Below are 56313 nucleotides of genomic sequence, written 5' to 3' on the forward strand. Positions count from 1 at the left end.
AACCTCGCCCTCGCCTCCGGCACCCCGCCCGAGAAGCCGGAGGCCCTGCAGTACTTCTTCTACGACGCCAGCGCGGGCAGCGGCGTGTTCGCCGACATCCCCGCCTGGGTCGCGGACGTGCCCGGGAAGGTCGTCATCGCCGGCGGCCTCGACGAGCACAACGTGGCCGCTGTCGTCGAGGACTTCGGCCCCTACGGCGTGGATGTCTCCAGCAGCGTGGAGACCGCGCCGGGGGTCAAGAGCCGCGAGAAGATGGCCGCTTTCCTCGCGGCGGCCCGAACCCCCGGGCGGAGTGGGCGAGTAGTTGCCTGAGCAGGCCGGGTGATGTCCGCTGGGGTTCGGCAGCGCCCTGAAGGGGCGCGGGGAACTGCGCGACCGGCCACGACGGCGCCGCAGATGATTGACGGCGCATCGCGGCACTCCCAGCGGAGCGCTTAGCGACCGGCCTTCTCGCGCAACTCCCGTACGATCCGCGCCGTCACCGGTACGGGGACGCCGTGGCGGTCTGCCGCGCGGAGCAACGCGCCGCCGATCGCGTCGAGTTCGAGCGGGCGGCCCGCCTCCGCGTCGCGTTGCATCGAGGTCTTGGCGGCGGGCGCGAAGGTGTCGTACCGGGACAGGGCCTGGGCCGGGTCCACGGGGGCGCCGCAGGCGCGGCTGACCGCGGCCGCCTCCGCGACGAGCGAGGCCAGTTCCTCCCGGTGCCGGGTGCGGGCCTCCCCGAGCGGGAGGGTATAGCGGGTGGTGAGCAGGGCGATGGGCGCGAGGAACGACATCTTCGCCCAGAGGGCCGACGTCTCGTCGTCCAGGACGCGGGTGGCCGGGCCGGCCGCGGTGAGGGCCTCGGCCAGGGCCTCCAGGCGGGGGCGCGGGACCTTGGCGCCGGTCAGGTCGATCTCCGCGAACGGGCTGCCGTGTTCGATCAGGCCGGGGGCGAGGCGGGTCGACTCGACGCGGATCACGGAGGGGGCCACGCGGTCGGGGGCGTAGCGGGCGCGCAGCAGCGCGGGGTGCTCCACGCCGTTCAGGAACGGCACGAGGAGGGCGTCGCCGAGGGCCGCGGGCGGGATGCGGGTGAGGGCCGCGTCCAGGGCGGTGGCCTTGACGGTGATCAGGCAGGCGTCGACCGGTTCACGGAGGACCGTGTCGGCCTCGACGGGGGCCGTGAACTCGCCGAACAGGGCGCTGCGGACCTGGATTCCGGTGGTACGGAGGGTGCCTGCCGTCTCCTCGCCGGCCAGGCAGAGGACGCGGTGGCCGGAGCGGGAGAGCAGGGCGGCGAGGAGGCCGCCGACACCGCCGGGGCCCAGGACGGCCACGGTGAGCGGGTGGCGGGTGGTGTTCGGCGTGTTCGACGCGTTCGACGCGTTTGTCATGGGGGTGTCCTCTCGTCGGTCGGCCCCGGGAGCGGTGGCCGCCTCGGGAAGATCCTCGCAGGAGGGAGGGGGGTTGCGGGAGACTGGCGACATGTGCCGGAGTATCAAGACCCTGCGTCCGCCCCAGCTGGCCGAGGAAGCCACGGAGGAGGAGATCCGTGCTGCCGCGTTGCAGTACGTACGGAAGGTGTCCGGGTTCCGGGCGCCGGCCGTGCACAACCGGGAGGCGTTCGAGCGGGCGGTGGACGCGATCGCGGAGGCGACCGCCGAGTTGCTGGGGAGCCTGGAGGTGCGGGGACAGGCGGTGCGGGAAGCCGCCGGCTGATGTCGGGTGGGGGTCAGGCCGGGCGGCGTCTTCGCATCAGGTACCCGGCCCCCGCCCCCGCCCCGAACAGCGCCGCCACCGAGATCGCCGTCGTCACCCAGGTCGCGCCCAGCCACTGGGCGCCCAGGTAGCCGAGGGCGACGCTGTAGACCGCCCAGGTCAGGCCCGCCAGGGCGGACCAGGGGAGGAATTCGCGGACGCGGCGGTGGGTCGCGCCGGCGCCGAGCGAGACGATCGAGCGGCCGGCCGGGGCGAACCGGGCCAGCACCACCAGCGCGCCGCCGCCCCGGGACAGCGCGTCGCCGAGACGTTCCTGCGCGCTGCTCAGCCGCCGGGAGCGGGCGATCGCGCGGTCCAGGCGGGCCCCGCCGCGCCGGGCCAGCCGGTAGGCGACCAGGTCGCCGAGGACCGACGCGGTGGCCGCGCAGAAGATCAGCGCCAGGATGTCGGGTACGGCGTGCGGGACCTTTCCGGCCGACGCGCCGGAGCCCGCCGCCGCGGCCGTGGCCGCGGTGATGACCAGCACACCGCTCGGCAGGACCGGCAGGAACACATCAAGCAGCACGGACAGGGCGACCATGGCGTATATCCAGGGCCCGGCCTCCAGCGACCCCACGCTTTCCCACACGACGGTTCCCCCGCGATTGTCCTGTTGCGCCCCCCGACGACAGCCATACAGCGTACGCGGGGCGTGTGACAGGAGTTTCACGGGGGGCTCGTGCGGTGGCAAAGCGTTATACGGCGTTATACGGCCACCGGCGTGCTCGCCACCTCCACGGCCCGCACCGCCCCGGCCACCCCCATCGGCGCCCCCGCCGTCTCCGTCGCCTCCCCCGAAGCCGTCGCGGCCGTCGCGGCCGTCCGCAGCACCGCCCGTGCGACCGCGTCGGCGTCCGACAGCGTCACCGAGTCCACGCCCGGACGAGCGCCTGCCGCGGTCACCCAGTGCACGCCCTCCGTGGGCACCCCGAAGGCGAACCGTCGTACGTGCAACCGCCCTTGACGGTCGATCAGCCGGTACGGGCGCGGTGTCACGTCCAGCCCGCCGGTCTCGTGCCCGTCCACCGTGTGGGGGCGGCACGCGCCCTCGCGCAGCAGCCCGGCCAGCAGCTCGTCGGCGGTGCGGCGCAGGTCCGGCTCCGGGAGGCGGGCCTCCACGAGCGTGGTCACCCGGACCACCGAGCCGGGCACCTCCGGGGAGCGCGCCACCCAGGCACCCTCCTCCCGGTCCACCTCCAGCCCCGGGCCCAGCACCTCCACCACGCCCGCCGCCAGCAGCGCGGTCAGCTCCTCGATACGGCGGCGGGGCGGACCGATGGACAGGAACGCGTTGAGCGGGGTGTACCAGCCGTCCAGGTGGCTGCCCCGGGAGGCGCCGGTCAGCCCGCCGTGGTCGACGATCAGCCGTATCTCGTTGCGCAGGTCGCGCAGCACGTCCAGGGCCGCCTTGAGCGGGCCGCGCACATTGCCGAGGGCGGCCTGCGCCGCGTCCTCGCGCAGGTACCCCAGGAGCCAGCTCCGCCACTGCGCGGGATCGGTGAACGTCCGGTCACCGTAGGGACGTTGGAGGCGCTCCCAGCACCACCGGTCCGCCGCCGGGACGCCGGACGCGTCGAGTACGGCCGCCTCCTCGCGCCGGCCGCCGGCCGCGAGGAAGCGCTCGGTGAAGTCCGGGTCGCCGGTCAGGGCGGTGTAGTACACCGTCTCCACCTCCTTGGCGACCAGCGGCCAGACCTCCGCGAGGAAGTCGGGCGCCTCGCCGGAGTCCGCGCGTTCACGGAAGCCCGCGATGACCTCGGGGGTGAGCAGGAGGGGGGTGTGACGGCCGTACGGGCCCTTGGCGTTGTCGCCGCGCGCCTGGTACGGGACGCCCCGCCGGGAGCCCGCGTACAGGCGGGGTTCGCGGCCGGAGGGCGTGTAGCGCAGCGCGCCGTCGGCCGTGCGGGTGAAGCGGCCGCCCCGGCCGGTGGTCAGCAGGGCCAGGTGGTCGAAGAAGTTGAGGCCCAGGCCGCGCAGCAGCACCGGTTCGCCGGGCGCGAGCGGGCCGAGGTCGACGTCGGCCGGGTTGGCGGGCGGTATGTGCCGCAGGCGGTGGCGGCCGGCGTGCGTGCGGTGGTGGCGGTCCTCGGGGGCCGCCGTCGCCGGGAGGTGGCCCTGGGCCAGCACCACCGCCGCGAGGCCGGGCAGGGTACGGCCGTCGTCCAGGGTGAGCGTCTGCCGGCCGTCGGGGTCGTCGGCGAGTTGTACGGCACGGGCGCGATGCGTCTCGACACGGACCGCCTCCGGCGCCCGCGCGACCGTCCTCGCGAACACCCACTCCAGGTAGCGGCCGTAGTGGGCGCGGGTCGGGTAGTCGTCGGGGTCCAGCTCGCCGGCCGCCCACTCGTACAGGCTGGGGCCGGGCCGGACCGGGCCCGCGCAGTCCACGCTGGCGTCGGTGAACAGCGTGACCTGGCTCGCCACGGTGTTCATCAGCAGCTCGGCCGACTGCGTCGTACGCCAGACCCGGCCCGGGCCCGGCGGCGCCGGGTCGATCACATGGACCGTGAGGCGCAGGCCCGGGGACAGCAGCTCGGGTGCGGAGGCGCAGAGGCGTTCCAGGACGCTGGTGCCGCGCGGTCCGGCGCCGACCAGGGCGACGGAGACCGGGGCGGATTCCTGGGGCGAGGAGGACAACGACGTGACTCCCGGGCGTGTGGGGGCGCATGGCAGGAAGGCCGCCGCTGGAGATCGGGAAGCAGGCGATCGGGAAGCGGACGGTCCGCCTCATCATGCCGTTGCGGTTAACAGAAGCCAACGCGCGCCCCACGCGCCCCAGTTGTCCCTCATGGGGTGGTGAGGGCGGACTCCTCCACGGTCTCGAGGGTGCCGTTGCGCCGGGCCCGCTCCAGCCGCAGCCGGGCCGAACGGCCGTGCAGCGTCAGCGTCATGAGCTGGTTGCCGAACCACGGCCCGCCCGTCTTCCGCCATGTCACCGGCGGTCGCGCACAGCGCCCGTGCCGGGTCAGCCGCCGCCCGAGGAACCGGGCCAGGGCGCTCCAGCCGAACCGGAAGCCGACCCTGATCGACCACGGCACGGAGTTGTGGACGGGCGAGCAAGTGAGTTGCAGCACACGGGAGTCGAGCGGGACTCCGGCGGGCCACGAGGGTTCGGCGACGTACGCGTGGTGGACGTCCCCGGAGAGCACGCAGACCGTCGCGGGCGCCCCGGGACCGGAACCGGTGCGGGCGAACAGGTCGGCCAGTGCGGCGAACGACGCCGGGAAGGCCGCCCAGTGCTCCAGGTCGGCCGCCCGGCGCAGCCGCTCCCCGAACTGGGCCCAGCGGGCGCCGCGTTCGCCCCGGCACAGCGCCGCGTCCCAGGTCTCGACGTCGTGTATCAGGTGCGGCAGCAGCCAGGGCAGCGAGGTGCCGACCAGGAGATGGTCGTACGACTCCCGGTCGGCCAGCGCCTGTTCGCGCAGCCACTCGGCCTCGCCCGGGTCGAGCATGGAGCGGTTCCGCTCGTCGAGCACCCGCGCCGCCCGGGTGTCCACCATCAGCAGCCGCACCCGCCCGAAGTCGCGCCGGTAACTCCAGCGCACGGAGGACGGGTCGGCGTCGGCTCCGGCGGCGAAGGCGCGCAACTCGTCCGTGCCGTCGGGGGAGTCGCACACGGCCGCGTAGAGCGGGTCGGCGGCGAGCTCGGCCGGCGAGAGGTTGCCCAGGTGCTGGTGCACCCAGTACGACATCAGCCCGCTCAGCAGCCGCTCCTGCCACCAGGGGGTGGCCCGCAGGTCGGCCAGCCAGGCGGCGGAGGTGTTCCAGTCGTCGATGACGTCGTGATCGTCGAAGATCATGCAACTGGGCACGGTGGAGAGCAGCCAGCGGACCTCGGGGTCGAGCCAGGACTCGTAGTAGAGGCGGGTGTACTCCTCGTAGTCCGCGACCTCGGCGCCGGGCGGGTCCGCGAGACCGCGGCGGGCGGCGAGCCACTGCCGGGTGGCCTCCGAGGTCTCGTCGGCGTACACCTGGTCGCCCAACAGCAGCAGCACGTCCGGCCGTTCACCCCCGGTGGCGAGCCGCGCGGCCAGGCTGTCGAGGGCGTCCGGGCCGACCGGGTCATTCCCGTCGGCCGGGGGCGCGGCCCAGCGGCAGGAGCCGAAGACCACGCGCAGGGGGTCGCCGTCGGCCCGGGTGCGGATCACCGAGGGCGGGAAACGGGAGTCGGGCAGCGGCCACACCCGGGTGCCGTCCAGGACCACCTCGTACGACGGCGAGGTCCCCGGCGTCAGCCCGGTGACCGGGACCAGGGCGTAGTGGTGGCCCGCCACCTGGAAGGTGCGCGCGCTGCCGCGGGCGCCGTCGGAGCAGCGCACCTCGGCGGTGCACGGACGGCTCGTCTCGACCCAGACGGTCGCCGACGAGCCGTCGGCATACCTCAGCAGCGGCCCCAGCCGCAGTCCGGCCACAAGTTCCTCCTCCGTCGCCCCGTACGGTACGGAACGACGGAGGTCAGCGGGGAGGTTCCGGTACTCAGCAGTTGGCGAGGTAGCTGGTGAGCGCGCTCTTCTCGGCGGAGTCCACCGAGAGGTCGTAGTAGTACTTCACCTGGACCCAGGCGCGGACGTAGGTGCAGACGTAGGCGCTGCGGGTGGGCACCCAGTCGGCCGGGTCGCTGTCGCTCTTGGAGCGGTTGGAGCTGGCCGAGACGGCGATCAGCTGGGGGCGGGTGACGTCGTTGGCGAAGGCCTGGCGCTGGGCGGTGGTCCACGCGCTGGCGCCGGAGTCCCAGGCCTCGGCGAGCGGCACCACATGGTCGATGTCGAAGGTGCTGGCGTCGGTGGTGGTGACGCCGTCGTACTGCGAGTACCAGCTGCCGCTGGTGGCGGTGCAGGCGGAGTTGGTGACGACGTTCGTGCCGTCGCGCTTGATGACGTACTCACGGGTGTTGCAGGTGCCGCTGATGGTGATCCAGGTCGGGAACAGGTCCCGGGAGTAGCCGGTACGGCTCTCGGTGGCCACGGTGAGCGAGGCGAGGTAGGTGCGGGCGGTGGACGCGCTGACCGGGGTGGGGAGGGCGGCGGAGGCGCTCGGGGAGTTGAGGAGGGCGGCAGAGGCTATGAGTCCGGTAAGAGCCGCGAGTATGCTGAGTCGTCGACGCGCGTAGAACTTCGGCATGGTAACTCCCTGGTGGGGGTGGGGTGTTGGAGCGCGAGCGAGGGAATGCTCGCGCCGCCGTGTTGCCGATGGGTGAGCGTTCGGTAAGAAACTAATGACGCGCTCATGACAGAACAAGATGTGCGACGTGACTCACAGGGGGGACTTCCGGCCTTGGGATCGGTTGAAGGGTCACGTACTGTGGAGGGCGTTGAAGGGGAGTAGCTCTTCGCCGGACCGTCGACATACTGCTCAGCCCGTCTGAGCCGGCGCCCGGAGGCGGACCTCGACCGAGAGGCCGCCAGCGAGACCTTCGGCAAGCAGTGCACGCCTGTGCCGTACGGCGCGGGTGACCGTTGTGCGCTGCCGTGCCGAGGCGTCCGCGTTGTGAGGAACAGCACTCTCGGTGGGGCGGCCCCGACCGATTGAGGACCCTTGATCAGCATCACCGTGACGGCGCTCGTCTTCGGCGTCATCTTCCTCGCCGAACTCCCCGACAAGACCGCGCTCGCCGGCCTCGTCCTGGGTACGCGCTACCGGGCGTCGTACGTCTTCGCCGGTGTCGCCGCGGCCTTCCTCCTGCATGTCGTGCTCGCCGTCGCGGCCGGCAGCGTGCTGACCCTCCTCCCGCAGCAGATCGTGCACGCGCTCACCGGTGTGCTGTTCCTCGGCGGCGCGGCCGTGCTCCTGCTGAAGAAGGGCGAGGAGGACGAGGAGATCCGCAAGCCGGCCGACCAGTCCTTCTGGAAGGTCGCCGGTACGGGCTTCATGCTCATCCTGGTCGCGGAGTTCGGGGACCTCACGCAGATCATGACGGCGAACCTCGCGGCCCGCTACGACGACCCGCTGTCCGTCGGCCTGGGCGCGGTGCTGGGCCTGTGGGCGGTGGCCGGACTGGGCATCGTCGGCGGGAAGGCGCTGATGAAGAAGGTGCCGCTGCGGCTGATCACGCAGATCGCGGCCGTGCTGATGCTGGCGCTGGGCGTGTGGAGCCTGTGGGAGGCGATCGCGGGCTGAGGCGGGGTTTGAGCGGGGCCGCTCCCGCTCGCCCGCCGCTCGCCCGCCGCTCGTCCCCGCTCGCCCCGGCGAGCTGAAGACTCGGTGAACGGTCGGCGAAGCGGGTGGCGGGAGGGCCCTCCGCTTTGTATCGTAGAGAAACAAAGTGGCTCCCGCTCGTTTTCCCTGACCGGCGGGCGGGGCCGCCTTGTTCTCAGCCCGGCCCGTTCAGGAGCTGCCGATGATGGCCACCCTCGTTCTCCCCGCCCGCGCCCTCCTGCTCGACATGGACGGCACCCTCGTCAACTCCGACGCCGTCGTGGAACGCATCTGGCGGCGCTGGTCCGAGCGGCACGGGCTGGACGGCGACGAGGTCATGCAGGTCGTCCACGGGCGCCAGGGGCACGCGTCCATGGCGGTGCTGCTGCCGGACCGGCCGATGAAGCAGAACCTCGCGGACAACGAGCGGATGCTCGCCGAGGAGACCGCCGACATGGACGGGGTCGTGGAGGTCCCGGGCGCCGCGGCCTTCCTCGCCTCGCTGGCCGGGCTGCCGCACGCCCTGGTCACCTCGGCGGACGTGGCGCTGTCCACGGCGCGGATGGCCGCCGCCGGGCTGCCGCTGCCGGCGGTGCGGATCACGGCGGAGTCGGTCGGCGCGAGCAAGCCGGACCCGGAGGGCTTCCTGAAGGGCGCGGCGGAGCTGGGGGTCGCCCCGGCGGACTGCGTGGTCTTCGAGGACTCCGGCGCGGGGATCGCGGCGGGGCGCGCGGCGGGGATGCGCGTGGTCGGCGTCGGACCCCGGGCGGGGGCGCACGGGCCGGACGTGGCGGTGCGGGATCTGACCGAGGTGCGGGTGGAGGGTGTGGGGGGCGGCTTGATCCGGGTGCACGTCGGCTGAGACCGGGGCAGGGGGTGCCGCTGACGTGACTGCAGCGCCCCTTCAGGGGCGCGGGGCCCTATCGATTTGCGGCTCCGCCGCGTGGGCGCGACCAGCCCCCACCCACCCGCAGTCGACCGAAATGGCCAAGCCCCCCGAAAAGGGGCACCCACCTGCACCGTTCGAACCAAGCGACCACCCCGTCCGTACCGTCGGTGGACAGACGGTAGCTGTCCGGAACGGCATTGCGTACGACGCCCTCCGCTATACCGTCTGTAGTCCTGATCGACGGTAGGGCGGAGGCATCGGTTCATGATCGGCCAGCGGCGACCCCACCGACGCGCGCGTTTACTCACGGTCCTCCTCGCCCTGCTCGGCATCCAGCTGAGCGCGCTCGCCGCCCCCGCCCACGCCGGCGGCGCCCTCGTCCCCGACGCCCGGCAGCAGCTCGCCGTGGGCAGGGAGGAATCGGTCCTGCGCTGGGACGGCACCCGCGAACAGATCGTGATGCGCCTGACCGTCACCGGCGACGCCACCCGCGCCGCCTGGATCATGCCCGTCCCGCACCGCGCCACCGTCGCCCTCGCCGACCCGGCCCTCTTCGACCAGCTGCACACCCTCACCGCCCCGGCGCACCGCACCCGCTACCACTTCTGGCCCGAGGACGGCGACTGGCCGCTCACCACCGGCAGCAGCGGCACGTCCCCCGGCCCGCCCCGGGGCGCGGGGCAAGCCCCCGGCGCCGGCGTCGGCGTGGTCGACCGCCAGCGGCTCGGCCCGTTCGACGTGGCCCAGCTGACCGCCACCGACTCCGGCGCCCTGGACGGCTGGCTGCGCAGCAACGGCTTCCCGTTCCCGTCCGGCCTGAACAGCGCCCTCCAGCCGTATGTCGAGCACCGCTGGGAGTACGTCGCGGTCAGGCTCGCCCCCGAGACCGCGGGCACCGCGCTGAACGGCGCCCTCGACCCGCTCCACCTCGCCTTCGCCAGCGACCGGCCGGTCTATCCGATGCGGCTCTCCGACCTCGCGGCCACCCCGCAGTCGCTGGGCCTGTACGTCCTCGCCGCCCACCGTATGGAGCCGCGCGCGGCGATCGGCGGCGAACGCCCCAGGGTCGTCTACGCCGGCCGGCTCAGCCGCCCGACCGGCGATCTCCGCGACCTCGCCGCGGGCACCCCGTATCTGACCGTGGTCGCCCAGGAGTTCCCGAACCCGTCCCGGATCTCCGACGACCACGTGCTGCGCCGGGCGTCCTCGGACACGGCGTTCCAGCAGGTGGTCTACGAGGACCGGCTGCGCAAGGCGGCCGGCATCCCGGCCTGGCTGGCGACGGTCGGCGCCGGACTGCTGCTGGTCGTCACCGCGTCGGCCCTGGTCACCGTACGACGGTCCCGCCGCCCGGTCCTACCGCCACCGCCGGTGCAGCCCCCGCCGCCCGTGCAGCCGCCGCCTCCGGCGCAGCCCCCTGCGCCGATCGGCTGAGTTCCGCCCGGCACCGGGGCGGGAGATCACCCGGGCGCCCGCCGCATCAGTAGTGCTAAGCAGGTAGCTGTCAGTGGACAGCTCCTGGATAGGCGAAAGGCAGCGGACGCATGAGCGGCTCTCAGCTCTGGGACGACGTCGACTTCTACTTCACCAGCCACCTCTCACCGGACGACGAGGCGCTCCAGGCGGCCCTGCGGGAGAGCGAGGCCAATGAGCTCCCGCACGCCAACGTCACCGCCAACCAGGGCAAGCTGCTCCAGCTCCTCGCGCAGATCCAGGACGCCCGGAACATCCTGGAGATCGGCACCCTGGGCGGCTACAGCACCATCTGGCTGGCCCGCGCCCTGCCCGCCGACGGCAGGCTGATCTCGCTGGAGTACAGCGCCCGGCACGCCGAGATCGCGGTCCGCAACATCGCCCGCGCCGGTCTGGAGAAGGTCGTCGAGGTGCGGGTCGGGGCCGCCCTGGAGTCGCTGCCGATGCTCGCCGACGAGAACCCGGCCCCCTTCGACCTGGTCTTCATCGACGCCGACAAGGCCAACAACCCGCACTACGTGGAGTGGGCGCTGAAGCTCACCCGCACCGGCAGCCTGATCGTCGTCGACAACGTGGTGCGCGGCGGCCGGGTCGTCGACGCCGAGAGCACCGAGCCGGACGTGGTCGGCACCCGCGCCGCGATCGAGCTGATCGCCGCCCACCCGAGGCTGAGCGGCACGGCGATCCAGACGGTCGGCAGCAAGGGCTACGACGGCTTCGCCCTGGCGCGGGTGCTCGACTGAGAGACGCGCCGACGGGACTTCCGAGGGGGGTGTTCAGCCCTCGTGGTAGAAGCCCACGTTGACGCTGCGCGGGGCGGTGCGGTCCCGGACGACGATCTCGCCGGAGCCGCCCCGGGGCAGCGCCACCGTGCCGCCGTAGGTGATGGCCTGGGCGTACTCCCCGACCTTCAGCAGCACCTCGGAGGACGGTTCGGCCTGGGAGCCGCGCAGCCAGCTGACCTGCCAGCCGCCCTCGGGGCCGCACAGGAACTCCAGGTGCACCCGGGAGACGAACAGCCAGTCGTCGGGCGTGGTGAGTCGGCACACGGAAGCGTCGCGGCCCACTCGCAGCACGGCGCCCGGCTCGCTGGGCGCGTCGGCCATGAGCATTCCGGCCGTCTCGCCCGTCTCCCCGGATACGGAGGCCATGGTGAGTTCGAGCACGTGCGTTCCCCCTGCGCGGTTCCTGGGTCTTCCCTGAGATCCTTCGTGGATCTCGGCCGCATGATAAAACGCCCGGCGCGATCCCGTCCGGCACAATGGAGTCATGACCGAGCGAAAGCCTCCCGGGGTGCCGTTCGAGTCCTGGGTCGACAAGCAGATCCAGGACGCGCAGCGGCGCGGTGAGTTCGATCAACTCGAAGGCGCGGGCGAGCCGTTGCCCGCCGGCCTGGACGTGTCCTACGACGAACTGTGGTGGATCAAGCGGAAGATGGCCCGTGAGGGCCTCGCGGTCCTGCCCCCGACCCTCGCCCTGCGCAAGGAGGCCGAGGACGCCCTGGAGGCCGCCTGGGCGGCTCCCTCGGAGCGGATCGTCCGCAGGATCATCACCGAGGTCAACGTCAAGATCCGCGACATGATGTTCAAGCCGCCGCCCGGTCCCCCGCTGGGCAGGAAGCCGTACGACGTCGAGGAGGTCGTACGGGAGTGGCGGGAGCGCCGGGAGAACGCGGGGCAGGCCGGGCCGGCCGGGCCGGAGTCACCGGTGTAGCAGGATTGCGGTCCATGACCTCCTGGACGATCACCACGGAACAACCCGGCTCGCCCGTCGCCCTCGCGCTGTGGCGGGCCTACTACACGGAGGTCAGCGACCGCTGGTACCTGCTCCACGAGGGCCGCCGCACCGACCCGGCCGAGCTGGAGCGCGCGGTGGCCGCCCGGACAGGGTCCGAACTCACCCCGCCCACCGGTCAGTTGATCGTCGCCCGGTACGACGGTGAGCCGGGCGGCTGTGCGGGCGTACGGCTCCTGGACCCGGCCACCGCCGAACTCACCCGCGTCTTCGTGTCCGAGGGGCTGCGCGGCAAGGGCGGTGCCGCACTTCTCGTCGCGGCGGCCGAGGACGCCGCCCGCGCCCTGGGGGCCCGGCGGATCGTCCTGGACACGCGCGGCGACCTGGTGGAGGCCCGCGCCCTGTACGCGCGGCTCGGCTACACGGAGACCGAGCCGTACAACGACGACGTCTACGCGGAACACTGGTTCCGCAAGGAGCTGCTCAACTGACCGGCCGTGCCGACGGGTTCCGCGGCTGTTCGCGTTCCGTGCCGCACAATTCGTCGGTCAGTTCCCGTACCAGGCGGTCCAGGTCGGTGGGGCGGTCCGGGCCCCACCAGTCGCCGAGCAGCTCGGCCAGGGACTCCTCGCGGGCCTCGGCGAGGCGGTCGGCGACCGCACGGCCCTGTTCGGTCAACGTCAGGTCGAGGCCCAGGCGTTCGGCCAGGTGCCGCTCCTCCAGCTGGCGGGCGCCCTCCAGGACGACCCGCAGCGGGACGGGGCCGCGTTCCGCGAGCACGCCCGGCTCCACCGAGCCGTACCTGCGGATCCGCAGCAGCAGCCAGCCGGCCGCCGGCAGCAGGTCGTACCCGGCCCGCTCGTTGATCTTCCGGTAGATCTCCCGGCGCCCCTCCCGGGTGCCGAGCAGCGACAGCGCCCGGCAGCACTCGTCGTAGGAGGACCGCTGGACCGGGTTGGGCGGGATGGTCTCCGAGGCGTCCGGTGCGGTGACCGAGCCGCGCAGCCGGTCCTCCTTGAGGAACCAGGCCAGGACGAAGCCGAGGAGGGCGACCGGAGCCGCGTACAGGAAGACGTCGGTGATCGAGGAGGCGTACGCGTGCAGCGCCGCAGGGCGCAGCGCGGGCGGCAGTGCGGCGATGCCGCGCGGGTCGGCCATGAGGGCGCCCGGGGTGACGCCGGCCGGGAGACCGACGCCTCGGAAGGCGTCGGCCAGCTTGTCGGCGAGGCGGCTCGCGAAGACGGACCCGAAGACGGCGACGCCGAAGGAGGCCCCGATGGAGCGGAAGAAGGTCGCGCCGGAGGTGGCGACGCCGAGGTCCTCGTACGAGACGGCGTTCTGCACGATCAGCACCAGCACCTGCATGACCAGGCCGAGGCCCAGGCCGAAGACGAAGAAGCAGACGCTCATCCGGGCGGTCGAGCTGTGCTCGTCGAGCCGGTGCAGGAGCAGCAGGCCGACGGTCGTCACGGCGGTACCGGCGACGGGGAACACCTTCCAGCGGCCGGTGCGGCTGACGATCTGGCCGGAGAGGGTGGAGGACAGCAGCAGGCCGATCACCATCGGCAGCATGTGCACCCCGGACATGGTCGGCGAGATGCCCTGCACGACCTGGAGGAAGGTCGGCAGATAGGTCATCGCGCCGAACATCGCGAAGCCGACGATGAAGCTGATCACGGCCGCGAGGGTGAAGGTGCGGAGGGAGAAGAGCCGCAGCGGGAGGACGGGTTCGGCGGCCCACCGCTCGACGGCGACGAAGGCGACGGCGAGCACGACCCCGACGACCGCGACCCCGATGATCCGCGCCGACCCCCACGCCCAGGTCGTCCCGCCCAGCGAGGCCACCAGGACCAGACAGGTGGCGACGGCGGCGATCAGGAAGGTGCCCAGGTAGTCGATGACGTGGCGGGCGGTCCTGCGCGGGATGCGCAGCGCGGTGGCGATCACGGCGAGCGCGACGACGCCGACGGGCAGGTTGACGTAGAACACCCAGCGCCAGCTCAGCTGCTCGGTCAGCAACCCGCCGAGCAGCGGCCCGAGCACACTGCTCGCGCCGAAGACGGCACCGAACAGCCCCTGGTAGCGCCCCCGTTCCCGGGGCGGGACGAGATCGCCGACGATCGCCATCGACAGCACCAGCAGCCCGCCGCCGCCCAGCCCCTGCAGCGCGCGGAAGCCGATCAGCTCGCCCATGTTCCGGGCCGTCCCGCACAGCGCCGACCCGACGAGGAAGATCACGATCGCGGTCTGGAAGAGCCGCTTGCGCCCGTACTGGTCACCGAGCTTGCCCCACAGGGGGGTGGCGGCGGTGGAGGCCAGCAGATAGGCGGTGACCACCCAGGACAGGTGCTCCAGGCCGCCGAGATCGCTGACGATCGTCGGCAGCGCCGTCGACACGATCGTCTGGTCCAGCGCGGCCAGCAGCAGCCCGAGCAGCAGCGCGCCGATCGGAACGAGCACATTGCCCGGTACGCGCTCCGCGTCCTTCGCCGGGGTGCGCGTCGTGTCCAGGGCCATCGAGACCTCCCGGGGTGCGTGCGACCACCTTCCATCGTGGACGGCGTCACCCGTTATGGCCCGTCGAGTCCTCTTCGCGGCCCCTGAAACAAGGAGTTCCCGCGAACGTACGTGAGGGTGCTCCGCGTAATCTGTGGAGTTCGTGAGGTGAGGGGCGGAAGCGTTGACGGATACGACCGACGGTCACCGGTGCCCGGAGTGCGGGGCGCCCAGGGGACCGGACAACACGCCCTCCTGCGACTGCAACCAGCGGGCGTCCGACGCGCTGCGCGACGCCCGTACGGCCGAACAGGCGGCCGCGGAGGACTTCGACCCGCTGCGGATACGGCCGTACATCGACCTCGACGGCGCGGGCGCGGATGCCCGGGCGGAGGCCGCCGACGGCGGGGAGACCGCGCCGATGCCGGTGGTCGAGCCGGCGACCATGCCGTTGCGGGCGGCGGCGCGGGTGCCCGCGGCGTCCGACGGGGAGCCCGGTGACGGACCCGGCGCCGACGACGAGGAACCCCGCCGCGGCTCCCGACGGCTCCTGGTCCTGACCATCGCCGGGGCGGTCGTCGCGATCCTCGCCGTGGCGGGTTTCGCCGGCGGCCTCTTCTCCCAGCTGACGTCGGAGCGCGACGGGGCGGCGCCGGAGGACGTACGGGAGAGCGTGCCGGACGTGACACCGGGGTCGCCCTCGGCCGCGTCGCCGACGGCGTCGTCGTCCCCGGCGTCGGCCGTGCCGTCCCCGTCCGCCAGCGCGAGCCTCTCCGCCACGCCGTCCCCCTCGTCACCGAGCCCGACCCCGTCCCGGAGCGCGTCCCCCTCGGCCACGCCGAGCCCGTCGACGTCGGCGGGGGGCACGTCCGCGTCCCAGGAACCCAGCACGCCCCCGGTCCTCCGCCCCGGCGACAGCGGAGCGGAGGTCACGGAACTCCAGCTCCGGCTGGCGCAGGTGAGCCTCTACTCGGGGGAGGCCAGCGGCACGTACGACCAGAAGACCGAGAGCGCGGTGCGGACGTACCAGCTGACGCGGGGGATCCTGACCGACGAGTCGGGGGTCTACGGGGCGGCCACGCGGAAGGCGTTGGAGGCGGAGACGAAGGAGCCGTAGCTTGGGGCCCCGGGTTCGGCTGCGGGCCGGTGGGGGCTGGGCGCGCTACCTGGACGCTTCTACAGAAGGCGCCGAGCCCGGCAGTGGCTTGCCCGCCGTCTCCGTCATGCGCCAGACCGCGAAGCCGCCGATCACCGCCGCCGCCATCATGTAGTACGCGGGCATCATCATGTTGCCCGTCGCCCCGATGAGGGCCGTGACCACCAGCGGGGTCGTGCCGCCGAACAGGGACACGGAGATGTTGAAGCCGATCGACAGGGAGCCGTAGCGGACCCGGGTCGGGAACAGGGCCGGGAGGGCCGCCGGCATCGCCGCCGTGAAGCAGACCAGGAGGAGGCCCAGGGCGCCCATGCCGAGGGCCACCGCGAGGAGGCTGCCCTGGCGGATCAGGAGCAGCGCCGGGACGGAGAGGAGGAGGAAGCCCGCGCAGCCCGCGGCGATCACCGGGCGGCGGCCGACGCGGTCGGTGAGCGCTCCCGCGAACGGCTGGACGATCATCATCAGCGTCATCACGCCCAGGACGACCAGCAGCCCGTGCGTCTCGTCGTACTTCAGCTCGCTCGTCAGGTAGCTCGGCATGTACGACAGCAGCATGTAGTCCGTGACGTTGAAGACCAGGACCAGGGCCATGCAGAGGACGAGCGTCCGCCACTGGCTCGTGACCATCTCGCGCAGGGGGACCCTGGGGCGGGACTGCTCGGCCTTCGCCACCTCCGCCGCGAACGCCGGGGTCTCCTCCAGGCGCATCCGCAGGTAGAGGCCGATGATGCCCATCGGGCCCGCGATCAGGAACGGGATCCGCCAGCCCCAGGAGACCAGGTCGTCGGAGGAGAGTAGGGCGGTCATCAGGGTGACCAGCCCCGCGCCGCCGATGTAGCCGGCGAGCGTGCCGAACTCCAGCCAGCTGCCGAAGAAGCCGCGCTTCTTGTCCGGGGCGTACTCGGCGATGAACGTGGACGCGCCCGCGTACTCGCCGCCGGTGGAGAAGCCCTGCACCAGGCGGGCGGCCAGCAGGAGGAGCGGTGCGCCGACGCCGATCGTCGCGTAGGAGGGGATCAGGCCGATCGCGAAGGTGCCCGCCGCCATCATGATCATGGTCACGGCGAGGACCTTCTGGCGGCCCACCCGGTCGCCGAGCGGGCCGAAGAGCATGCCGCCGAGCGGGCGGACCAGGAAGGCCGCGGCGAAGGCGCCGAACGTGGAGAGCAGCTGGGCGGTCGGGTTGCCGGACGGGAAGAAGACCTTGCCCAGCGTCACCGCGATGTAGCTGTAGACGCCGAAGTCGAACCACTCCATGGCGTTGCCGAGCGCGGCCGCCTTCACGGCGCGCCTGACCAGCGCGGGGTCGGTGACCGTGGGCGCGGGGGAGGCCGTGCGGGGGCCGGGGATCTGGACGGGCGGGGTGACGGCTGTGACGGTCGCCAAAACGGGGCTCGCCTGCCTTTCGACGGGGACAGGGACAACGGCCCGCACGGCGGCGGACGGGCCGAAAAGCGACCATAGGTGCGGTTCGGCATGTTACGTGACGTGTGCGTATCGATGCAGTGTGCAGCTAAATGGCGCGTACGCAGGGACGTATGCCCTCGTCCACCGGTGTATGCCGGCCGCTCGTTGTGATCCTTCTCGCGTCCCGCGGACGCAACCAGGCCTCACCCGCACCGTCGTCTTCCGGACGAAATGCGGGCGGATGTCAGGTGAAGAGGGGGTTGCCCGCGTCTCCTTCCGGAGGGAATGGGAGCCTCTTAGGGTTCTCTGAACGAACCAGCGGTTACGCGGGACGGGGCGGGAGGCCGACGAGGCGTGGCGAACGTGGAGCACAGCGGGCGACCGGGAGAGGCATTCGGGGGAGAGGCCGGAGCGCGGTTCAGAATGGCCCGGCTCGGCCTGTGGGCGGTGGCCGCGATCCTCGCCGTACGGCAGGTGACCGACGTCCTGCGCACCCCCAGCGGCGAGCGGCTGACCGATCTGGAGACCTGGGTCGGCCCGGACGGCGTGCTGCACGTCAAGGGCTCCCTGTACGACTCGACGCAGTTCACCGGCACCCCCTTCGGCGGACTGGTGCTCAAGCCGCTCACCAAGGCCGCCGAGCAGGCCCTGGGCTGGGGCTGGACCTTCGGCACGCTGCTGCTGGTGGTCGCCCTCGGCCTGGTCGCCGCCCGGGCGCTGCCCCAGCCGGTGAGCCGCCGTACCGCACTGCTGGCCGCCCCGGTCGCCATCAGCCTGCTGATGCTCTCGCTGCCGGTCCGCAACGCCCTCTGGCTCGGCCAGACCAGCATCATCCCCGTGCTGTTCGTGCTGCTCGGCTGCTTCGCCGCGCGCGGGCAGCGCGACAGCGGACTGTGCATCGGCCTGGCCGCCGCCCTCCAGCCGGCCCTGCTGCTGTTCGCCCCGCTGCTGTGGTTCACCGGCCGCCGCCGGGCCGCCCTCTCCACCGGTGTGACCTTCGCCGTGTGCACGGTGCTCGCCTGGGCGGCGATGCCGAACGACTCGGGCACCTACTGGGTCCACCACTTCGCCGGCGTCGGCCTCGGCGGCGAGGCGGACGCGCTCGCCAACCAGTCGCTGCACGGCGCCCTGCTGCGGTTCGGGCTGAGCGGTCCGATGGAGATAGCCCTGTTCCTGGCGCTGGCCGCGACCGTTTCCGTCGTCGCGCTGCGCCGCGCGGTGCGCTACGCCCGGGACGGGCAGCTGCTGCTCGCGGTGGCGATCACCGGCTGCGCGGTGGTGGCGGTGTCGCCGACCGCCTGGCAGCACCAGCTGCTGTGGGTGCTGCTCGCGGTGGTCGGCCGGGCCGGGCGGCGCGCCGCCGACCGGACCGTGTGGCCGGTCGTGGTCGTCCTCGTGATGACCCTGCCCGCCAAGGCGCTGCTGCCGAACCAGTCGCTCTTCGTCCCCGTCCGCGACAACGCCGTCCTGCTCGCCGCCCTGGCCGCGGCCGTCGTCGTACCGTTCCTGTCCCGCACCGCCCCGGAGTTCGTCCGCCCGGTCCCGACGGACTACGCGCAGCCGGTACCGGCCCGCTTCCGCCCGATCCCGCTGGTCCCCTCCCTGCGCCGGGTGCTGACCCGGCCCAACCTCTTCCTCGAACTGGTCGCGATACGGCTCGTCTACTTCGCCTACCAGCAGGTCCGGCTGGCCGCCGCCGGGGGAGGGGACGGCACCGCCGGCCGGCTCCGGGCCGAGCGCCACGGGCGCCAGATCCACGGCATCGAGCGGTTCCTGCACCTCGACATCGAGCACTGGGCCAACCACACCGTGTACGGCGTCGGCTGGCTGCGGGAGTTCTTCGGCTTCTACTACGAGTCCTTCCACTTCGTCGTCCCGCTGACCGTCCTCGCCGTCCTCTGCGTCCGCCGCCCGGTCGACTACCGCTGGGCCCGCACCGCCCTCGGCTTCGCCACCGCCTTCGCCCTGATCGGCTTCTGGCTCTACCCGCTGGCCCCGCCGCGGCTGATGCCGGGCCTCGGCATCATCGACACGGTCCACGGCCCGCAGGACTTCGCCAAGCCGGACTACGGCACCCTCACCGAGCTGACCAACCAGTACGCGGCGATGCCCTCGCTGCACTTCGGCTGGTCGCTGTGGTGCGGGATCGTCATCGCCGTCACCGCCCCGAAGTGGTGGATGAAGGCCCTCGGCCTGCTCCACCCGCTCTTCACGGTCTCGGCGATCATCGCCACCGGCAACCACTGGGTCCTGGACGCGGTGGGCGGCGCGGCGGTGGTCGCCGCGGGCTTCGGCGTGGGCTATCTGCTTCAGGGCCCGCGGGCGGCAGCGCCCCGAAGGGGCACGGGGCTGTATCGATATGTGCGGCTCCGCCGCATGGGCGCGACCAGCCACGACGGCGCCGCGGACGGACGGACGGCGGCGCAGCGCAGCCTCTCCGGCTGAGCGCTCGGAGCCGCCGTCCGGAGCCGCCGCTACAGCCGCTGGATGATCGTCCCGGTCGCCAGGCCGCCGCCCGCGCACATCGTGATGAGCGCGAACTCCTTGTCCGTGCGCTCCAGTTCGTGCAGGGCCGTGGTGATCAGCCGGGCGCCGGTGGCCCCCACCGGGTGGCCGAGGGCGATCGCGCCGCCGTTGACGTTGACCTTGTCCAGGCTCTGCTCGAAGACCTGGGCCCAGCTCAGCACCACCGAGGCGAACGCCTCGTTGATCTCGACCAGGTCGATGTCCTTGAGGGACATGCCGGCCTTGCCGAGCACGGCCCGGGTCGCGTCGATCGGCCCGTCGAGATGGAAGTGCGGGTCGGCGCCGACCAGGGCCTGGGCGACGATCCGGGCCCGGGGGCGCAGCTTCAGCGCGCGGGCCATCCGCTTCGACGCCCACATGATGGCGGCGGCGCCGTCGGAGATCTGGGAGGAGTTGCCAGCCGTGTGGACCGCCGTCGGCATCACCGGCTTCAGGCCGGCCAGCGCCTCCGCCGTCGTGTCCCGCAGCCCCTCGTCCTTGTCGACCAGGCGCCACATGCCCTGCCCCTGCTGCTGCTCCTCCTCCGTCGTGGGCACCTGCACGGCGAAGGTCTCGCGCTTGAAGCGTTCCTCGGCCCAGGCGTGCGCCGCCCGCTCCTGCGAGAGCACTCCGAGCGCGTCGACGTTCTCCCTGGTCAGGCCCCGGTTGCGGGCGATGCGCTCGGCTGCCTCGAACTGGTTGGGCAGGTCGACGTTCCACTCGTCGGGGAAGGGCTTGCCCGGCCCGTGCTTGGAGCCGGAGCCCAGCGGCACCCGCGACATCGCCTCGACCCCGCAGCTGATCCCGACGTCGATGACGCCGGCGGCGATCATGTTGGCGGTCATGTGCGAGGCCTGCTGGGAGGAGCCGCACTGGCAGTCGACGGTCGTCGCCGCCGTCTCGTACGGCAGCCCCATGGTCAGCCAGGCCGTGCGCGCGGGGTTCATGGACTGCTCGCCGGCGTGGGTCACCGTGCCGCCGACGATCTGCTCGACGCAGTCGGCGGGGATGCCGGTGCGGCCGAGGAGTTCTCGGTAGGTCTCGCCCAGGAGATAGGCGGGATGGAGGTTGGCGAGCGCGCCACCGCGCTTGCCGATGGGGGTGCGTACGGCTTCGACGATCACGGGTTCCGCGGCCATGGGGGCTCGGTCCTCTCCTCGGTCACCCGCGCGGCGCAGGGGCGTCCCGGCCCGGCCCGCCACGCAGAACTAGAACGCGTACTAGTTCTGCATGCAGTCTGCTGACAGGCTGTCCACAACCGCAAGGGGGTTGCATGCAATTGAGGTGACCGTGCCCCTTGCGACTTGTAGAACCCGTTACTACCTTCACGGCAACCGTCCATTTCTGATGGACCGTCAGAACACATGTCCAGGCTCGTACACGGTGGGAGTGAGTCGCTCATGCCCTGTCCCGCGCTGCCCGACGGGTTCGACCTCACCGACCCCGATCTGCTCCACCATCGGGTGCCGCTCCCGGAGTTCGCCGAACTGCGGCAGGCCGAACCGGTCCGCTGGATCGAACAGCCGCACGGCCTCGCGGGGTTCGCGGACGACGGCTACTGGGCCGTCACCCGGCACGCCGACGTCAAGTACGTCTCCACGCACCCCGAGATCTTCTCGTCCTGGCTCAACACGGCGATCATCCGTTTCGGCGAGCACATGCAGCGGGACGCGATCGACGCCCAGCGGCTGATCCTGCTGAACATGGACCCGCCCGAGCACACCCGGGTCCGCCAGATCATCCAGCGCGGCTTCACCCCGCGCTCGATCCGCGCCCTGGAGGAGCGCCTGCGCTCCAGGGCCGGGGCGATCGTCGACGCGGCCCGCGCCCACTCCGGCCCCTTCGACTTCGTCACCGAGGTCGCCTGCGAGCTCCCCCTCCAGGCGATCGCCGAGCTGATCGGCATCCCGCAGGACGACCGGGCGAAGATCTTCGACTGGTCCAACAAGATGATCTCGTACGACGACCCGGAGTACGCGATCACCGAGGAGGTGGGCGCCGAGTCGGCCACCGAGCTGATCGCCTACGCGATGAACATGGCCGCCGACCGCAAGCAGTGCCCGGCCAAGGACATCGTCTCCACGCTGGTGGCGGCGGAGGACGAGGGCAACCTCAACTCCGACGAGTTCGGTTTCTTCGTGCTGATGCTCGCGGTGGCCGGCAACGAGACCACCCGCAACGCCATCACCCACGGCATGCACGCGTTCCTGACCCACCCCGATGCCTGGGACCTCTACAAGCGCGAGCGCCCGTCGACCGCCGCCGAGGAGATCGTCCGCTGGGCCACCCCGGTCAACTCCTTCCAGCGCACGGCCACCCAGGACACCGAGCTGGGCGGCAAGCTGATCCGCAAGGGCGACCGGGTCGGCGTCTTCTACGCCTCCGCCAACCACGACCCCGAGGTCTTCACCGACCCCGACGACTTCGACATCACCCGCGACCCCAACCCCCACCTCGGCTTCGGGGGCGGCGGCCCGCACTACTGCCTCGGCAAGTCCCTGGCCGTCCTCGAGATCGACCTGATCTTCAACGCGATAGCCGACGCGATGCCGGGCCTCCGGCTGGTCAGCGACCCGGACCGGCTCCGCTCGGCATGGATCAACGGCGTGAAACACCTCCAGGTGACCACGTCGTAGAACTCCGCGAACCCGGGCCGACGGCTCCCGGCGCCGCCGGCCCGACCCGAGGGAGGCAGGAGCACCCCCTATCCCTCGCCCCGTTCCTGCCTCCCCCGAAACCCGCCCTACTCCCTCCCCGACGCGATCACCGCCAGCAGCCCGGAGGCCGCCGCGGCGACGAGCAGGGGAATGCCCAGGTGGTGGTGGAGGACCAGCCAGGCGCCCAGGTTCGCGCCCGCGAGCATCGCGACGACCGCGGCCACGCGGCGCGTGGAGTGGCGGGCGGTGCCGTCGCCGAAGCGGGACTCGGCGACCAGGCCGGTCAGGGTCGTGGTCAGGACCGTGGTCGCCGTCAGGTCGGGCACACCCAGCTTGCGGACGTTCGCGTTGCGCAGACCCATCGCGAAAGCGGTCAGCGCGATCAGGACGTACGTCGTCGCCGCCCCGTCCGGCCGGGTGAGGGCCACTCCCGCCGCCGAGGCCACCAGGGCCGCCTCCACCGCCAGGGTGGCCCGGGTCCAGGTGCGCCGGGAGCGGCCCCAGAAGCGGGCGGACACCCGGCCGCCCACCAGCGCGCCCAGCAGGAAACAGGCCAGCGAGGCCGCCGTATGGGGGACCGAGAAGCCGGGTGCTCCGGCGGCGGCGAAGCCCAGGATCACCACGTTGCCGGTCATGTTCGCGGTGAAGACATGGCCCAGGCCGAGAAAGCTCACCGCGTCGATCAGGCCGCTCACCATGGTCAGCGTCACGAGTACGGCCACCAGCCGCACACCGCGGGCCTCGGGATCGCGGGTCGGTGTCGCCGTGGGCATCGCTCCTCCGGTGGGTGCGCCGGGACCGGGCGGGTCGCGATCAGTGCACCACGTCCGGACATACGACGGCACCCCCGCCCAGGAGAGGGGGCGAGGGTGCCGAGGTGCAGGGGGAGCCGGCCGGGCGGCTCAGTACCAGCCGTGGGCCTGCCAGAAGCTCCAGGCGGCCGTCGGGCTGCCGTAGCGGGAGTTCATGTAGTCCAGCCCCCACTTGATCTGGGTGGCCGGGTTGGTCTTCCAGTCCGCACCGGCGGACGCCATCTTCGAGCCCGGCAGGGCCTGGACCAGGCCGTAGGCGCCGGAGGACGAGTTGGTGGCGGAGGGGTTCCAGCCGCTCTCATGGGAGACGATCTTGCTGAACGCGTTGAACTGCGCGGCGTCCGGAATCATCTTGTGCGCGATCGTCTGGGCGGAGGAGGCCGAGGCGGTGGCGGCCTGGGCGGGCGCCGCGCTCAGTGCCATACCGGCGGTGGCGGCGGCCACGGCGGCGGCGGTGAGGACCTTCTTCGGGGAAGCGATACGGCGGATGACGGACACGGACACGGAGAACCTCGTTCGTCGGGGACAGGACCTCGCCGGTATGCGACGGCCCCCGAGAGGGCCGGCCGTACACGTCGGCGCCGCGGCCCGGGTGGGCTCGTGGCGCCTGGCGACGTCGTCCAGACAAGCAGGCCGGAAACCCGTCCGCAATCACCCCTTTTACTAGTTGTGGTCGCATCCGGGCGAAAGGTCAGCAGTGTGGCGTGGCTCTCAATGTGCAGGTCGGGAGGTATCCCATACCGGACATTTGGGAAAAGTCTGTCTACTGTCCGGGATCGTAGGTGACCTGGGTCATGTGGGGTGCTTCACCGCTCCGCTCACCGGGTGCGTACGACGGCTCACGTCCCGGGACCGTCGAATGTGGCCGCGGTCTCGAAAGCGGCCCTCCGGGTCGCCCGGCGCAGCGCCCGCAGCAGGGCCGGACCGAGAACGAGGGTCAGTACGACCGTGCACAGGGCCCGGCCCAGGTTCCAGCCCATGGCGGTGGCCAGGCTGTAGGCGAGGAAACGGGCCAGGTTGGCGGCGGGCCCGGCGTCCGGGTCGAAGGCGATGTTCGACGCGGTGCCGCTCAGCAGCGGCCAGCCGGCCAGGTCCACGACCGTGCCGTAGGCGAACGCGGCCAGAAAGCCGTAGACCGAGAGCAGCGCGAGCTCCGCCCGCCCCCGCAGCCGCTCGGGCCACGGCAGCAGACCGGCCCCCATGGTGAACCAGCCCATCGCCAGCATCTGGAACGGCAGCCACGGCCCGACCCCGCCCGTGAGCAGCGCCGACGCGAACATCGTCAGCGAGCCCAGGGTGAACCCGAAGCCCGGCCCGAGCACCCGCCCGCTGAGCACCATCAGGAAGAACATCGGCTCGATCCCGGCGGTGCCCGCGCCGACCGGCCGCAGCGCCGCCCCGGTCGCGGCCAGCACGCCGAGCATGGCCACCGCCTTCGGGCCGAGCCCCGACTCCGAGATCGCCGCCGCGAGCACGGCGACCAGCAGCACCAGCAGGCCCGCGAAGAGCCAGGGCGCGTCCTGGGCGTGCGAGGCGATCCGCGAGGAGGGCGGGGCGAACAGGGGCCAGCCGATCGCGACCGCGCCGACGGCGCTGACGAGGAGAAGCGCGGCGAGGGACCGAGGACCGAGCCGGACCGGGCGGCTCCCTCCGGACGTACTCATGCCAGGGCCTCACGTACCTGGCTCACGGTGAGCCACCGCTGCGGGGCGAGGATCTTCGTCACCTGCGGGGCGAAGGAGGGCGAGGACACGACGATGTCGTCCGTCGGCCCGTCCGCGATCACCTCCCCCTCCGCGAGCAGCACCACCCGGTGCGCGAGCTCGGCGGCCAGCTCCACGTCGTGCGTGGCCAGCACGATCGCGTGCCCGTCGGCGGCGAGCGCGCGCAGCACGCCCACCAGCCGGGCCTTCGCCGCGTAGTCCAGCCCCCGGGTCGGCTCGTCGAGGAGGAGCAGCGGCGGCCGGGCGGTGAGGACGACGGCGAGCGCGAGGGCGAGCCGCTGCCCCTCGGAGAGGTCGCGCGGGTGGGCGTCGTCCGCGACCCCGGGAAGCAGACCGGACACAAGGCCACGGCAGGTCCCGGGCTCCGCCCCCGCGTCCCGGTCGGCGGCCGCGCACTCGGCGCCGACCGTGTCGGCGTACAGCAGGTCACGGGGTTCCTGCGGGACGAGACCCACCTGGCGTACGAGATCGGCGGGCGCGGCCCGGTGCGGCACCAGCCCGCCGACCCGCACCGAGCCCGCGGCCGGTGCCACCAGCCCGACGAGCGCGCCCAGCAGCGTGGACTTCCCCGCGCCGTTGCGCCCCATGACCGCGACCGTCTCACCGGGCCGTACGTCGAGGTCGATGCTCCTGAGGGAGTCCACACGGCCGCGCCGCACGGCGAGCGAGCGGACCTCGGCGACCTGCTCCGGGGCGCTCCCGGGGGTGCGCCGGCCGAGGAACCGCCGCCGGACGGCGGGCCGGAGCGGCGCCGCCGCCGGGACCACCGCCACGTCGCGTCCACTGTCCTCCCCGCCCCGTCCCGCAAGGCGTTCCCGCAGCTCCCCGGCCCGGCGCCGCGCGTCCCGCACGGTCAGCGGCAGCGGCGACCAGCCCGCCAGCCGGCCCAGCTCCACCACCGGCGGACACACCGGGGAGAGCGCCATCACCTCGGTCGGCGTGCCAAGGACCGGGGGTGCGCCCGGGGCCGGGAGGAGGGCGACCCGGTCGGCGTACGGGAGCACCCGTTCCAGGCGGTGCTCGGCCATCAGGACGGTCGTACCGAGGTCGTGGACGAGCCGCTGGAGCACGGCGAGGACCTCCTCCGCGGCCGCGGGGTCCAGCGCCGACGTCGGCTCGTCCAGGACCAGGACCTCGGGATGCGGGGTGAGCACCGAGCCGATCGCGACCCGCTGCCGCTGCCCGCCGGAGAGGGTGGCGATGGCCCGGTCCCGCAGCTCGGAGAGCCCGAGCAGATCGAGGGTCTCCTCGACCCGCCGCCGCATCACGGCCGGGGCGATCCCCGACGACTCCATCCCGTAGGCGAGTTCGTCCTCCACCGTGTCGGTCACGAAGTGCGCGAGCGGATCCTGCCCCACCGTGCCGACCACATCGGCGAGTTCGCGCGGCTTGTGGGTGCGGGTGTCCCGCCCGGCCACCGTCACCCGGCCGCGCAGGGTGCCCCCGGTGAAGTGCGGCACGAGTCCGCTCACGGAGTTGAGGATCGTCGACTTGCCGGTGCCGGACGGGCCCACGAGCAGGACGAGTTCACCCTCCGGCACCTCGAAGTCGACGCCCTGGACGGCGGGTCGGGCCGCGCCCTCGTACGTCACGGAGACATCCTCGAAGCGGATCACGGCGACTCCTTCGGCACGATGAAGGCGGGCAGCAGACCGAGCAGCACGGCCGCCGCGGGCCACAGCGGAAGAGCGGGGGCGACCAGCGGCACGACCCCGGGATGCAGGGTGTCCGGATCGCGGACGGAGGCCAGCGCCAGCAGCCCGGCGACCGCCGCGCCCGATCCGGACACCAGCCAGGCCCGCGCGTCCCACGGGTCCGGCCGGTAACGGGTCCGCAGCGAACGGCGGCCCCCGAGCCGCAGCCCCGCCAGCGCGGCGACGACCCCGGCGAGCAGTACGGGCAGCCCGTAGCCGCCGCCTTCGGTGGTGAGCAGCCCGTACGTCCCCGCGCAGACCCCGAGCAGACCGCCCAGGGTGAGCGCGGCCGTCGTACGGCGGACGGGGGCGGGGACGTTGGCGCTGCGGCCGTAACCGCGCGCGTCCATCGCGGCGGCGAGGGCGACCGAGCGCTCCAACGCGCCTTCCAGGACCGGGAGTCCGACCTGGAGCAGACCGCGGACACCGGAGTCGGGGCGGCCCCGCAGCCGGCGGGCGGCGCGCAGCCGCTGGACGTCGGCGATGAGGTTCGGCGCGAAGGTGAGGGCGACGACCACGGCCACGCCCAGCTCGTACAGGGCGCCGGGGAGCGACTTGAGGAGCCGGGCCGGGTTGGCGAGCGCGTTCGCGGCGCCGACGCAGATCAACAGGGCGGCGATCCTGAGGCCGTCGTAGAAGGTGAAGACCAGCGCCTCGGCGGTGACCCTGCCGCCGAGCCGGATGCCCTGGGCCCAGTGCGGGAGGGGCACTTCGGGGAGGGTGAGGAGGGTGTGCGCACCGGGGACGGGCGAGCCGAGGACGACGGTGAAGGCGAGCCGGACGAGGAGCACGGCGAGGGCGAGCCTGGCGAAGGCGGAGTACGCGCGGGGCTGCTGCGCTCGGCCGCGGCAGGTGGCCACGACGTACCCGGTGACCGTGATGAGGAGGGCGAGAAGGAGGGGGTTGGTGGTACGGGACGCGGCAGCACCGAGGGACAGGGACCAGAGCCACCAGGCGCCGGGGTGGACAGCGGAGCGGCGCCGGTGCCGGGGGAGTTCCGCTCGCCCGCGCTTGCAGGGCGCCGCTGTGCAACCGGCGTGAGTGCAGCGCCCCGTAAGGGGCGCGGGGCTGAGACATATGCGGCTCCGCCGCGTGGGCGCGACCAGCCCCCACGTACCCGCACTGTGACGATCACGCATTCTTCCGCCGCCGTGCCTGCCAGAACGCCCCCGCAGCCAGCACCACGACCACCCCCGCCCCGGCCAGCAGCCCCACCGACGGCCCGCTGCCCGGCGTACCGTCCGTCTTCGCCGCCACCTTCTCCCCGCACCCCGTCTCGGGATACCCGGCGATCGCGCACAGCAACGCGTTCGTGTCGTACCGCAACGGCTTCGCCACCGCGGCCAGCGCCTCCGCCGACGTCGCGTCCCCGGTCACCACCGCGCACGCCGTCCGGCCCGCCGGCGGCTTCTCGCCGGACGGCGCGTCCGCCGTCGTACCGAAGTCGATGACCAGGGCGACCCGCTTCTTCCCCCGCACCGCGGGCGTGTCCGCGCAGATCGTGGCGAAGTCCGCCGTCCCGCGAGGCCGCGACGCGTCCGCCGAGTCCTCGCTCACCGCGAAGCGGAACCCCTCCACCGCACCGTCGGCGGGCTGCGCCGTCGAGGGGCCCTGCGTGGCGTACGTCCAGCGCGAGCCGTCCCGCTCCCAGAAGGACCAGTAGCGATAGCCGGCGGCCTGGGCCGGTCCCGCGGACTCCCAGACCAGGAGCGCGGTCACGAGCAGCAGCGCGGCCCGGCGGACGGCGGTCACAGCTGCCGCTGCTTCCGGCGGCCGCTGAACAGGAAGCCGATGCCGACGCCGGCGACGAGCCCCGTGCCGACGATCCACCAGACGCTGGTGCCGGACTTCTGCCCCGACTTCTGTCCCGACTTCTTCCCCTGCTGCTCCTCGGTGTGCTGCGCGGCTGCCGCCGGGGCCGGTCCCGTCGCGTTGAGCGCCGTCACCAGGTTGGTACCGCCGAAGTCGCGCGGGTCCGCGCCCATCGCGTGCGCCGCGAAGACCAGCTCGGCGTAGGCCGCGGGCCCGCTCTGCTTCGCCCACGGCGTGGCGTGGGCCTCCAGCCAGGCGTACGGCTTCTTCGCCTGCGCGGTCCAGCCCTGGGCCGCCAGTGCCACCACCGCGTCGGCGGTGTTGCCGTAGTCCGGCTGGGGCTTGGCACCGGCGAGCGCGGAGACGAGGTGCCCCTGGCCGGACATGGCGTCCGCGAGGTACGCCGCTCCGTTGCGTGCCACCTCCGCCGGGGTGAGCGCCTTGTCGGAGTTGGCGCAGACGTAGCCCTCCACCGGGGCCTTGCCGGCCGTCGTCACGAATCCCTTGCCGAGGGCGCCGAGCACCCCGGCGGCCGTCGCGTCCGCGTTGGCGGACAGTTTGCCGTCCTTGCCCGGCTGGTAGGCGAGGCCGCCGCCACTGTCCTGGTCACAGGGGATGGACCACGTGGCGAGCAGGCCGTACGGCGTCCGGTCCGCGCTCTCGTCGGCCGCCGTGAGCGCGCCGACGACCACGCCGGTGGAGTTGGTGTCGCTGGGCATGCCCGCGGCGTAGCCCCAGCCGCCGTCCTTGTTCTGCCGCGCCTTCAGCCAGGTCACGGCCTTGCGTACGGCGTCGTCGTGCCCGCCGACCGCCTTCAGTGCCTGTACGGCGGCGGCCGTGCTGTTCGTGTCGACGGTCACCTTGGCGTCACAGGCGGCCGTCGGCTCGGCGCGGAACGCGGCGAACGAGCCGTTCGCGCACTGCTGCCCGGCCAGCCAGTCCACCGCCTTCCCCGCCGGGGTCACCCCGACCGTGCGCTGGGCGAGCAGCGCGAGCGACTGGCGCCAGACGCCGTCGTACCGGGGGTCCGTGCTGCCGTACAGCCCCGACGGGAGCACCGCCGAGGCGGACGGGGACGGGGCGTCGGCGGCCAGCGCGGTCATCGCGGGTGCGGCGGCGCCGATGACGGCGGTGGCGGCCAGCACCGCGGCGCTGCGGCGGAGCACGTTCATGGTCGGCGGGTGCCTCTCCCTGTGGGGGAGCCGGGCAGCACGGGACACCCCGGCGGCTCGGCTCCGTAAACCTCGACGGTGCCGTGCGACGGCGGGTGCCGGCGCACATGAGCCGATCAACGTCCCGGACGGGGCGGTCCGGCTCACCGTCGGTACGACGGCTCACGGTTGCGGGTCAGCGCCGGTTTTGCACCGGCTTCCCCCCGTACGGGTGATGACGACCCGGCTACTTTACCGGCCGTCAACAGGAAGCTGGGAGGCGGCTGTGCGAAGACCGCTTCGTTATGGTCACGCCATGACGGGGAGACTGCTCGGCTCGGGCCGCTCGGCCGACGTGTACGAGATCGACGAGGCGTGGGTGCTGCGCCGTGACCGCGACGGCTGGGGGGACGCGGCCGCCGAGGGTGCGCTGATGACGTACGTACGGGAGCACGGATACCCGGCGCCCCGGGTGCGGCTCTCCGGGTCCCGTACCGACCTGGTCATGGAGCGGCTGACGGGGCCGACCATGCTGGCGGCGCTCCTCGCGGGCGAGCTGGGCGCACAGGAGGGCGGTGCGCTGCTCGCCTCGCTGCTCCGGCGGCTGCACGCCGTACCCGGGCGGGACCCGGCCGACGCCGGCTCACGCGTCCTGCATCTCGACCTGCATCCGGACAACGTGATGCTGACCCCCGACGGACCGAGGGTCATCGACTGGTCCAACGCCGAGAACGGACCGCCCGGCCTCGACTGGGCCATGTCCGCGGTGATCCTCGCCCAGGTCGCGGTGGACGAACTGCCGTTGGCCCGTGCGCTGCTGGTGGCCCTGCGGCGGCGTGCGGCCAATCCGACGATGAGCCGTCGCGAGATCGAACTGCTCGGTGAGGCCGAGAAGTTGGTACGTCGGCTGGCGGGGTTCCAGTCCGGTGGGGTTCGGCAGCGCCCCTAAGGGGCGCTGGGGGTACCCCCAGCCGAAGGCTGGGGGAGGAACTGCGCGACCGGCCACGACGGTGCCGCAGGGGATCGACGGCAGCGGCGCGCGGTATCCGAAGCGGCGCGCTCAGGCCGCGGTCGCGAAGGGAACGACCGTGGCGGACAGGTGGCGGGCCATGCGGCGCAGGGTGTCGTCGCAGGCGGCCGGGGTGTCGCCGACCGCCGCCCAGAGGGCGAGGCGGTCGGCGGTGGTGGCGTGGGGGCCGGCGGTGACCTGGTTGCCGGTGTGCTGGGTGAGGATCATGCGGTCGGCGCCGGGTTCGCGGGCCGCGTCGGGGGAGAGGTCCAGGTGTTCGAGGCGGCCGGTGGCGGCCGGGTAGGCGAACTGGATCGCGGCCGCCCGCTGCCGGGTGGGCGTGGTGTCGGGCAGTTCGCCGGTGGCCAGCGCGGCCGCGGCCTGTGCGAGGTCGACGCCGGTGGCCCGTCTGACCAGGAGCGGGATCAGGTCGCCGGGCAGCCGCGGGGTGACGTCGGTGACCCGGGGGCCGCGGTCGGTGAGCCGCAGGCCGATGTGCAGGACGCCCCGGGTGACACCGAGGGCGTGCACGGTGCGGTCGACGGCCAGGCGCAGGAAACGGTTGTGCAGCAGCCCGTCGTGGGCGTGCACGGTGTGCCGCAGCGGCTGCCGGGCGGGCGCCGGGCCCAGGGTCGTCCGGGTGAGCGCGGCGATGCGGATCTCGCCGTCCAGGACGACCGTCTCGGCGCAGACGCGGGGCGGACCGGGGTCGTCGACGGGGACGGTGCCGCCGGTCAGCAGCGCGCGCAGCGCGGCCGGGTCGGCGCAGACGGCGGCCGTGGCGAGGGAGGTGCCGGGCAGCCCCAACTGCCCGGCGATCCTGGCGGCGGCGACCGTGTACTCGCCCGAACAGGTCAGCACACCGCGGACCCGGTGCCGGGCGGCGAACCGCACCACCGCCGATGCCGTCGCCCCGTCCTTGCCGGGGTCCGCCGCGAGGTGACCGTCCAGGTGCGGACGTGCCCAGTCGGGCGGCGCGGCGTCCACCAGCACCACCGGGCGGGCCGCCGCGATGCGCGTCAGCACGAACTCGTCGTACTCGCACCGGCGACCGGCCCCGAGGAGCAGGACAGGCTGCGACATCGGTTCGCCTCACCTTCTGGGGAGGAGGCGGGGCGGCTGGTCGCCCCCGATGCCGCTCCCCCATGGGCGGCGCCCGGGGCGGGTCGGTTCGACCGTGGCCTGGCGACGTGATCCTTTCCTGTCGGACCGTCACATGTCAACGATTGCTGCCCAATTCCGCAGTGGTCCTTGTCATGTCTGGTGGGTGACACGGGTGATTCGATAGCCTCGCGTCTGCTCGGCGAACCGACCAACGACGCGTGTCCAGGGGGACCTTGGTGAGTGACGCCCATGCCCCGCTGACCGGCGTGCTGTCCCGGCTCGGGGAGCTGACCGGACGCCCCGGCAGGCTGTCCGAGGCACTGGACGTGGCCGACCTGTCGTACCGCACCGGGATCCCGGTCGGGACCGTCGCCGAACTCCTCGCCGGCCGCGCCGCACCCGAGGTGGAGCTCGCCGAACGGGTGCGGCAGCGGCTGGACTTCATCCGCGAGAACCGGCGCAGACCGGACGGCAAGCGGTACTCCCTGGGCGAGCTCGCGGCCATCGCCGGCACCAGCAGGCAGTGGCTGAGCGAGTGGCGCAAGAGCGGCCTGCCGAGCCTCGAACACACCGACCGGCTACGGCGGTTCTTCGGCCTGCCGGCCGGCTTCTTCACCGCCGACGAACCCGAGGCGCTGTACGAGGCGCTCCAGCCGGTGCTGCAGGGCCTGGAGGCCCAGGCCGACCCGCTCTCCCGGCTGCGCGAGAGCGGCCTGGTCCGGCTCGCCGCCCGTGCCCCGCAGATGAACCCCCGGCAGCTCGCCACGCTCGCCGACCTGGCGGAGATGATCATCACCTCCGAGGGCGCGGCAGCCAACTGAGCCTTGAAACGTCCGAGCACCCGGAAGGTCTCAGCACCCATGCCTGACAGAGCAACCGCAGCGGGCCGTCGTACCGCGATCGTCATCGGCGGCAGCACCGCAGGACTGCTCACCGCCTCGGTCCTCGCCACCCGCTTCCACGAGGTGACGGTCGTCGAGGCCGACCGGCTGCCCGCGGGCCCCGAACCCCGCAAGGGCCTGCCGCAGGCCCGGCACGCCCATCTCCTGTGGTCCGGGGGCGTGGCCGCCCTGGAGGACCTGCTCCCGGGCATCACCGGCGAACTGGTCGGCAAGGGCGCCGCGTTGATCGACGTGATGAAGGACCTGGTGAGCAAGGCGCCGTCGGGGCAGTGGTTCCGGCGGTTCACCGACTCCCGGCACAGCATGATCGTGTGCAGCCGGGACCTGCTGGACGCGGTGGTCCGCGCGGACGTGCTCGGCCGGCGGGGAGTGACGCTGCGGGACGGCATCCGGGTGGCGGGCCTGGTGGGCGACCGCGACCGGGTGACCGGGATACGCCTGCCGGACGGGAGCGGACCGGGCGTCCTCCACGCCGACCTGGTGATCGACGCGAGCGGCCGGGCCTCCCGGACGCCGGCCTGGCTCACGGAGCTGGGCCTGCCGCCGGTCGTGGAGCGTGTCGTGGACGCCGGGGTGGCCTACGCCAGCCGCGTCTACGAGGCCCCGCCCGCGACGACCGCCCTGCCCCGCTACCCGGTCGTGAACGTCCAGGCCGACCCGCGCAACGCCCCCGGCCGCGGCGGGATCCTGATCCCCGTCGAGGGCGGCCGCTGGCTGGTCACGGTCTCCGGCACCCGGGGCGGCCGGCCGACCGCGGACCCGGCCGAGTTCGGGCACTTCGCGCTGACCGGCCTGAAGGACCCGATCATCGGCCGGCTGATCGCCGACGCCAAGCCGCTGACCGACCCGGTGACCACCCGCAGCACCGCCAACCGCCGCCGCTACTACGAGAACGCCCCCGCCTGGCCGGAGGGGTTCGCGGTGGTCGGCGACGCGGTCGCCGGCTACAACCCGGTCTACGGCCACGGCCTCTCGGTCGCCGCGCAGAGCGCCCTCGCGGTCCGCGAGGTCCTCGGCGGACACGGGGCGGACGCTCGGGGCACGGCCCGCCGCATCCAGCGCGCGGTGGCCCGGCCGGTGGGCAACGCGTGGAACCTGGCGGTGGGACAGGACGCGTACTACCCGGGCGCGGCACCGCAGCCGCCGACGGCGGTGGAACGCCTGCTCACGGCGTACGTCGACAAGGCGGTGGCGGCGGGCTCGGAGAACCCGCGCGCGCTGCACGGCCTGCTGGACGTGATGAGCCTGTCGACACCGCCGACCCGCCTGTTCGCGCCCGACATGCTCTGGAACATCTTCTTCGGGGGCCGCAAGGGCCCGCTGCGGGAGGCCCCGCTGTCGGCGGCGGAGCGGGCAGCGGCGGGACTGGAGGAGTAAGCGAGCCGAAGGGCCCGCAAAGGGACGCTCAGCAGGGGGCGGCGCCCCCTGCTGAGCGGATCACACCGCCACGTACGTGACCGGCTCGCTCCCTGTCACCGGCTCCACCCGGCCCAGTTTCACCAGGCGCCGTAGATGGGCCTCGGCCTCCGAGACGGCGATGTTTCTGGATCCGTACGGGATCTGGTCCCAGGGCCGGTTCCACTCCATGCGTACCGCCAACTGCCAGGCGGTGAGCGGCTGTCGGAGGAGGGAGAGGAGGCCGGAGAGGCGTTCCTCGTGGTGGGCCAGGAGTTCCCGGACCCGGCCCGGTGCGTCGGTGAAGGTGTGCTGGTGGGCCGGGAGGACTTCGGCGGGGGCGAGGCGGCCGATGCGTTCCAGGGAGTCGAGGTAGTCGCCGAGGGGGTCCGTGACGGTCGCGTCGTCGGGGTCCTCGTACAGGCCGATGTGCGGGGTGATCTCGGGGAGGAGGTGGTCGCCGGAGAACAGGCGGCCGTGGCCCGGGAGCCGGGCCGGGTGGTCCTCCTCCAGGTGCAGGCAGACATGGCCGGGGGTGTGCCCGGGCGTCCAGACGGCGCGCAGCCGGCGGCCCGGCAGGTCGAGGAACTCGCCGGGCACGATCTCGCGGTCGGGGAGGGCGGGGGAGAAGCCGGGAGTGGAGCCGCGACGGTGGCCGGCGCGCAGCGGCGCCACATGCTCCTCGGGCGCACCGGCGGCCGTCAGCTTCGCCTCCATGTAGCTGAACCACCGCTCGGACCTGGTCTCCCGTGTCCGCCGTACGATCGCCGCGTCGGCCGCGTGCATCGCCACCCACGCCCCGGACGCCTCCCGCACCCGCCCCGACAGCCCGTGGTGGTCGGGGTGGTGATGCGTGATGACGACCCCGGACACCTCGCCGACCGCCGTACCGCACGCCTCCAGCCCCGCCGCCAGCACGTCCCACGACCCGGGGTCGTCCCAGCCGGTGTCGACCAGCACCGGCCCGCCGTCGGTGTCGACGACGTACACGAGGGTGTGGCCGAGTGGGTTGTCAGGAATGGGGACCTCGACGGAGCGTACGCCCCCGCCGTGGTCGTGCACGGTCACCTCCGGCGACACCGCCGCCGTCTCGCCCTGCCTGTCCAGCCTGTTCTGCCCGTCGTGGCTGTTCTGGATGTTCGTCATTCCGCCGCCCTCCGCCCCCGCACCGCCGCACGGCCTTTCTCACTATAACCAGACCTGATTGCACGTCAGATATGAGGAGGCGAAGGTCACTTGGGAACGGCGTGGGCGCGTTCAGGGGCAGAGGTTCACGTGCCGGACGGCCAGGACGTGCCCCGCCGCGTCGATGAGGCGGCTGCGGGAGAGGTGTCCGCCGGTCACCGCGGTGGTGATCGCCGTGGCGATGGCGGACGTCTGGGAGTTGACGTTGCCGCCCAGGTCGAACATGACCATGTCGGCACCGGAGCGCAGCGCCTGGACGGCGGCGGCGGGGATGCTGAAGCCGGCCCCGGAGATCGCCTTGGCGCTGAGCGAGTCGGTGACCACCAGCCCCTTGAAGCCCAGCTTGCCGCGGAGTTCGGAGGTGATGACGGCGGATGACAGGCTCGCCGGGCTGGTGGCCAGGCCGGGCACGGTGTTGTTGGCGACCATGATGGCCGGGGCGCCGGCCTTGATGGCCGCTGTGAACGGCGGGATCCCCACCTTTTGCAGGGTGGACCAGGGCAGGGTGCGCGCGGGGCCGAAGTCGGAGTTGTAGGTGGAGCCGCCGATCCCCGGGAAGTGCTTGACGACGGGTATCACGCCTCCGGCACGCATCCCGTTCATGTACGCCACCCCGGCCTTGGAGACCACCGCGGTGTTGCCGCTGAAGGACCGCCACCCGTCGGGGTTGGTCTTGCTGGGGGCCACGTTCCTGCCGTCGACGTCGACCACGGGCGCGAGGTTCATGTTCACCTGGGCCGCGGCCATCTTCTTGGCGACCTTGGTGACGTTCTGCTGGATCTGGGCCGGGGTCCAGTGCGTGCCCATGTAGGCGGCCCAGGGCAGGGACCCGACGAGGTTCGCCATGCGCTGGATGCCGCCGCCCTCCTCGTCGGTCATCACCAGCAGGCCCAGATGGCCGGGCACATGGGACTTCAGGGTGGTCAGCCGGGAGCCGAGGTCGGCCGGCGCCTGGCTGCCGAACAGCACCACACCGCCCGCACCGGCGCTCACTTCGGAGGTGGCGTCGGACACCGAGGTCTCCGACGCGGGAACGGCGATGGTCAGCATGGCCAGCCGGCGGTTCGACCACCCGGCCAGCTTCGTGCTGTTGGTGCACGCGGCGGCGGGGCTGCCGGTCGCGGCGGTGGTGGTCGCGGCGGTGGTGGCGGTCCGGTCCGGAGCCAGGGACGAAAGGGGGGCGGAGGGTGTGGTGCGCAGGGCGGGGGACGCGCCGAGGTCACTGGAGTGCGGGGACGCCGTGGGGGCGCCCGCGCCGCAGCCTGTCAGGACCATCGCCGCCGCGACGGTGGCAATGCTCAGTGTGCGTGTGCTCGTGCGGTCACGGTACGACGGGACATTCATCGCCCGGCCTCCTTCCATGAGGTGGGCTGGTGGGCTTCGCGAAGCGTGAGATGCGCTCCGGTCCGTGTTTGTTCGAAAGTCCGCGTTCGGCGTACCAACAGGATCTCGCGTTTCGGAGCCGGGCGGAAACCGGCCGACGTGCGGGGGCGAGACCTGCGCCGACCCGGTCGGCGACTGTGAGCATCCGTGCGACCACGCAGCGGGACCGGGGGACGGCGGGCTCCGGGCGGTCCGCGCGGCCCTGGCTTAGTTCAACTAGAACTGGTATCAGTTCTGAAACATCGTCAGGAAGGGTGGCGGGGCGCCATGACCGAGTTCCTGGAACACGGACAGCTGTTCATCGGCGGGGAGTTGACCGACCCTCTGGGCAAGGACGTCATCGAGGTCGTCTCCCCGCACACCGAGGAGGTCTTCGGGCGGGTGCCGCACGCCTGCCGGGAGGACGTGGACCGCGCGGTGGCCGTGGCGCGGCGGGCCTTCGACGAGGGGCCCTGGCCGCGGATGACGCTCGACGAGCGGATCGAGGTCGTCACCCGCATCAAGGACGCGATCGCCGTGCGCCACGAGGAGATCGCCCGGGTGATCTCCTCCGAGAACGGCTCCCCGTACTCCTGGAGCGTCCTCGCGCAGGCGCTCGGCGCGATGATGGTGTGGGACGCCGCGATCAGGGTGGCGCGCGACTTCACCTACGAGGAGACGCGCGACGGCGTGCTCGGGAAGATCCTGGTGCGGCGGGAACCGGTCGGGGTCGTGGCGGCCGTGGTGCCGTGGAACGTGCCCCAGTTCGTGGCCGCCGCCAAGCTGGCCCCGGCGCTGCTCACCGGCTGCACGGTGGTGCTCAAGCCGTCCCCGGAGTCGCCGCTGGACGCCTACATCCTCGGCGAGATCACCAAGGAGGCCGGGCTGCCGGACGGTGTCCTCTCCATCCTCCCGGCCGACCGCGAGGTCAGCGAGTACCTCGTCTCGCACCCCGGCGTCGACAAGATCTCCTTCACCGGGTCCGTCGCGGCCGGCAAGCGCGTGATGGAGGTCGCCGCGAAGAACCTCACCCGCGTGACCCTGGAGCTGGGCGGCAAGTCGGCGGCGGTCGTGCTGCCGGACGCGGACGTGGCCGCCTCCGTCGCCGGGATCGTCCCGGCGGCCTGGATGAACAACGGCCAGGCGTGCGTGGCCCAGACCCGCATCCTCGTCCCGCGCTCCCGCTACGACGAGTTCGCCGACGCCTTCGCGGCCGCGGCGAGCGCCCTGAAGGTCGGCGACCCGCTCGACCCGGCGACCCAGGTGGGCCCCCTGGTCGCCCGCCGCCAGCAGCAGCGGAACCTGGACTACATCCGTATCGGCCTGGAGGAGGGCGCGAAGATCCTCACCGGCGGCGGCCGTCCGGCCGGCCTGGAGAAGGGCTGGTACGTCGAGCCGACCCTCTTCGGCGGCGTCGACAACTCCATGCGCATCGCCCGCGAGGAGATCTTCGGCCCGGTGATCTGCCTGCTCCCCTACGGCGACGAGTCCGAGGCCCTGAAGATCGCGAACGACTCGGACTACGGGCTGAGCGGAAGCGTGTGGACGGCCGACGTGGAACACGGCATCGAGGTCGCGCGACAGGTTCGCACCGGGACCTACTCCGTGAACACCTTCAGCCTCGACATGCTCGGCCCGTTCGGCGGCTACAAGAACTCCGGTCTGGGGCGGGAGTTCGGGCCGGAGGGGTACGGCGAGTTCCTGGAGCACAAGATGATCCACCTGCCGGCCGGCTGGGAGGCGTGAGAGGGCATGGGCGACCGCTGGAACGTCGAGGTCGACCGCGCCATCTGCATCGGCTCGGCCCAGTGCGTCCACCGCGCCACCGGATCCTTCCGCCTCGACTCCGCCATGCAGTCCCACCCCGTGGACCCGGAGACCGACGCCAACGGCAGGATCCTCGACGCGGCGGAGAACTGCCCGGTGGAGGCGATCACGATCACCTTGCTGGGCACCGGAGAGCCGGTGTTCCCACCGGAGGATTGAGCGGGCCGTCGGGCAGCGCCCCGTAAGGGGCGCGGGGAACTGCGCGACCAGCCCCGACGGCGCCGCAGCAGAAAGACGGCATATCGCGATCGCGGCCCTTCCAGCGATGCGCTCAGCGAAGCTGAAGCACGGCGAACAGCCCGTGGGCGCGGCCCCCACCCGGCCGCCCCCACGCCCCGCCGACATGCCCCACCGCATCGGCACCCGGCGTCGAACCGGCCGCCAGCACCCGCCGCAGCCGCAGCACCAACGCGCCGCCCGCCACGGCGAACTCCGTGCCCTCGTCGGTGTCGACGGCCGCACCGAGGCCGCGGACGGGACCCTCCCCGGCGTAGGAGCGGACGACCTCCCGGTCGGGGGCGTCCGTCTCGCTCTGCGCCTGCGCCTCGGCGCGCCCCTCGATCAGGGCGAGCAGCCCGGCCGTCAGCACCGGGTCGTGGCAGCCGTCGTAGGCCCAGCGCGGACCGAGCACTCCGTGCTCCATGGTGCCGACGAGCGCGTGCTCGGCGCCCTCCAGCGGGGCGCCGCGATAGGTGAGCGGCACGAGATACGCCCCCGACCCCTCGGTGACGACCATGAACTCGATCCCGACCTCGCCCTCCGGATCGTCCAGCCGGAACCCGCCGGCCTTCACCAACTCCGGTGCGGCGGAGCCGTGGTACCAGGGGCGGGTGGGGAGCCAGGCGGCGAGGAGCTCGACCTTGGTGGGCTTGAGGGTGGTGTGGTGGATGACTGCCATGAGGAAGATTCTGCGATCGGGCGGGGGCGCCCCGCCACCGCATCGCAGGTCAGGCGCCTTCTAGCAGGAAAAGTCCAAAAAATCCACTATGGGGGTGTTCTCATCCGCTCTGTGCGTTCTATGCTGATATCAGCCTACGAGGCGAGTGAGGGAGTCCGAGCGGAGTAGCCGACTCTGGCGTGACGCAGATGCAGAAGCATCCGCCGGTGCCGACGTCGACGGTCGGGCTGAGAGGCCGGAAGGCAGCAGTAGGGCCGGACGGCGACCCCCATCACCTGATCCGGACCATGCCGGCGAAGGGAACCCGTCTCGTAGGTCTTTCTGCGCCTACTGCGGCGCCTGCTTCGGCTCCGTCAGGTCGATCAGGCGGCACACCGTCTCGATGTCGATCTTCACCTGGGCGATGGAGGCACGGCCCGAGAGCCAGGTGATCAGGGCCGAGTGCCAGGTGTGCTCGATGACGCGGACGGCGGAGAGCTGGGCGGGGGTGGGGTCGGTCAGGCCCATCGCGTCCAGGATGATCGCCGTCGTCTGCCGGGAGACCTGGTCCACCTCGGGGGAGACGCTGCGGTCGGCGAAGGTGAGGGCCCGGACCATCGCGTCGGCCAGGTGCGGCTCACGCTGAAGGGCGCGGAAGGCCCGCATCAGGGTCTCGGCGACCCGCTCGGACGCCGTCTCGCCCGCCGGCGGCTTCTTGCGCAGCGTGCCGTGCATGTGCTCCAGCTGGTCCTGCATGGTGGCCACCAGCAGATGGACCTTGGACGGGAAGTAGCGGTAGAGGGTGCCCAGGGCGACCTGTGAGGACTCGGCCACCTCGCGCATCTGCACCGCGTCGAAACCGCCCCGGCTGGCAAGCTGTGCGCTGGCGTGCAGGATCCGGCGGCGCCGGGCCTCCTGGCGCTCCGTGAGCGGCGGTGAGGCAGGCCGGGCGCTGATGTCCACCTTGGCTTCCGCAGGCATGGGTCCCGTTCCGTGACAGTCGGTGAGGGCAGGGCTCAGGGCGAGTGATCAGACAGCATGGCAGGGGTCCGCGCCGTGGCGCGAATCACCTGATCCACTGCTCACTCCGCTGCTACCTGCCGGTAGATTCAGAGCCTCTTGAACGATCAAGTCTGAAACTTGTTCTAGATTAGCGTCCCGGCGTAATCTCGCGGGAAAGTGCAGGGAGAAGGGGGCCCGGAGTGACCGCTGAGGCCAGGCGGACGGGTACCGATGAGGAACCCGCCGCCGACGGCGAGCGACCGCTCGACATCGCGCTCCTCACCTATAAAGGGAACCCGTTCTGCGGCGGCCAGGGTGTCTACGTACGGCACCTGTCGCGCGAGCTGGCCCGGCTGGGCCACCGGGTCGAGGTCATCGGCTCGCAGCCGTATCCCGTCCTCGACGAGGGATACCCCGGGCTCACCCTCACCGAGCTGCCCAGCCTCGATCTGTACCGCTCCCCGGACCCCTTCCGGACGCCGAAGCGGGACGAGTACCGGGACTGGGTCGACGCCCTCGAAGTCGCGACCATGTGGACCGGCGGCTTCCCCGAACCGCTGACCTTCTCCCTCCGCGCCCGCCGCCATCTGCGCGCCCGCGCCGGGGAGTTCGACGTCGTACACGACAACCAGACCCTCGGATACGGCCTGTTGGGCGATGTGGGCGCGCCCCTCGTCACGACGATCCATCACCCCATCACCGTCGACCGGCAGTTGGAGCTGGACGCGGCCGAGGGATGGCAGCGGCGGTACTCCGTACGGCGCTGGTACGCCTTCACCCGGATGCAGAAGCGGGTCGCCCGCCGGCTGCCCTCCGTGCTCACCGTCTCCGGCACCTCCCGCAAGGAGATCGTCGACCATCTCGGCGTCCGCGAGGACCGTGTCCACGTCGTGCACATCGGCGCCGACACCGATCTCTTCGCGCCGAATCCCGCCGTACCCCAGGTGCCCGGCCGGATCGTCACCACCTCCAGCGCGGACGTCCCCCTCAAGGGGCTGGTGTACCTCGTCGAGGCCCTCGCCAAGGTACGGACCGAGCACCCCGCCGCCCACCTCGTCGTCGTCGGCAAGCGCCCCACCGAGGGGCCCGTCGCCCAGGCCATGGAGCGGTACGGCCTCGACGGCGTCGTCGAGTTCGTGAAGGGCATCTCCGACGCCGAACTCGTCGACCTGGTCCGTTCGGCCGAGGTCGCCTGCGTGCCGTCGCTCTACGAGGGCTTCTCGCTGCCCGCAGCCGAGGCCATGGCGACCGGCACCCCGCTGGTCGCGACGACCGGCGGCGCGATCCCCGAGGTCGCCGGGCGCGACGGGGAGACGTGCCTGGCCGTACCGCCGGGCGACACGGGCGCGCTGGCCGCCGGGCTCAGCCGGCTGCTGGGCGACCCGGAGCTGCGGCTGCGGCTCGGCCACGCGGGCCGTGAGCGGGTGCTACGGCACTTCACGTGGGCGCGTGCCGCGGAGGGCACGGTGGCCCGCTACCGCGAGGCGATCGCCCGCTCCGGGAGCCCGCGCACCGGCGGCTCCGCCGCCCCGGCCGCCGTGGACGCGGCAACCACAGACGCCGTTGAAGAAGTTGCATCCCATCCCGAAAGCAGGGCCACGTGCTGACCGTCGACTTCTCCCGGTTCCCGCTAGCCCCGGGCGACCGCGTCCTGGACCTCGGCTGCGGGGCCGGCCGGCACGCCTTCGAGTGCTACCGGCGCGGCGCCCAGGTCGTGGCCCTCGACCAGAACGCCGAGGAAATCCGCGAGGTCGCCAAGTGGTTCGCGGCGATGAAGGAGGCCGGCGAGGCCCCGGCCGGTGCCACCGCCACCGCCATGGAGGGCGACGCGCTGGCCCTGCCCTTCCCCGACGAGTCCTTCGACGTCGTCATCATCTCCGAGGTCATGGAGCACATCCCCGACGACAAGGGCGTGCTCGCCGAGATGGTGCGCGTGCTCAGGCCGGGCGGGCGGATAGCCGTCACCGTGCCCCGCTACGGCCCCGAGAAGGTCTGCTGGGCGCTCTCCGACGCCTACCACGAGGTCGAGGGCGGCCACATCCGCATCTACAAGGCCGACGAACTGGTCGGGAAGATCAGGGAAGCCGGTCTGCGGCCGTACGGCAGCCACCACGCGCACGCGCTGCACTCGCCGTACTGGTGGCTGAAGTGCGCGTTCGGCGTCGACAACGACAAGGCGCTGCCGGTGCGCGCGTACCACAAGCTGCTGGTCTGGGACATCATGAAGAAGCCGCTGGCCACGCGGGTCGCCGAACAGGCGCTGAACCCGGTCATGGGCAAGAGCTTCGTCGTCTACGCGACCAAGCCGCACCTGCCCGCGGTGTCGGAGAAGGCCGACAAGACCGAGAAGGCCGAGAAGACCGAGGTGGCCGCCAAGTGACCACCCCCCGGACAGAACACCTCGTCCTGCCCGGGGTCCTCACCGCCGAGCAGGCCGCCGCGACCGTCCGCGGCATCCTCGCCGTGCAGCGGGAGGACGGCGCGATCCCGTGGTTCCGGGGCCACCACCTCGACCCCTGGGACCACACCGAGGCCGCCATGGCACTGGACGCGGCCGGCGAGCACGAGGCCGCCGAGCGGGCGTACAACTGGCTCGCCCGGCACCAGAACGAGGACGGCTCCTGGTACGCGGCCTACGCCGACGGCGCCCACGACGACGTCACCGACCGCGCCCGCGAGTCCAACTTCGTGGCGTACATAGCCGTCGGCGTCTGGCACCACTACCTGTCCACCGGCGACGACACGTTCCTCGACCGGATGTGGCCCGCCGTGTACGCGGCCGTCGAGTGGGTGCTGGGGTTGCAGCAGCCGGGCGGTGAGATCGGCTGGCGCCGGGACGACGACGGCACGCCGGCCGACGACGCGCTGCTGACCGGGAGTTCGTCGATCCACCACGCGCTGCGCTGCGCGCTCGCCATCGCCGACCAGCGCGAAGAGCCGCAGCCGGACTGGGAGTTGGCGGTCGGCGCGCTGCGGCACGCGATACGCCTGCACCCGGAGCGGTTCCTCGACAAGGACCGGTACTCGATGGACTGGTACTACCCGGTCCTGGGCGGGGCGTTGACCGGCGCGGAGGCGGGCGCGCGGATCGAGAAGGACTGGGACCGGTTCGTGGTGCCCGGGTTCGGGGTGCGGTGCGTCGTACCCAATCCCTGGGTGACGGGCGGGGAGTCGGCCGAACTGGCCCTGGCGCTGTGGGCGGTGGGGGAGTCCGACCGGGCGCTGGAGATCCTCCAGTCCATCCAGCATCTGCGGGACGACGAGTCGGGGCTGTACTGGACGGGGTACGTCTTCGAGGACGACGCGGTCTGGCCGCGGGAGTTGACGACGTGGACGGCGGGATCGCTGCTGCTGGCGGTCGCCGCGCTCGGGGGGCATGACGCGACGTGCGCGGTGTTCGGGGGGGAGCAGTTGCCTTCCGGGCTCGAGGTGGACTGTTGCGCCTAGCGGGGCGCTTCAGTGACGGTGCATCCGGTTCGCGATCGCGTGGCCCACGAACAGGTAGACGACCGCCGCCAGGCCGTAGCCGGCCACCACCCTCGCCCACGCCTTGTCGAACGTGAACAGGTCGTGCGACCAGCCGGCCAGCCAGTCGGCCGCGTCATGGACGAACCGGACCAGGCTGTTCGCCCGGTTCGCGTCCAGCAGGTACATCAGGATCCAGAGGCCCAGGATGAGGGCCATGACGTCGGCGACGGCCGCGACGACCGTCCCTGCCTGATTCGCACCCTTGCGAGATTCAGCGGACATACCTTCCGGGTTGCCGCCGAACGGTCCTTGAAACCTGAACGGTGTCGCCCCGAGTGGCGGAGTACGCCCATCTGGGTGACGCTGCCGGAGGAAGTACCCGCTCGGGGAGGACATCGAGACACACGGGAGGGTCCCGTGCCCGTACCGATACGGCGCCTCGTCGTCGCGCTCACCCTCTGCTGCGCCCTGGTCGCCGGCGTCACCGCCTGCGGCAGCGCGCAGAGCAAGTCCGCCGGCACCGGCCTGGCGGCGGTCCCCGTGGCCGCCACGCCCAGTCCGACCACGTCCGCGGAGAGACAGAAGCTCGCCAAGACACGGTTCGTCGCCAACGCGGCTCTCGCCGCCGGTGCCACCTACAAGTGGATCGTGAAGCCCTACAAGGCGGGCAAGTTCAAGAAGGGCGCCCACGGCCGTACCGCCACCCTCATCAAGGCCGCCGCCGCGGGCGCCTTCACCTACAACCGGCTCAAGGCCGCCAAGCGGAACGCCCAGGGCGACCCGCTGCTGTCCAAGGCCCTCGCGCCGCTCTCCGCCGGCATCGACGCCCTCAAGGACCTGCCGGCCAAGCTCCGCAAGGGCGACGGGAACGCGGCCGGTTCCTTCGACGACATCATCAACAAGGTCAAGGACGCGGGGCAGAGCGCAGGCGCCCCGGTTCACAACCAGGTGCCGTCGGCCGGTCAGCTCGCCGGAGGCTAGGAGTTCAGCTCGGCGAGCACCCGTAGCGTGTGAGGGTCCGGTGCCAGGGCCAGCAGGTCCGTCACCGGACCCTTGCGCCACAACTCCAGCCGCTCGGCGATGCGTTCGCGCGGGCCGACCAGCGAGATCTCGTCGGCGAACGCGTCCGGCACCGCCAGCACGGCCTCCTCCCGGCGCCCGGACAGGAACAACTCCTGGATCCGCCGCGCCTCTTCCTCGTACCCCATGCGCGCCATGAGATCGGCGTGGAAGTTGCGGGCCGCGTGCCCCATCCCGCCGATGTAGAAGCCGAGCATGGCCTTCACGGGCAGCAGCCCGGCGGCGACGTCGTCACAGACCCTGACCTGGGCCAGGGGGGCGACGAGGAACCCCTCCGGCAGGTCGGCCACCGCCGGGCCGTAGACCTCGGGCCGGCTCGGCGCCCAGTACAGCGGCAGCCACCCGTCGGCGATCCGGACGGTCTGGGCGACGTTCTTCGGCCCCTCCGCACCGAGCAGGATCGGCAGGTCGGCGCGCAGGGGATGGGTGATCGGCTTCAGCGGCTTGCCGAGCCCCGTGGCGTCCGGGCCCCGGTACGGATGCGGGTGGAACCGCCCGCCGGACTCGACCGGCCCCTCCCGCCGCAGCACCTGCCGTACGACGTCCACGTACTCCCGGGTCGCGGTCAGCGGCGACTTCGGGAACGGGCGGCCGTACCAGCCCTCGACGACCTGCGGCCCGGACAGCCCGAGCCCCAGCAGCACGCGGCCCCCCGACAGATGGTCGAGAGTCAGCGCATGCATCGCGGTGGTCGTGGGCGACCGGGCCGCCATCTGGGCAACGGCCGTACCCAGCTTGATGGTCGAGGTCTGGGCGGCGATCCAGGTGAGCGGGGTGAAGACGTCCGACCCCCAGGACTCCGCGGTCCACACCGAGTGGTACCCGAGCCGCTCCGCCTCCCGTGCCAGCGGCACATGGTCCGGGGAGGGCCCGCGCCCCCAGTAGCCGAGCGCCAACCCGAGCCGCATGGCTGCCTCCTGACGAGACGTCAGACAGTCGAAGGTCACTGGACTGTACGACAACGGCCCCCCGCCCGGAAGGGCGAGGGGCCGTACGTCACGGGCCGGTTCAGCCGCGCTGGATCCCGGAGGTGTCCTGCAGCACGCCACGGCGGCCGTCCTGCGTCTGCGCCACCAGAGCGCCACCGCGCTGCTCGACCGCCAAGTACCAGGTGCCGGGCGCCAGTTCGGCGATCGGCGCGGCTGAGCCGTCCTCCGCGAACAGCGGCCGCGACACCGGAACGGCGAACCAGAACGGCGAGAAGTCGGGGGCCGGCTGCTGCTGCGCCGCGACCGGGGGCTGCTGCTGGCCGAAGGGCTGACCGGGCTGCGGCTGCGCGCCGTACGGCTGGCCGGGCTGCGGGCCGCCGGCACCGGGGTAGCCGTAACCGCCGGGCGGCTGGGCGCCGTAGGGCTGCGGGGCGGGCGGCTTGGGAGCCGGGATCAGAGCCGCCTGCAGAGCAGGGACCAGCGGGCCGGCGACCGCGGCCGCGGCCAGCACCAGGGCCGCGATCAGGCCGAGGATCAGACCCGAACCCGCGCCGACGTCAAGGCTCTTGAACTCGTCGGTGAAGGGGCCCAGCGGGTCGAGGGTCGACCAGAGCGCGGTCCACGCGGAGAACACCGTGAGACCGACGCCGATCTGGCCCAGGTCGAGCCCGACGACCTTGAGCGGCTGCGGCAGCGCGCGGGACAGGACGATCAGGACCGCGCCGGCGATGCCGCCGACGTACATGCTCATCACCAGGCCGAGGTTGTCCCAGGCGTTCGGGGCACCGTTGCCGGACTTGTCGAACGTGTCGAGGAACGACGCGATGAACAGCAACACCGCTGCTCCGATCACCACGCCGTCGCCTCTAGTGAGGGAGCGGATATTCACTTCAGGTCCTTCGTAGGTCGTCTCGTCGGCGGAGGAGGCGTCGCGGAATGTGCCCCTCATCCTAGGAATCGATCGCAGGATCGTAGGAATCTTAGGAGGGACACTATCGTCCGAACGATCAGGGTGTCCGCCCGGACCTGTCCGCCGGTGCCTACCCGCGCAGGAAACTCACGATTCCCTCAGAGATTCCCTGCGCCGCCTTCTGCCGCCAGGACCCGCTGGTCAGCAGTGCCGCGTCCTTGCTGTCGCGCATGTTGCCGCACTCGATGAAGACCTTGGGAACCGTTGACAGATTGAGACCGCCGAGGTCCTTGCGTACGTCGAGACCTGTGCCGTTGCCCACGTAGTTGGACGGCGCGCTGCCCGTGACCTTCGCGAAGTCGCTCTCGACGCGTTCGCCGAGGGTGCGCGAGGAGGCGAGGATCGGGCGGGTGTCGGCGGCGCCGGAGTGCACGGACGCGGGCAGGATGACATGGAAGCCGCGGTCGCCCTCGGGCGCTCCGTCGGCGTGGATGGAGATGGCCGCGTCGGCGTGCGCGGCGTTCCCGATCTCCGCGCGCCTGTTCACACACGGCCCCCACGCGGGCTGGTCCCCGTCATGGGTCAGCTTCACCGTCGCGCCCTGCTTCTCCAGCAGCACCCGCAGCCGGTGCGCGACGTCGAGGGTGAACCGGGCCTCGCTGTAACCGGCGTTGGTGGACGTCCCTGTCGTGTCGCACTCCTTCCAGTTCGTCCCGATGTTCACCTTCTGGTTGATCTCGGACGGGTGCTGGAAGTTGCCGGGGTTGTGCCCCGGGTCGATCACGACGACCTTGCCCTTGAGCGACAGGCCGGACGGAACCGCACTCGGGGTGGGCACCTTGGCGTCGTCGGTCGGCGTCAGGCTCGCCGACCGGGGCGTCGCCGCGTTCGCCTGGCCGGAGCCACTCCCGCCGGGCCCGCCCACCGCCTCGTACACCGCCCATCCGAGCAGCGCACCGGGCACCAGCGCGGCGAGACCGACAGTGAGCGGCGCCCGCCGGGACCGGCGCTGCTGCGGGGGATCGAATTCCGGGCCTGTGTACGACACGTCTGCGACTCTAACCGCGCCCTCAGATCCCTGCCTCGGTTCGCCGCAGGACGCGCAGCGAGTCGTGGGCCGACACCTCCGTGAACGCGCCCGACTCCAGGGCACGGAGGTAGACGCGGTAAGGGGCCTGCCCCGTGAACTCGTCCTTCGGGTCGGGAAAGACGTCGTGGATCAGCAGAAGCCCGCCTTGGGCCACATGGGGGGCCCAGCCCTCGTAGTCGGCCGTGGCGTGCTCGTCGGTGTGCCCGCCGTCGATGAAGACGAACCCGAGCGGCGAGTTCCAGAAGGCCGCGATCTGCGGGGAGCGGCCGACGACCGCGACGACATGGTCTTCGAGCCCGGCGCGGTGCAGGGTGCGGCGGAAGGCCGGCAGTGTGTCCATCAGGCCGATCTCCGGGTCGACCGTCTCCGGGTCGTGGTAGTCCCACCCCGGCTGCTGCTCCTCGCTGCCCCGGTGATGGTCGACGGTGAGCGCGGTCACCCCGGCCGCGCGGGCGGCATCGGCGACCAGGAGAGTGGACCGCCCGCAGTACGTCCCCACCTCGAGGAGGGGAAGACCGAGCTTCCCGGCTTCGACAGCGGCGGCGTACAACGCCAGCCCCTCGTCCACGGGCATGAACCCCTTGGCCTTCTCGAACGCGGCGAGGATCTCGGGCTCGGGCGCTGCCATCAGGGTCCCTTCGGTCGTACGACGCTCTCGACGCCCCATGCTGCCGCACCCCCCGCCGGCGAACCGACAGGGGGTGCGGAAGCGCCCCGTCAGGGGCGCGGGGAACTGCGCGACCAGCCCCCACGGCGCCGCACCCGCCATACGGCCGGTCGCGGCACCGCGCTACGCGCTGACAGTCTCACCCGGCAACGAAAGATCAAGGTCAACCGCCCGGACGTCACCGGCATGTGTAGCCGAAGAAGCCAACGGCCCATGCCCCACCGCCTTCGCGGCCAGCACATACGCCCCCTCCGCCGGCACGGCGAGCGCATACGTCCCGTCGTCACCGGACAGCGTGGCCCCCGCCTGCCGCCCCCGCCGGTCGATCAGCGTCACCTTCGCGCGGGCGACCGGCGCACCGTCGGCGGACAGCACCCGGCCGCGGAAGCCCCGCAGCACCTGCTCGGCGTTGGCCAGCGCGGCGTCCTCCTCGCTGCTCGCCCGCAGCTGCGTGTGCTGGGCGGCCTCCGCCGCCGGCAGGCTCCGCTTCGGCAGGAACAGCGCGAGCACCAGGCCCACGGCCACCGCACCCGTCGCGATCAGGAAGGACACCCGGAAGCCGTGCATCGTCGGGATGGCGACACCGCCCACGTTGTTCGCCGTGTTCGCCAGCACCATGCCGATGACGGCGCTGGACACGGACGTACCGATGGACCGCATCAGTGTGTTGAGACCGTTCGCCGCACCCGTCTCCGACGCCGGGACCGCGCCCACGATGAGCGCCGGCAGGGAGGAGTAGGCGAGGCCGATACCCGCACCCAGCACCACCGCGATGACCAGGCTCTGCCAGGGCGCGCTCATCAGGCCGAGCCCCGCGCCGTAGCCGACGGCGATGATCAGCATGCCGAGGATCAGGGTGGTCTTGGGGCCGTACTTGGCGGAGAGACGGGCGTACACCGGGGCCGTGAACATCATCGTCAGGCCCAGCGGGGCGACCAGCAGACCCGCGCTGACCATCGACTGGCCGAGGCCGTAGCCCGTGGCCTTCGGGAGCTGGAGCAGCTGCGGAAGGACCAGCGAGACGACGTAGAAGCTGACGCCGACCATGATCGAGGCGAGGTTGGTGAACAGCACCGCGGGGCGCGCGGTCGTGCGCAGGTCGACCAGCGGGGCCGAGTGGCGCAGTTCGAACACGCCCCAGAGCAGGAGGACGGCGACCGACGCGGCGAACAGACCGAGCGTGGACCCGGACGACCAGCCCCAGTCGCTGCCCTTGGTGATGGGGAGGAGGAGCAGCACCAGACCGGTGGACAGGCCCAGCGCGCCGACGACGTCGAAGGAGCCCTCCGCGCGCATCGGGGATTCCGGTACGACCAGGAGGGTCAGGGCTATGGAGAGCGCGCCGAGGCCGGCGGCGCCGTAGAACAGGGCGTGCCAGTTCGTGTGCTGCGCGACCAGGGCCGCGGCGGGCAGCGCGAGACCGCCGCCGACGCCGATCGAGGAGCTCATCAGGGCCATCGCCGAGCCGAGCTTCTCGCGGGGCAGCATGTCGCGCATCAGGCCGATGCCCAGCGGGATCGCGCCCATGGCGAAGCCCTGGAGGGCGCGGCCCACGATCATCGTGAGCAGCTGGCTGGTGAGCGCGCTGACCAGCGCGCCGACCACCATGACGGCGAGGCTGAGGATGAGCATCTTCCGCTTGCCGTACAGGTCGCCGAGGCGGCCCATGATCGGAGTGGCCACGGCGCCCGACAGGAGCGTCGAGGTCAGGACCCAGGTGGCGTTGCTGGGCTCGGTGCCCAGCAGCTGCGGCAGGTCCTTGATGACCGGAACGAGCAGGGTCTGCATCACCGCGACCACGATGCCCGCGAAGGCGAGGACCGGGACCAGGGCCCCGCTCGCGCCCCGGGTGGGCTGGTCGGTCGTCGTGTGCGTCATTGAGTGAGGCCTCCGGGCCAAGAGAGTGACGGAAAGGGAGCCGTAGCGGGCGTAGGTGCTGGATAAACCTCGTATGCACAGGCAACTATTCCGTTGCTTCGAGCTGCTAACGAATCCTTGACCGTCCCATGGGTTTCTGATCTTCCGTCAGGGTCTGGCCTCTTGGTGGAACGTGTTCTAGTCTCACGCGCCATGAGAGCCGTGAAGGCGTATGTCGCCGGGGTCGGGATGACCAAGTTCGAGAAGCCCGAGACCCGTGACTGGCAGTACTGGGACATGGTCCGGGAGGCGGGCGGCTCCGCGCTCGCCGATGCCGGGATCTCGTACAGCGAGGTGGAACAGGTTCCGATCGGCTACTGCTTCCAGCCCTCCACGGCCGGTCAGCGCGCCGCGTACGAACTGGGGCTCACCGGCGTCCCCGTCTACAACGTCAACAACAACTGCGCCACCGGCGCGACCGCTCTGATGCTCGCCCGGCAGCTCGTCGAGGGCGGCGCGGCCGACTGCGTACTGGCCCTGGGCTTCGAGAAGATGAAGAAGGGCGCGCTGGGGAGCGGGGCCGACGGCGGGGACTTCTCGACCTCCCCGGTCGCCCGGCACTACGGCGTCATGGCCGCCCGGCACGGCTTCGAGATGACCCCGCCCACCGCGCAGATCTTCGGCGACGCGGCCCGCGAGCACATGGAGCGGTACGGCACGACGGAGGCGCAGCTCGCCGCCGTCGCGGCCAAGAACCACCGGCACTCGGCGAACAACCCGTACGCCCAGTTCCAGGACGTGTACGAGGTCGACGACATCCTCGCCGCCCGCACGGTCCACCGCCCGCTCACCAAACTCCAGTGCTCGCCCACCTCGGACGGCGCGGCGGCGACCGTGGTCGTCTCGGAGCGGTTCGCCGAACGGCGCGGGCTCACCGGCCTCGTCGAGATCGTCGCGCAGGCGATGACGACCGACACCGAGGAGTCCTTCGCCTCGGGCTCGTGCATCGACGTCGTAGGGCAGCCGATGTCCCGCGCGGCGGCCCGCCAGGTGTACGACCGTTCCGGCCTCGGCATCGAGGACGTCGACGTCGTCGAACTGCACGACTGCTTCTCGGTCAACGAGCTGCTGACGTACGAGGCGCTCGGCATGTGCGCCCTCGGCGAGTCGGGCAAGCTGGTCGAGTCCGGTGCCACGACATACGGCGGGCGCTGGGTGGTGAACCCCTCCGGAGGACTCATCTCCAAGGGGCATCCGCTCGGCGCGACCGGGCTCGCGCAGACCGCCGAGCTGGTGTGGCAACTGCGCGGGACGGCGGGGGACCGGCAGGTGGCGGGGGCGCGGGTGGGGCTCGCGCACAACATCGGGCTGGGCGGGGCGGCCGTGGTGACGCTGCTGCGCAGGGCGGTGTAGGCCGTACGGCCGAGGGCCGGGTGGGTCGAAAAGCCGATGGATCGGCCGCAACCGAGTTGAGAGCATGACAGTCATGCTCGAAGCCGCGGACACCTCCCGAATATCCCGTCGTACCGCGCTTCCCACCTGGCTGGTGGTGTCGCTGGCGTGCGCCGGTCAGTTCCTGGTCGTGCTCGACGTGTCCGTCGTGAACGTGGCGCTGCCGTCGATGGGCGCCGATCTGGGGCTGAGCGCGTCCGGGCTGCAGTGGGTGGTGAACGCGTACGCCATCGCCTTCGCCGGGTTCATGCTGCTCGGCGGACGGGCCGGTGACCTGTACGGCCGCAAGCGGATGTTCCTGGTCGGGCTCGGGCTGTTCACGCTGGCCTCGCTCTGCGGCGGGCTCGCCCAGGACGGCTGGCAGCTGCTGCTCGCCCGCGCCGTGCAGGGACTGGGGGCCGCGGTGCTGGCGCCCTCGACGCTGACGCTGCTCACGGCCGCCGTGCCGGAGGGCGCGGCGCGGGCACGGGCGGTCGCCACCTGGACGGCGGTGGGCGCCGGGGGCGGCGCGGCCGGCGGGCTGGTCGGCGGGGTGCTGGTGGACGTGCTCTCCTGGCGCTGGGTGCTGCTGATCAACGTGCCGGTGGGTGCGCTCGTCCTCGCCGGATCGCTGCGGTGGCTGGTGGAGAGCCGGGCCGGGGAGGGCCGGCGGCTCGACCTGCCCGGCGCGCTGCTGGTGACGGCGGGCCTCGGGACCCTGGCGTACGGCATCTCGCAGACCGAGGCGAAGGGGTGGACGGCGGCCGCCCCCCTGGTCGCGCTGGCCGTCGGGCTCGCGCTGCTTGGGCTGTTCCTGGCGGTCGAGGCGCGTACGGCGGCCCCGTTGATGCCGCTCGGACTGCTGGGCCGGCGGCCGGTGGCGTCCGCCAACGCGGCCATGCTGATCTCCGGCTCGGCGATGTTCTGCATGTGGTACTTCATGACGCTCTACGCCCAGAACGTCCTCGGCTACTCCCCGCTGGAGGCCGGCCTCGCCCTGATGCCCAGCTCGGTCGCGGTGCTCGTCGGCTCCAAACTGGCGCCACGGCTGATGCGCCGGGCGGGGGCGCGGGCGGTGGCGGTGGCGGGCACGCTCGTCGCGGTGACCGGGTTCGGCTGGCAGTCGACGATGGGCCCGCACGGCGCCTATCCGACGGCGATCATGTGCCCCGGCATCCTGATGATGCTCGGCGCGGGCCTGGCCGCGACCCCGCTGGCCTCGCTGGCCACGTCCGGGGCGGCGCCGACGGAGGCCGGGCTGCTGTCGGGGCTCATCAACACCTCGCGCACGATGGGCGGTTCGCTGGGGCTCGCGGTGATGTCGACGATCGCCGCGGCCCGGACCGGCGGGGACGGCGGGGCGGCCGCCCTGACGGAGGGGTACGCGGCAGCCTTCCGCACCAGCACCGGGTTGCTGCTGGCCGGGGCGGTGCTGATGCTGCTGTGGCTGCCGCGCCGGAGAGTCTCCGCGGGGTAGGCCGGAGAGTCTCCGAGGGGTGGGCCGGAAAGTTCCGGCGCGGCAGGCAACGGTCCGGGGGGCTCGTGGACTCCTCTTTACATCTAGGAGGTGCCCATGGGGGAGCGGAAGGACGCTCGGAGCGAGGAGTTCCAGAGCTTCATGATCGGCCGCTGGCCGCGGCTGATGCGTACGGCATTTCTCCTCACGGGGGAGCAGCACGCCGCCGAGGACCTGGTCCAGTCGACGCTCGAACAGGTCTTCGTGGCCTGGCGGAAGGTCGGCTCGGCCGACGACCCGGAGGCGTATGTACGGCGCGTGATGATCAACGCGCATGCGCGCCGGCACAGAAGGAAACTCAAGGAGTTCCTCGCGCCCAGGGACGACTCGGGCCTGGTGCGCGAGGTGCCCGACACGGGGGACCGGATCGCCCAGGCCGACGACCGCAGCGCCCTGCTCGAGGCGCTCGCCCAACTGCCGCCGCGGCAGCGGGAGGCGGTGGTGCTGCGTTACTGGGAGGACCTGACGGAGACCCAGGCGGCCGAGGCGATGGGCTGCTCGGTCGGCACGGTCAAGAGCAACGCGGCCAAGGGGATCGCGAAACTCCGTGCCATACCGGGACTGGCCGACATGGTGACGCAGGGAGGGCACAACTGATGAGCGCGGACCGGGAGAACCAGGACATGACACAGACGGAGTCGGACATCGCGCTCCTCCTCGCGGACGCCGCGGACGGGGTCGAGATCGGTATAGCCCCCGTCCAGGCGGTGATGCGCGGCGGCCGGCGACGCCGGACCCGGCGCTGGGCGGTGGCGGCGGCCACGGCGGTGGTGGTGCTGGGCGGATCGGCGGGGGCGACACTGGCGTTCGCGGGGCTGCCGGGGGAGCACCACCGGACAGAGGTGGCGGCCAAGCCGTCGTCTCCTGAGGCGCGGCATGTGTACGAGCCGCAGCGGACCGAGCTTGCGCGGGGAACCTACCGGGGCAAGGAGTGGCATGCCACCGTCCAGCTGTGGGGGGCGCCGCGCGACGAGGCGGAGGCGGACCGGCAGTTCGACGCCATGGCCGAGCTGGGGCTGAAACCGGCGGAGGTCCGCAAGCCGGCCGACCTGATCGGCAAGATCTCGTTCTTCGTGACCCGGAGTTACGGCGACGACCACGCCCAGCAGGTCATGTTCAACACCGTCAGCAAGCTGGAGCCTTTTGCCGACACGGACCTGGAGGCGATCGCGACCCGGTTCTCACCCGGTGCCGAGAGCTCGGGGCGGCTGGTGATCGGCATGGTCGCGAGGACCGCCCAGGAGGTCACCTGCCACTGGAAGGACGGCCTCAGCAGCGTGGCCCGTCCGGCCGTCGGCTTCTCGGCCCACGACGACGGAAACGCGATCCGCGAGGCCGACGGCTTCACCACGGTGAACTGGTTCGTGTGCGTCGCTCCACAGGGCACGTCCTACCAGTCGGCGGAGGTGACGAAGTAGCCACGACACAGCCACGGCCGCGGCCCGCCCGGGAGGTCAGAGCCACCCCTGCTGCCGGGCCTCCCGTACCGCCTCCGCGCGGTTGCGGGTGCCGGTCTTGCCGATCGCGGCGGAGAGGTAGTTGCGGACCGTCGACTCCGACAGATGCAGCTTCGCCGCGATGTCGGCGACGGTCGCGCCGTCCACCGACGCCTTCAGCACGTCGCACTCGCGGGCGGTGAGCGGGTTCGGCCCGGCGCTGAGCGCGGCCGCGGCGAGCGCCGGGTCCACCACGGTCTCCCCGGTGAGCACCCGCCGGATCGCCTGGGCCAGCTCCTCCACCGGTCCGTCCTTGACGAGGAAGCCGGCCGCCCCGGCGTCCATGGCCCGGCGCAGATAGCCGGGCCGGCCGAAGGTGGTGAGGATCAGCACCCGGCAGTCGGGCGCCTGCTCCCGCAGGTCCGCCGCCGCGTCGAGCCCGCTCCTGCCCGGCAGTTCGATGTCGAGGAGGGCCACGTCGGGCCGGTGGGCGAGCGCCGCGTCCACGATCGCGTCGCCCGTCCCGACCTGGGCGACGACCTCGATGTCCGGCTCCATGCCGAGCAGTAAGGCGAGCGCCCCGCGCATCATCCCCTGGTCCTCGGCGAGCAGCACCCTGATGGACTTGGCGGGCCGGTGGGACCTGGGCATCTCGTTCGCAGGCTCGTACACAGGCCAAGCGTAGCTTCAGGGGCGGCAATTAAAGAGTAGTCATTGTTCCGGTCCGCAGGTCTTGACGGCGGTTGACCGTGCTCAAACAATCACCTCTGCAATTCCCCGAATGGTCGGCGAATGGTCGGCATTTCGACAGCTGAATAGGTTCGGTATTTCGATCGAACGGCGTTCGGTATACCGACCAAGAACCCGCACCGCCCTACGAGGAACCGAAGAAGAGGTGCATCGTGTTCTCAGTGCCCCTACGAGCCGCACGCTCCTGTCCGCCACGGCTGAAGAGAGCCGTGCTGTCCGTGCTCGCGGCGTTCGCGACCATCGCCGCGCTCGTCATCGGGACCGGCGCCCCCCAGGCGTCCGCGGCGAGTTCGCTGCCCTGTGACGTCTACGCCGCCGCCGGCACACCGTGCGTCGCCGCGCACAGCATGGTCCGGGCGCTGTACTCGTCGTACAGCGGCTCGCTCTACCAGGTGCAGCGCGCCTCGGACAGCGCCACGGCCAACATCGGCCTGCTGTCCACCGGCGGATACGCCAACGCGGCCGCGCAGAACTCCTTCTGTGCCGGTACCACCTGCATCATCACCAAGATCTACGACCAGTCCGCCAAGCACAACGACCTCACCGTCGAGGGCGCGGGCGGGGCCGGGTCGGCCGACGTCGGATCCCCGGCGGACGCGCTGCCGGTGACCGTCGGCGGGCACCAGGTCTACGGCCTGGAGATCTCGGCCGGCATGGGCTACCGCAACGACGCCACCTCGGGAGTCGCCACCAACGGCGCCGCCGAGGGGATGTACATGGTCACCTCCGGCACCCATGTGAACGGCAGCTGCTGCTTCGACTACGGCAACGCCGAGACCAACAACAAGGACACCGGCAACGGCCACATGGACGCCATCAACTTCGGCACCGAATGCTGGTTCTCGCCCTGCTACGGCTCGGGCCCCTGGGTGCAGGCGGACCTGGAGAACGGGCTGTTCGAGTCCAACCTCGGCTACAGCACGAACTCGTCCAACACGGGTACGGGTGCCCTGCCGTTCGTCACCGCTTTGCTGAAGAACAACGGCCAGGACCATTTCGCACTGAAATGGGGAAACGCGCAATCGGGCGGTCTCACCACCACGTATTCCGGCAGTGAGCCCACCACCAGCAGTGGTTACTCGCCCATGCACCAGGAGGGCGCGATCGTCCTCGGCACCGGCGGCGACAACA

The 56313-nt window shown here is 72.3% G+C and carries 53 protein-coding genes and 2 riboswitches (2 of these 55 only partly in view); of the genes, 25 read left to right on the forward strand and 28 right to left on the reverse strand.

Features of this window, described 5'->3' with window-relative positions; genetic code table 11:
* Positions 1-312: the 3' portion of a hypothetical protein gene (locus tag AB0D85_RS23245; RefSeq protein ID WP_362323094.1), read on the forward strand. Its footprint begins 270 nt before the window's first position; the window shows 312 of its 582 coding nt (coding positions 271-582); its start codon lies beyond the left edge, outside the window; the stop codon is at positions 310-312.
* A 122-nt stretch (positions 313-434) separates the two neighbouring features.
* Here AB0D85_RS23245 and AB0D85_RS23250 read toward each other — a convergent pair whose 3' ends face one another.
* Positions 435-1376, reverse strand: a complete 942-nt coding sequence (locus tag AB0D85_RS23250; RefSeq protein ID WP_362323097.1) for a 2-dehydropantoate 2-reductase — start codon at positions 1374-1376, stop codon at positions 435-437.
* Between the two features lie 91 nt (positions 1377-1467).
* Between AB0D85_RS23250 and AB0D85_RS23255 the strand changes: the two genes are divergently transcribed.
* Positions 1468-1701, forward strand: a complete 234-nt coding sequence (locus tag AB0D85_RS23255; protein ID WP_362323100.1) for a DUF2277 domain-containing protein — start codon at positions 1468-1470, stop codon at positions 1699-1701.
* A 13-nt stretch (positions 1702-1714) separates the two neighbouring features.
* On the opposite strand, the gene AB0D85_RS23260 is transcribed toward AB0D85_RS23255, so the two are convergent.
* From AB0D85_RS23260 to AB0D85_RS23275, 4 genes are all read right to left on the reverse strand, one after another.
* Positions 1715-2329, reverse strand: coding sequence for a VTT domain-containing protein (locus tag AB0D85_RS23260; RefSeq protein ID WP_362323103.1), 615 nt, complete (start codon positions 2327-2329; stop codon positions 1715-1717).
* A gap of 116 nt (positions 2330-2445) precedes the next feature.
* Positions 2446-4377, reverse strand: coding sequence for an FAD/NAD(P)-binding protein (locus tag AB0D85_RS23265; RefSeq protein WP_362323107.1), 1932 nt, complete (start codon positions 4375-4377; stop codon positions 2446-2448).
* Positions 4378-4526: 149 nt separating this feature from the next.
* Complete coding sequence (locus tag AB0D85_RS23270; RefSeq protein WP_362323110.1) at positions 4527-6152, reverse strand: alkaline phosphatase D family protein; 1626 nt, start codon at positions 6150-6152, stop codon at positions 4527-4529.
* A 64-nt stretch (positions 6153-6216) separates the two neighbouring features.
* On the reverse strand, positions 6217-6861 hold the full coding sequence (locus AB0D85_RS23275; protein ID WP_362323113.1) for an HNH endonuclease family protein: 645 nt from the start codon (positions 6859-6861) through the stop codon (positions 6217-6219).
* A gap of 414 nt (positions 6862-7275) precedes the next feature.
* On the opposite strand from AB0D85_RS23275, the gene AB0D85_RS23280 reads away from it, so the two are divergent.
* The 4 genes from AB0D85_RS23280 to AB0D85_RS23295 all read left to right on the forward strand — a co-directional run bounded on the left by AB0D85_RS23280 (position 7276) and on the right by AB0D85_RS23295 (position 10980).
* Positions 7276-7857 (forward strand): TMEM165/GDT1 family protein, encoded by a 582-nt coding sequence (locus AB0D85_RS23280; protein WP_355710914.1) that lies wholly within the window; start codon positions 7276-7278, stop codon positions 7855-7857.
* A gap of 214 nt (positions 7858-8071) precedes the next feature.
* The gene (locus tag AB0D85_RS23285; protein WP_362323309.1) at positions 8072-8737 is read left to right on the forward strand and encodes an HAD-IA family hydrolase; all 666 of its coding nucleotides are present in this window, start codon (positions 8072-8074) and stop codon (positions 8735-8737) included.
* A gap of 291 nt (positions 8738-9028) precedes the next feature.
* Positions 9029-10198 (forward strand): DUF2330 domain-containing protein, encoded by a 1170-nt coding sequence (locus AB0D85_RS23290; protein ID WP_362323117.1) that lies wholly within the window; start codon positions 9029-9031, stop codon positions 10196-10198.
* A gap of 110 nt (positions 10199-10308) precedes the next feature.
* The gene (locus AB0D85_RS23295) at positions 10309-10980 is read left to right on the forward strand and encodes an O-methyltransferase (protein ID WP_362323120.1); all 672 of its coding nucleotides are present in this window, start codon (positions 10309-10311) and stop codon (positions 10978-10980) included.
* A gap of 33 nt (positions 10981-11013) precedes the next feature.
* On the opposite strand, the gene AB0D85_RS23300 is transcribed toward AB0D85_RS23295, so the two are convergent.
* Positions 11014-11403 carry a hypothetical protein gene (locus tag AB0D85_RS23300; protein ID WP_362323123.1) on the reverse strand — a complete coding sequence of 130 codons (390 nt, stop codon included), beginning with the start codon at positions 11401-11403 and terminating at the stop codon, positions 11014-11016.
* A 103-nt stretch (positions 11404-11506) separates the two neighbouring features.
* On the opposite strand from AB0D85_RS23300, the gene AB0D85_RS23305 reads away from it, so the two are divergent.
* Both AB0D85_RS23305 and AB0D85_RS23310 read left to right on the forward strand, forming a co-directional pair.
* Entirely contained in the window at positions 11507-11950 is a 444-nt protein-coding gene (locus tag AB0D85_RS23305; RefSeq protein ID WP_362323126.1) for a DUF1992 domain-containing protein, read from the forward strand.
* 14 nt (positions 11951-11964) lie between these two features.
* On the forward strand, positions 11965-12462 hold the full coding sequence (locus AB0D85_RS23310) for a GNAT family N-acetyltransferase (RefSeq protein ID WP_362323129.1): 498 nt from the start codon (positions 11965-11967) through the stop codon (positions 12460-12462).
* Here AB0D85_RS23310 and AB0D85_RS23315 read toward each other — a convergent pair.
* A complete protein-coding gene (locus AB0D85_RS23315) occupies positions 12455-14488 on the reverse strand; it encodes an MFS transporter (RefSeq protein WP_362323132.1) in 2034 nt (677 codons plus the stop codon). The two genes, AB0D85_RS23310 and AB0D85_RS23315, sit on opposite strands and share 8 nt — an antisense overlap.
* A 163-nt stretch (positions 14489-14651) precedes the next feature.
* Between AB0D85_RS23315 and AB0D85_RS23320 the strand changes: the two genes are divergently transcribed.
* Positions 14652-15584, forward strand: coding sequence for a peptidoglycan-binding protein (locus tag AB0D85_RS23320; protein WP_362323135.1), 933 nt, complete (start codon positions 14652-14654; stop codon positions 15582-15584).
* 45 nt (positions 15585-15629) lie between these two features.
* On the opposite strand, the gene proP is transcribed toward AB0D85_RS23320, so the two are convergent.
* Complete coding sequence (proP, locus tag AB0D85_RS23325) at positions 15630-16973, reverse strand: glycine betaine/L-proline transporter ProP (RefSeq protein WP_362323312.1); 1344 nt, start codon at positions 16971-16973, stop codon at positions 15630-15632.
* A gap of 411 nt (positions 16974-17384) precedes the next feature.
* Here proP and AB0D85_RS23330 point away from each other — a divergent pair, with 411 nt between their 5' ends.
* Positions 17385-19475, forward strand: coding sequence for a bifunctional glycosyltransferase 87/phosphatase PAP2 family protein (locus tag AB0D85_RS23330; protein ID WP_362323138.1), 2091 nt, complete (start codon positions 17385-17387; stop codon positions 19473-19475).
* Positions 19476-19504: 29 nt separating this feature from the next.
* On the opposite strand, the gene AB0D85_RS23335 is transcribed toward AB0D85_RS23330, so the two are convergent.
* Positions 19505-20674: a steroid 3-ketoacyl-CoA thiolase gene (locus tag AB0D85_RS23335; protein WP_362323141.1), complete on the reverse strand. Its 1170-nt coding sequence runs from the start codon at positions 20672-20674 to the stop codon at positions 19505-19507.
* Positions 20675-20935: 261 nt separating this feature from the next.
* Here AB0D85_RS23335 and AB0D85_RS23340 point away from each other — a divergent pair, with 261 nt between their 5' ends.
* A complete protein-coding gene (locus tag AB0D85_RS23340; RefSeq protein ID WP_362323144.1) occupies positions 20936-22171 on the forward strand; it encodes a cytochrome P450 in 1236 nt (411 codons plus the stop codon).
* Between the two features lie 107 nt (positions 22172-22278).
* Here the strand turns inward: AB0D85_RS23340 and AB0D85_RS23345 are convergent, their stop codons facing one another.
* The 7 genes from AB0D85_RS23345 to AB0D85_RS23375 form a co-directional block, all read right to left on the reverse strand.
* The gene (locus tag AB0D85_RS23345; protein WP_362323147.1) at positions 22279-22965 is read right to left on the reverse strand and encodes a YoaK family protein; all 687 of its coding nucleotides are present in this window, start codon (positions 22963-22965) and stop codon (positions 22279-22281) included.
* A 129-nt stretch (positions 22966-23094) separates the two neighbouring features.
* A complete protein-coding gene (locus tag AB0D85_RS23350) occupies positions 23095-23508 on the reverse strand; it encodes a transglycosylase SLT domain-containing protein (RefSeq protein WP_362323151.1) in 414 nt (137 codons plus the stop codon).
* A gap of 335 nt (positions 23509-23843) precedes the next feature.
* Positions 23844-24668, reverse strand: a complete 825-nt coding sequence (locus tag AB0D85_RS23355; protein ID WP_362323154.1) for an ECF transporter S component — start codon at positions 24666-24668, stop codon at positions 23844-23846.
* Positions 24665-26344 (reverse strand): ATP-binding cassette domain-containing protein, encoded by a 1680-nt coding sequence (locus tag AB0D85_RS23360; RefSeq protein WP_362323157.1) that lies wholly within the window; start codon positions 26342-26344, stop codon positions 24665-24667. The genes AB0D85_RS23355 and AB0D85_RS23360 overlap by 4 nt, the downstream gene beginning before the upstream one ends.
* A complete protein-coding gene (locus AB0D85_RS23365) occupies positions 26341-27360 on the reverse strand; it encodes a CbiQ family ECF transporter T component (protein ID WP_362323315.1) in 1020 nt (339 codons plus the stop codon). Before AB0D85_RS23365 ends, AB0D85_RS23360 begins: the two co-directional genes overlap by 4 nt.
* A 193-nt stretch (positions 27361-27553) precedes the next feature.
* Entirely contained in the window at positions 27554-28174 is a 621-nt protein-coding gene (locus tag AB0D85_RS23370) for an SCO2322 family protein (RefSeq protein ID WP_362323160.1), read from the reverse strand.
* Positions 28171-29406, reverse strand: coding sequence for a prenyltransferase/squalene oxidase repeat-containing protein (locus AB0D85_RS23375; RefSeq protein ID WP_362323163.1), 1236 nt, complete (start codon positions 29404-29406; stop codon positions 28171-28173). Before AB0D85_RS23375 ends, AB0D85_RS23370 begins: the two co-directional genes overlap by 4 nt.
* Before the next feature lie 72 nt (positions 29407-29478).
* A riboswitch (cobalamin riboswitch) is annotated at positions 29479-29664 on the reverse strand.
* Positions 29665-29701: 37 nt separating this feature from the next.
* Between AB0D85_RS23375 and AB0D85_RS23380 the strand changes: the two genes are divergently transcribed.
* Positions 29702-30334, forward strand: coding sequence for a phosphotransferase (locus AB0D85_RS23380; RefSeq protein ID WP_362323166.1), 633 nt, complete (start codon positions 29702-29704; stop codon positions 30332-30334).
* Between the two features lie 111 nt (positions 30335-30445).
* On the opposite strand, the gene AB0D85_RS23385 is transcribed toward AB0D85_RS23380, so the two are convergent.
* Positions 30446-31477 (reverse strand): hypothetical protein, encoded by a 1032-nt coding sequence (locus AB0D85_RS23385; RefSeq protein ID WP_362323169.1) that lies wholly within the window; start codon positions 31475-31477, stop codon positions 30446-30448.
* Between the two features lie 257 nt (positions 31478-31734).
* Here AB0D85_RS23385 and AB0D85_RS23390 point away from each other — a divergent pair, with 257 nt between their 5' ends.
* Entirely contained in the window at positions 31735-32319 is a 585-nt protein-coding gene (locus tag AB0D85_RS23390; protein ID WP_362323172.1) for an XRE family transcriptional regulator, read from the forward strand.
* A 39-nt stretch (positions 32320-32358) separates the two neighbouring features.
* Positions 32359-33777: an FAD-dependent monooxygenase gene (locus tag AB0D85_RS23395; RefSeq protein ID WP_362323175.1), complete on the forward strand. Its 1419-nt coding sequence runs from the start codon at positions 32359-32361 to the stop codon at positions 33775-33777.
* A gap of 60 nt (positions 33778-33837) precedes the next feature.
* On the opposite strand, the gene AB0D85_RS23400 is transcribed toward AB0D85_RS23395, so the two are convergent.
* Both AB0D85_RS23400 and AB0D85_RS23405 read right to left on the reverse strand, forming a co-directional pair.
* On the reverse strand, positions 33838-34941 hold the full coding sequence (locus AB0D85_RS23400; protein ID WP_362323178.1) for an MBL fold metallo-hydrolase: 1104 nt from the start codon (positions 34939-34941) through the stop codon (positions 33838-33840).
* Between the two features lie 111 nt (positions 34942-35052).
* Positions 35053-36324 carry a glycoside hydrolase family 3 N-terminal domain-containing protein gene (locus AB0D85_RS23405; protein WP_362323181.1) on the reverse strand — a complete coding sequence of 424 codons (1272 nt, stop codon included), beginning with the start codon at positions 36322-36324 and terminating at the stop codon, positions 35053-35055.
* 306 nt (positions 36325-36630) lie between these two features.
* On the opposite strand from AB0D85_RS23405, the gene AB0D85_RS23410 reads away from it, so the two are divergent.
* The gene (locus AB0D85_RS23410; RefSeq protein WP_362323185.1) at positions 36631-38088 is read left to right on the forward strand and encodes an aldehyde dehydrogenase; all 1458 of its coding nucleotides are present in this window, start codon (positions 36631-36633) and stop codon (positions 38086-38088) included.
* A 6-nt stretch (positions 38089-38094) separates the two neighbouring features.
* On the forward strand, positions 38095-38328 hold the full coding sequence (locus AB0D85_RS23415; protein ID WP_362323188.1) for a ferredoxin: 234 nt from the start codon (positions 38095-38097) through the stop codon (positions 38326-38328).
* A 112-nt stretch (positions 38329-38440) separates the two neighbouring features.
* Here AB0D85_RS23415 and AB0D85_RS23420 read toward each other — a convergent pair whose 3' ends face one another.
* Both AB0D85_RS23420 and AB0D85_RS23425 read right to left on the reverse strand, forming a co-directional pair.
* Entirely contained in the window at positions 38441-39067 is a 627-nt protein-coding gene (locus AB0D85_RS23420) for a 1,4-alpha-glucan branching protein (RefSeq protein WP_362323191.1), read from the reverse strand.
* Between the two features lie 137 nt (positions 39068-39204).
* A riboswitch (TPP riboswitch) is annotated at positions 39205-39386 on the forward strand.
* An 8-nt stretch (positions 39387-39394) separates the two neighbouring features.
* Positions 39395-40027 carry a TetR family transcriptional regulator gene (locus AB0D85_RS23425; protein ID WP_362323194.1) on the reverse strand — a complete coding sequence of 211 codons (633 nt, stop codon included), beginning with the start codon at positions 40025-40027 and terminating at the stop codon, positions 39395-39397.
* A 221-nt stretch (positions 40028-40248) separates the two neighbouring features.
* On the opposite strand from AB0D85_RS23425, the gene AB0D85_RS23430 reads away from it, so the two are divergent.
* The 3 genes from AB0D85_RS23430 to AB0D85_RS23440 are packed head-to-tail and all read left to right on the forward strand — an operon-like array spanning position 40249 to position 43495.
* Positions 40249-41655 (forward strand): glycosyltransferase family 4 protein, encoded by a 1407-nt coding sequence (locus tag AB0D85_RS23430; protein WP_362323197.1) that lies wholly within the window; start codon positions 40249-40251, stop codon positions 41653-41655.
* Positions 41649-42428 carry a class I SAM-dependent methyltransferase gene (locus AB0D85_RS23435; RefSeq protein ID WP_362323200.1) on the forward strand — a complete coding sequence of 260 codons (780 nt, stop codon included), beginning with the start codon at positions 41649-41651 and terminating at the stop codon, positions 42426-42428. Before AB0D85_RS23430 ends, AB0D85_RS23435 begins: the two co-directional genes overlap by 7 nt.
* Positions 42425-43495: a prenyltransferase/squalene oxidase repeat-containing protein gene (locus AB0D85_RS23440; RefSeq protein WP_362323203.1), complete on the forward strand. Its 1071-nt coding sequence runs from the start codon at positions 42425-42427 to the stop codon at positions 43493-43495. Before AB0D85_RS23435 ends, AB0D85_RS23440 begins: the two co-directional genes overlap by 4 nt.
* Positions 43496-43504: 9 nt before the next feature.
* On the opposite strand, the gene AB0D85_RS23445 is transcribed toward AB0D85_RS23440, so the two are convergent.
* The gene (locus AB0D85_RS23445) at positions 43505-43798 is read right to left on the reverse strand and encodes a hypothetical protein (protein ID WP_362323206.1); all 294 of its coding nucleotides are present in this window, start codon (positions 43796-43798) and stop codon (positions 43505-43507) included.
* A 135-nt stretch (positions 43799-43933) separates the two neighbouring features.
* On the opposite strand from AB0D85_RS23445, the gene AB0D85_RS23450 reads away from it, so the two are divergent.
* On the forward strand, positions 43934-44497 hold the full coding sequence (locus AB0D85_RS23450; protein WP_362323209.1) for a hypothetical protein: 564 nt from the start codon (positions 43934-43936) through the stop codon (positions 44495-44497).
* On the opposite strand, the gene AB0D85_RS23455 is transcribed toward AB0D85_RS23450, so the two are convergent.
* From AB0D85_RS23455 to AB0D85_RS23475, 5 genes are all read right to left on the reverse strand, one after another.
* On the reverse strand, positions 44494-45504 hold the full coding sequence (locus AB0D85_RS23455; RefSeq protein ID WP_362323212.1) for an LLM class F420-dependent oxidoreductase: 1011 nt from the start codon (positions 45502-45504) through the stop codon (positions 44494-44496). The genes AB0D85_RS23450 and AB0D85_RS23455 overlap by 4 nt on opposite strands.
* Positions 45505-45604: 100 nt before the next feature.
* Entirely contained in the window at positions 45605-46414 is an 810-nt protein-coding gene (locus tag AB0D85_RS23460; RefSeq protein ID WP_362323318.1) for a hypothetical protein, read from the reverse strand.
* Between the two features lie 151 nt (positions 46415-46565).
* Complete coding sequence (locus tag AB0D85_RS23465) at positions 46566-47483, reverse strand: N-acetylmuramoyl-L-alanine amidase (protein WP_362323216.1); 918 nt, start codon at positions 47481-47483, stop codon at positions 46566-46568.
* Positions 47484-47505: 22 nt separating this feature from the next.
* A complete protein-coding gene (locus AB0D85_RS23470) occupies positions 47506-48156 on the reverse strand; it encodes a class I SAM-dependent methyltransferase (RefSeq protein ID WP_362323321.1) in 651 nt (216 codons plus the stop codon).
* Between the two features lie 159 nt (positions 48157-48315).
* A complete protein-coding gene (locus tag AB0D85_RS23475; RefSeq protein WP_362323219.1) occupies positions 48316-50070 on the reverse strand; it encodes an MFS transporter in 1755 nt (584 codons plus the stop codon).
* 192 nt (positions 50071-50262) lie between these two features.
* On the opposite strand from AB0D85_RS23475, the gene AB0D85_RS23480 reads away from it, so the two are divergent.
* The 4 genes from AB0D85_RS23480 to AB0D85_RS23495 all read left to right on the forward strand — a co-directional run bounded on the left by AB0D85_RS23480 (position 50263) and on the right by AB0D85_RS23495 (position 54414).
* Positions 50263-51462, forward strand: coding sequence for a lipid-transfer protein (locus AB0D85_RS23480; protein WP_362323222.1), 1200 nt, complete (start codon positions 50263-50265; stop codon positions 51460-51462).
* Between the two features lie 73 nt (positions 51463-51535).
* Positions 51536-52957 carry an MFS transporter gene (locus tag AB0D85_RS23485; RefSeq protein ID WP_362323225.1) on the forward strand — a complete coding sequence of 474 codons (1422 nt, stop codon included), beginning with the start codon at positions 51536-51538 and terminating at the stop codon, positions 52955-52957.
* Positions 52958-53053: 96 nt separating this feature from the next.
* Positions 53054-53593, forward strand: coding sequence for a SigE family RNA polymerase sigma factor (locus AB0D85_RS23490; protein ID WP_362323228.1), 540 nt, complete (start codon positions 53054-53056; stop codon positions 53591-53593).
* Positions 53593-54414 (forward strand): hypothetical protein, encoded by an 822-nt coding sequence (locus tag AB0D85_RS23495; RefSeq protein ID WP_362323231.1) that lies wholly within the window; start codon positions 53593-53595, stop codon positions 54412-54414. The genes AB0D85_RS23490 and AB0D85_RS23495 overlap by 1 nt, the downstream gene beginning before the upstream one ends.
* A 36-nt stretch (positions 54415-54450) precedes the next feature.
* Here AB0D85_RS23495 and AB0D85_RS23500 read toward each other — a convergent pair whose 3' ends face one another.
* Entirely contained in the window at positions 54451-55083 is a 633-nt protein-coding gene (locus tag AB0D85_RS23500; RefSeq protein WP_362323324.1) for a response regulator transcription factor, read from the reverse strand.
* A gap of 260 nt (positions 55084-55343) precedes the next feature.
* Between AB0D85_RS23500 and AB0D85_RS23505 the strand changes: the two genes are divergently transcribed.
* Positions 55344-56313, forward strand: the 5' portion of a protein-coding gene (locus AB0D85_RS23505; protein ID WP_362323234.1) for an alpha-L-arabinofuranosidase B. Its footprint extends 602 nt past the window's final position; 970 of the gene's 1572 nt are visible here — the first part of the coding sequence; the start codon lies at positions 55344-55346; the stop codon falls past the right edge of the window.

The sequence above is a fragment of the Streptomyces sp. NPDC048277 genome (assembly GCF_040652235.1).
GTDB lineage: Bacteria > Actinomycetota > Actinomycetes > Streptomycetales > Streptomycetaceae > Streptomyces.

What these genes read in the sequence shown, in the direction of transcription:
- AB0D85_RS23480 (WP_362323222.1), top strand. Translation starts at nt 50,263, where the DNA reads ATGAGAGCCGTGAAGGCGTATGTCGCCGGGGTCGGGATGACCAAGTTC.
- AB0D85_RS23485 (WP_362323225.1), top strand. Translation starts at nt 51,536, where the DNA reads ATGCTCGAAGCCGCGGACACCTCCCGAATATCCCGTCGTACCGCGCTT.
- AB0D85_RS23395 (WP_362323175.1), top strand. Translation starts at nt 32,359, where the DNA reads ATGCCTGACAGAGCAACCGCAGCGGGCCGTCGTACCGCGATCGTCATC.
- AB0D85_RS23405 (WP_362323181.1), bottom strand. Translation starts at nt 36,324, where the DNA reads ATGAATGTCCCGTCGTACCGTGACCGCACGAGCACACGCACACTGAGC.
- AB0D85_RS23445 (WP_362323206.1), bottom strand. Translation starts at nt 43,798, where the DNA reads ATGTCCGCTGAATCTCGCAAGGGTGCGAATCAGGCAGGGACGGTCGTC.
- AB0D85_RS23345 (WP_362323147.1), bottom strand. Translation starts at nt 22,965, where the DNA reads ATGCCCACGGCGACACCGACCCGCGATCCCGAGGCCCGCGGTGTGCGG.
- AB0D85_RS23290 (WP_362323117.1), top strand. Translation starts at nt 9,029, where the DNA reads ATGATCGGCCAGCGGCGACCCCACCGACGCGCGCGTTTACTCACGGTC.
- AB0D85_RS23400 (WP_362323178.1), bottom strand. Translation starts at nt 34,941, where the DNA reads ATGACGAACATCCAGAACAGCCACGACGGGCAGAACAGGCTGGACAGG.
- AB0D85_RS23385 (WP_362323169.1), bottom strand. Translation starts at nt 31,477, where the DNA reads ATGTCGCAGCCTGTCCTGCTCCTCGGGGCCGGTCGCCGGTGCGAGTAC.
- AB0D85_RS23275 (WP_362323113.1), bottom strand. Translation starts at nt 6,861, where the DNA reads ATGCCGAAGTTCTACGCGCGTCGACGACTCAGCATACTCGCGGCTCTT.
- AB0D85_RS23415 (WP_362323188.1), top strand. Translation starts at nt 38,095, where the DNA reads ATGGGCGACCGCTGGAACGTCGAGGTCGACCGCGCCATCTGCATCGGC.
- AB0D85_RS23340 (WP_362323144.1), top strand. Translation starts at nt 20,936, where the DNA reads ATGCCCTGTCCCGCGCTGCCCGACGGGTTCGACCTCACCGACCCCGAT.
- AB0D85_RS23380 (WP_362323166.1), top strand. Translation starts at nt 29,702, where the DNA reads ATGACGGGGAGACTGCTCGGCTCGGGCCGCTCGGCCGACGTGTACGAG.
- AB0D85_RS23375 (WP_362323163.1), bottom strand. Translation starts at nt 29,406, where the DNA reads ATGAACGTGCTCCGCCGCAGCGCCGCGGTGCTGGCCGCCACCGCCGTC.
- AB0D85_RS23425 (WP_362323194.1), bottom strand. Translation starts at nt 40,027, where the DNA reads ATGCCTGCGGAAGCCAAGGTGGACATCAGCGCCCGGCCTGCCTCACCG.
- AB0D85_RS23305 (WP_362323126.1), top strand. Translation starts at nt 11,507, where the DNA reads ATGACCGAGCGAAAGCCTCCCGGGGTGCCGTTCGAGTCCTGGGTCGAC.
- AB0D85_RS23295 (WP_362323120.1), top strand. Translation starts at nt 10,309, where the DNA reads ATGAGCGGCTCTCAGCTCTGGGACGACGTCGACTTCTACTTCACCAGC.
- AB0D85_RS23355 (WP_362323154.1), bottom strand. Translation starts at nt 24,668, where the DNA reads ATGAGTACGTCCGGAGGGAGCCGCCCGGTCCGGCTCGGTCCTCGGTCC.
- AB0D85_RS23420 (WP_362323191.1), bottom strand. Translation starts at nt 39,067, where the DNA reads ATGGCAGTCATCCACCACACCACCCTCAAGCCCACCAAGGTCGAGCTC.
- AB0D85_RS23250 (WP_362323097.1), bottom strand. Translation starts at nt 1,376, where the DNA reads ATGACAAACGCGTCGAACGCGTCGAACACGCCGAACACCACCCGCCAC.
- AB0D85_RS23310 (WP_362323129.1), top strand. Translation starts at nt 11,965, where the DNA reads ATGACCTCCTGGACGATCACCACGGAACAACCCGGCTCGCCCGTCGCC.
- AB0D85_RS23490 (WP_362323228.1), top strand. Translation starts at nt 53,054, where the DNA reads ATGGGGGAGCGGAAGGACGCTCGGAGCGAGGAGTTCCAGAGCTTCATG.
- AB0D85_RS23410 (WP_362323185.1), top strand. Translation starts at nt 36,631, where the DNA reads ATGACCGAGTTCCTGGAACACGGACAGCTGTTCATCGGCGGGGAGTTG.
- AB0D85_RS23495 (WP_362323231.1), top strand. Translation starts at nt 53,593, where the DNA reads ATGAGCGCGGACCGGGAGAACCAGGACATGACACAGACGGAGTCGGAC.
- AB0D85_RS23500 (WP_362323324.1), bottom strand. Translation starts at nt 55,083, where the DNA reads ATGCCCAGGTCCCACCGGCCCGCCAAGTCCATCAGGGTGCTGCTCGCC.
- AB0D85_RS23315 (WP_362323132.1), bottom strand. Translation starts at nt 14,488, where the DNA reads ATGGCCCTGGACACGACGCGCACCCCGGCGAAGGACGCGGAGCGCGTA.
- AB0D85_RS23335 (WP_362323141.1), bottom strand. Translation starts at nt 20,674, where the DNA reads ATGGCCGCGGAACCCGTGATCGTCGAAGCCGTACGCACCCCCATCGGC.
- AB0D85_RS23255 (WP_362323100.1), top strand. Translation starts at nt 1,468, where the DNA reads ATGTGCCGGAGTATCAAGACCCTGCGTCCGCCCCAGCTGGCCGAGGAA.
- AB0D85_RS23455 (WP_362323212.1), bottom strand. Translation starts at nt 45,504, where the DNA reads ATGCGGCTCGGGTTGGCGCTCGGCTACTGGGGGCGCGGGCCCTCCCCG.
- AB0D85_RS23475 (WP_362323219.1), bottom strand. Translation starts at nt 50,070, where the DNA reads ATGACGCACACGACGACCGACCAGCCCACCCGGGGCGCGAGCGGGGCC.